General features: G+C 52.6%; 52 protein-coding genes and 1 riboswitch. Of the genes, 27 read left to right on the top strand and 25 right to left on the bottom strand.

From position 1 onward, the window contains the following. Nucleotides 1–80: 80 nt before the first annotated feature. The 6 genes from ACO0LM_RS18140 to ACO0LM_RS18115 form a co-directional block, all read right to left on the bottom strand. Nucleotides 81–806, bottom strand: a complete 726-nt coding sequence (locus tag ACO0LM_RS18140; RefSeq protein ID WP_423038657.1) for a 16S rRNA (uracil(1498)-N(3))-methyltransferase — start codon at nucleotides 804–806, stop codon at nucleotides 81–83. Nucleotides 807–979: 173 nt separating this feature from the next. Continuing rightward, the gene (locus ACO0LM_RS18135) at nucleotides 980–1,387 is read right to left on the bottom strand and encodes a DUF350 domain-containing protein (protein ID WP_423038655.1); all 408 of its coding nucleotides are present in this window, start codon (nucleotides 1,385–1,387) and stop codon (nucleotides 980–982) included. A gap of 8 nt (nucleotides 1,388–1,395) precedes the next feature. Further along, entirely contained in the window at nucleotides 1,396–2,529 is a 1,134-nt protein-coding gene (locus ACO0LM_RS18130; RefSeq protein WP_423038653.1) for a glutathionylspermidine synthase family protein, read from the bottom strand. Further along, complete coding sequence (locus ACO0LM_RS18125; protein WP_423038651.1) at nucleotides 2,529–3,032, bottom strand: hypothetical protein; 504 nt, start codon at nucleotides 3,030–3,032, stop codon at nucleotides 2,529–2,531. The genes ACO0LM_RS18130 and ACO0LM_RS18125 overlap by 1 nt, the downstream gene beginning before the upstream one ends. Before the next feature lie 13 nt (nucleotides 3,033–3,045). Then, entirely contained in the window at nucleotides 3,046–4,287 is a 1,242-nt protein-coding gene (gene speE / locus ACO0LM_RS18120) for a polyamine aminopropyltransferase (protein WP_423038649.1), read from the bottom strand. 9 nt (nucleotides 4,288–4,296) lie between these two features. Then, nucleotides 4,297–7,650 carry an SNF2-related protein gene (locus ACO0LM_RS18115; protein ID WP_423038647.1) on the bottom strand — a complete coding sequence of 1,118 codons (3,354 nt, stop codon included), beginning with the start codon at nucleotides 7,648–7,650 and terminating at the stop codon, nucleotides 4,297–4,299. A 204-nt stretch (nucleotides 7,651–7,854) separates the two neighbouring features. On the opposite strand from ACO0LM_RS18115, the gene tkt reads away from it, so the two are divergent. The 7 genes from tkt (at nucleotide 7,855) to ACO0LM_RS18080 (ending at nucleotide 15,598) form a co-directional block, all read left to right on the top strand. Continuing rightward, on the top strand, nucleotides 7,855–9,858 hold the full coding sequence (gene tkt / locus ACO0LM_RS18110) for a transketolase (protein WP_423038645.1): 2,004 nt from the start codon (nucleotides 7,855–7,857) through the stop codon (nucleotides 9,856–9,858). Nucleotides 9,859–9,863: 5 nt separating this feature from the next. Continuing rightward, nucleotides 9,864–10,472, top strand: coding sequence for a GNAT family N-acetyltransferase (locus tag ACO0LM_RS18105; protein ID WP_423038643.1), 609 nt, complete (start codon nucleotides 9,864–9,866; stop codon nucleotides 10,470–10,472). Nucleotides 10,473–10,679: 207 nt separating this feature from the next. Beyond that, entirely contained in the window at nucleotides 10,680–11,693 is a 1,014-nt protein-coding gene (gene gap, locus ACO0LM_RS18100) for a type I glyceraldehyde-3-phosphate dehydrogenase (protein WP_423038641.1), read from the top strand. A gap of 108 nt (nucleotides 11,694–11,801) precedes the next feature. Next, nucleotides 11,802–12,482, top strand: coding sequence for a signal peptidase I (gene lepB / locus ACO0LM_RS18095; protein ID WP_423038639.1), 681 nt, complete (start codon nucleotides 11,802–11,804; stop codon nucleotides 12,480–12,482). Between the two features lie 129 nt (nucleotides 12,483–12,611). Continuing rightward, nucleotides 12,612–13,076, top strand: coding sequence for a BON domain-containing protein (locus ACO0LM_RS18090; protein WP_423038637.1), 465 nt, complete (start codon nucleotides 12,612–12,614; stop codon nucleotides 13,074–13,076). 170 nt (nucleotides 13,077–13,246) lie between these two features. Beyond that, on the top strand, nucleotides 13,247–13,708 hold the full coding sequence (locus ACO0LM_RS18085) for a cache domain-containing protein (RefSeq protein WP_423038636.1): 462 nt from the start codon (nucleotides 13,247–13,249) through the stop codon (nucleotides 13,706–13,708). Nucleotides 13,709–14,065: 357 nt separating this feature from the next. Continuing rightward, nucleotides 14,066–15,598, top strand: coding sequence for a DUF4214 domain-containing protein (locus ACO0LM_RS18080; protein ID WP_423038635.1), 1,533 nt, complete (start codon nucleotides 14,066–14,068; stop codon nucleotides 15,596–15,598). Nucleotides 15,599–15,694: 96 nt separating this feature from the next. Here ACO0LM_RS18080 and ACO0LM_RS18075 read toward each other — a convergent pair whose 3' ends face one another. Continuing rightward, nucleotides 15,695–16,474, bottom strand: a complete 780-nt coding sequence (locus tag ACO0LM_RS18075; RefSeq protein WP_423038634.1) for an IclR family transcriptional regulator — start codon at nucleotides 16,472–16,474, stop codon at nucleotides 15,695–15,697. A gap of 230 nt (nucleotides 16,475–16,704) precedes the next feature. On the opposite strand from ACO0LM_RS18075, the gene ACO0LM_RS18070 reads away from it, so the two are divergent. The 18 genes from ACO0LM_RS18070 (at nucleotide 16,705) to ACO0LM_RS17985 (ending at nucleotide 34,925) form a co-directional block, all read left to right on the top strand. After that, nucleotides 16,705–17,103 (top strand): diacylglycerol kinase, encoded by a 399-nt coding sequence (locus tag ACO0LM_RS18070; protein WP_423038633.1) that lies wholly within the window; start codon nucleotides 16,705–16,707, stop codon nucleotides 17,101–17,103. 8 nt (nucleotides 17,104–17,111) lie between these two features. Beyond that, nucleotides 17,112–18,149, top strand: coding sequence for a nicotinate-nucleotide--dimethylbenzimidazole phosphoribosyltransferase (gene cobT / locus ACO0LM_RS18065; protein ID WP_423038632.1), 1,038 nt, complete (start codon nucleotides 17,112–17,114; stop codon nucleotides 18,147–18,149). A 32-nt stretch (nucleotides 18,150–18,181) separates the two neighbouring features. Beyond that, nucleotides 18,182–18,949, top strand: coding sequence for an adenosylcobinamide-GDP ribazoletransferase (locus ACO0LM_RS18060; RefSeq protein ID WP_423038631.1), 768 nt, complete (start codon nucleotides 18,182–18,184; stop codon nucleotides 18,947–18,949). 1 nt (nucleotide 18,950) lies between these two features. After that, complete coding sequence (locus ACO0LM_RS18055; RefSeq protein WP_423038630.1) at nucleotides 18,951–19,499, top strand: histidine phosphatase family protein; 549 nt, start codon at nucleotides 18,951–18,953, stop codon at nucleotides 19,497–19,499. A gap of 62 nt (nucleotides 19,500–19,561) precedes the next feature. Then, the gene (locus ACO0LM_RS18050) at nucleotides 19,562–19,906 is read left to right on the top strand and encodes a PilZ domain-containing protein (protein ID WP_423038629.1); all 345 of its coding nucleotides are present in this window, start codon (nucleotides 19,562–19,564) and stop codon (nucleotides 19,904–19,906) included. Nucleotides 19,907–20,021: 115 nt separating this feature from the next. Continuing rightward, nucleotides 20,022–20,277: riboswitch (cobalamin riboswitch) on the top strand. 306 nt (nucleotides 20,278–20,583) lie between these two features. After that, entirely contained in the window at nucleotides 20,584–22,473 is a 1,890-nt protein-coding gene (locus ACO0LM_RS18045; protein WP_423038628.1) for a TonB-dependent receptor domain-containing protein, read from the top strand. Nucleotides 22,474–22,686: 213 nt separating this feature from the next. Beyond that, nucleotides 22,687–23,697 carry a FecCD family ABC transporter permease gene (locus ACO0LM_RS18040; protein ID WP_423038627.1) on the top strand — a complete coding sequence of 337 codons (1,011 nt, stop codon included), beginning with the start codon at nucleotides 22,687–22,689 and terminating at the stop codon, nucleotides 23,695–23,697. Continuing rightward, the gene (locus tag ACO0LM_RS18035; protein ID WP_423038626.1) at nucleotides 23,697–24,470 is read left to right on the top strand and encodes an ABC transporter ATP-binding protein; all 774 of its coding nucleotides are present in this window, start codon (nucleotides 23,697–23,699) and stop codon (nucleotides 24,468–24,470) included. Before ACO0LM_RS18040 ends, ACO0LM_RS18035 begins: the two co-directional genes overlap by 1 nt. A 7-nt stretch (nucleotides 24,471–24,477) precedes the next feature. Further along, nucleotides 24,478–25,131 (top strand): cob(I)yrinic acid a,c-diamide adenosyltransferase, encoded by a 654-nt coding sequence (gene cobO / locus ACO0LM_RS18030; RefSeq protein ID WP_423038625.1) that lies wholly within the window; start codon nucleotides 24,478–24,480, stop codon nucleotides 25,129–25,131. Then, the gene (locus ACO0LM_RS18025; RefSeq protein ID WP_423038624.1) at nucleotides 25,125–26,459 is read left to right on the top strand and encodes a cobyrinate a,c-diamide synthase; all 1,335 of its coding nucleotides are present in this window, start codon (nucleotides 25,125–25,127) and stop codon (nucleotides 26,457–26,459) included. The genes cobO and ACO0LM_RS18025 overlap by 7 nt, the downstream gene beginning before the upstream one ends. Further along, a complete protein-coding gene (cobU, locus tag ACO0LM_RS18020) occupies nucleotides 26,456–27,034 on the top strand; it encodes a bifunctional adenosylcobinamide kinase/adenosylcobinamide-phosphate guanylyltransferase (RefSeq protein ID WP_423038623.1) in 579 nt (192 codons plus the stop codon). The genes ACO0LM_RS18025 and cobU overlap by 4 nt, the downstream gene beginning before the upstream one ends. Continuing rightward, entirely contained in the window at nucleotides 27,034–27,981 is a 948-nt protein-coding gene (gene cbiB, locus ACO0LM_RS18015; RefSeq protein WP_423038781.1) for an adenosylcobinamide-phosphate synthase CbiB, read from the top strand. The genes cobU and cbiB overlap by 1 nt, the downstream gene beginning before the upstream one ends. Next, nucleotides 27,974–29,023: a threonine-phosphate decarboxylase CobD gene (cobD, locus tag ACO0LM_RS18010; RefSeq protein WP_423038622.1), complete on the top strand. Its 1,050-nt coding sequence runs from the start codon at nucleotides 27,974–27,976 to the stop codon at nucleotides 29,021–29,023. The genes cbiB and cobD overlap by 8 nt, the downstream gene beginning before the upstream one ends. 30 nt (nucleotides 29,024–29,053) lie before the next feature. After that, nucleotides 29,054–29,998, top strand: coding sequence for a cobalamin-binding protein (locus tag ACO0LM_RS18005; RefSeq protein ID WP_423038621.1), 945 nt, complete (start codon nucleotides 29,054–29,056; stop codon nucleotides 29,996–29,998). Then, entirely contained in the window at nucleotides 29,995–30,804 is an 810-nt protein-coding gene (locus ACO0LM_RS18000; RefSeq protein WP_423038620.1) for an ABC transporter substrate-binding protein, read from the top strand. Before ACO0LM_RS18005 ends, ACO0LM_RS18000 begins: the two co-directional genes overlap by 4 nt. Then, on the top strand, nucleotides 30,780–32,261 hold the full coding sequence (locus ACO0LM_RS17995; RefSeq protein ID WP_423038619.1) for a cobyric acid synthase: 1,482 nt from the start codon (nucleotides 30,780–30,782) through the stop codon (nucleotides 32,259–32,261). Before ACO0LM_RS18000 ends, ACO0LM_RS17995 begins: the two co-directional genes overlap by 25 nt. A 78-nt stretch (nucleotides 32,262–32,339) precedes the next feature. Next, nucleotides 32,340–33,083, top strand: coding sequence for a hypothetical protein (locus ACO0LM_RS17990; protein ID WP_423038618.1), 744 nt, complete (start codon nucleotides 32,340–32,342; stop codon nucleotides 33,081–33,083). A gap of 207 nt (nucleotides 33,084–33,290) precedes the next feature. After that, nucleotides 33,291–34,925 carry a DUF342 domain-containing protein gene (locus tag ACO0LM_RS17985; protein WP_423038617.1) on the top strand — a complete coding sequence of 545 codons (1,635 nt, stop codon included), beginning with the start codon at nucleotides 33,291–33,293 and terminating at the stop codon, nucleotides 34,923–34,925. A 2-nt stretch (nucleotides 34,926–34,927) separates the two neighbouring features. Here ACO0LM_RS17985 and ACO0LM_RS17980 read toward each other — a convergent pair whose 3' ends face one another. From ACO0LM_RS17980 to ACO0LM_RS17950, 7 genes are all read right to left on the bottom strand, one after another. Then, a complete protein-coding gene (locus tag ACO0LM_RS17980; RefSeq protein ID WP_423038616.1) occupies nucleotides 34,928–35,446 on the bottom strand; it encodes a hypothetical protein in 519 nt (172 codons plus the stop codon). Nucleotides 35,447–35,516: 70 nt separating this feature from the next. Next, complete coding sequence (locus ACO0LM_RS17975; RefSeq protein ID WP_423038615.1) at nucleotides 35,517–36,209, bottom strand: tetratricopeptide repeat protein; 693 nt, start codon at nucleotides 36,207–36,209, stop codon at nucleotides 35,517–35,519. A gap of 36 nt (nucleotides 36,210–36,245) precedes the next feature. Then, on the bottom strand, nucleotides 36,246–36,932 hold the full coding sequence (locus ACO0LM_RS17970; protein WP_423038614.1) for a hypothetical protein: 687 nt from the start codon (nucleotides 36,930–36,932) through the stop codon (nucleotides 36,246–36,248). 1 nt (nucleotide 36,933) lies between these two features. Continuing rightward, a complete protein-coding gene (locus ACO0LM_RS17965; protein WP_423038613.1) occupies nucleotides 36,934–37,572 on the bottom strand; it encodes a CatA-like O-acetyltransferase in 639 nt (212 codons plus the stop codon). 72 nt (nucleotides 37,573–37,644) lie between these two features. After that, complete coding sequence (gene tal / locus ACO0LM_RS17960; RefSeq protein ID WP_423038612.1) at nucleotides 37,645–38,580, bottom strand: transaldolase; 936 nt, start codon at nucleotides 38,578–38,580, stop codon at nucleotides 37,645–37,647. Between the two features lie 33 nt (nucleotides 38,581–38,613). Next, nucleotides 38,614–39,672 (bottom strand): selenide, water dikinase SelD, encoded by a 1,059-nt coding sequence (gene selD / locus ACO0LM_RS17955; RefSeq protein ID WP_423038611.1) that lies wholly within the window; start codon nucleotides 39,670–39,672, stop codon nucleotides 38,614–38,616. A gap of 160 nt (nucleotides 39,673–39,832) precedes the next feature. After that, nucleotides 39,833–41,290: a DEAD/DEAH box helicase gene (locus ACO0LM_RS17950; RefSeq protein ID WP_423038610.1), complete on the bottom strand. Its 1,458-nt coding sequence runs from the start codon at nucleotides 41,288–41,290 to the stop codon at nucleotides 39,833–39,835. Nucleotides 41,291–41,458: 168 nt separating this feature from the next. Between ACO0LM_RS17950 and ACO0LM_RS17945 the strand changes: the two genes are divergently transcribed. After that, complete coding sequence (locus tag ACO0LM_RS17945) at nucleotides 41,459–41,893, top strand: hypothetical protein (RefSeq protein ID WP_423038609.1); 435 nt, start codon at nucleotides 41,459–41,461, stop codon at nucleotides 41,891–41,893. A gap of 7 nt (nucleotides 41,894–41,900) precedes the next feature. Here ACO0LM_RS17945 and bcsZ read toward each other — a convergent pair whose 3' ends face one another. From bcsZ to ACO0LM_RS17890, 11 genes are all read right to left on the bottom strand, one after another. Beyond that, complete coding sequence (gene bcsZ, locus ACO0LM_RS17940; protein ID WP_423038608.1) at nucleotides 41,901–43,094, bottom strand: cellulose synthase complex periplasmic endoglucanase BcsZ; 1,194 nt, start codon at nucleotides 43,092–43,094, stop codon at nucleotides 41,901–41,903. A 79-nt stretch (nucleotides 43,095–43,173) separates the two neighbouring features. Next, entirely contained in the window at nucleotides 43,174–43,968 is a 795-nt protein-coding gene (gene fabI, locus ACO0LM_RS17935; protein ID WP_422988536.1) for an enoyl-ACP reductase FabI, read from the bottom strand. A 366-nt stretch (nucleotides 43,969–44,334) separates the two neighbouring features. After that, entirely contained in the window at nucleotides 44,335–45,657 is a 1,323-nt protein-coding gene (locus ACO0LM_RS17930) for a TldD/PmbA family protein (RefSeq protein WP_423038607.1), read from the bottom strand. Then, nucleotides 45,657–47,054 carry a TldD/PmbA family protein gene (locus tag ACO0LM_RS17925; RefSeq protein WP_423038779.1) on the bottom strand — a complete coding sequence of 466 codons (1,398 nt, stop codon included), beginning with the start codon at nucleotides 47,052–47,054 and terminating at the stop codon, nucleotides 45,657–45,659. Before ACO0LM_RS17925 ends, ACO0LM_RS17930 begins: the two co-directional genes overlap by 1 nt. Nucleotides 47,055–47,436: 382 nt before the next feature. Then, nucleotides 47,437–47,973 (bottom strand): NUDIX hydrolase, encoded by a 537-nt coding sequence (locus ACO0LM_RS17920; protein ID WP_423038606.1) that lies wholly within the window; start codon nucleotides 47,971–47,973, stop codon nucleotides 47,437–47,439. 106 nt (nucleotides 47,974–48,079) lie between these two features. Next, nucleotides 48,080–49,780: an ABC transporter ATP-binding protein gene (locus ACO0LM_RS17915; RefSeq protein ID WP_423038605.1), complete on the bottom strand. Its 1,701-nt coding sequence runs from the start codon at nucleotides 49,778–49,780 to the stop codon at nucleotides 48,080–48,082. A 9-nt stretch (nucleotides 49,781–49,789) separates the two neighbouring features. Beyond that, nucleotides 49,790–50,905, bottom strand: a complete 1,116-nt coding sequence (locus ACO0LM_RS17910; RefSeq protein ID WP_423038604.1) for an ABC transporter permease — start codon at nucleotides 50,903–50,905, stop codon at nucleotides 49,790–49,792. Nucleotides 50,906–50,914: 9 nt separating this feature from the next. Then, complete coding sequence (locus tag ACO0LM_RS17905; RefSeq protein ID WP_423038603.1) at nucleotides 50,915–51,853, bottom strand: ABC transporter permease; 939 nt, start codon at nucleotides 51,851–51,853, stop codon at nucleotides 50,915–50,917. A gap of 39 nt (nucleotides 51,854–51,892) precedes the next feature. After that, nucleotides 51,893–53,740 (bottom strand): ABC transporter substrate-binding protein, encoded by a 1,848-nt coding sequence (locus ACO0LM_RS17900; RefSeq protein ID WP_423038602.1) that lies wholly within the window; start codon nucleotides 53,738–53,740, stop codon nucleotides 51,893–51,895. Nucleotides 53,741–53,812: 72 nt separating this feature from the next. Then, the gene (locus tag ACO0LM_RS17895; RefSeq protein ID WP_423038601.1) at nucleotides 53,813–55,597 is read right to left on the bottom strand and encodes an ABC transporter substrate-binding protein; all 1,785 of its coding nucleotides are present in this window, start codon (nucleotides 55,595–55,597) and stop codon (nucleotides 53,813–53,815) included. A 476-nt stretch (nucleotides 55,598–56,073) separates the two neighbouring features. Beyond that, nucleotides 56,074–56,451, bottom strand: a complete 378-nt coding sequence (locus ACO0LM_RS17890; RefSeq protein ID WP_423038600.1) for a hypothetical protein — start codon at nucleotides 56,449–56,451, stop codon at nucleotides 56,074–56,076. 332 nt (nucleotides 56,452–56,783) lie between these two features. Here ACO0LM_RS17890 and ACO0LM_RS17885 point away from each other — a divergent pair, with 332 nt between their 5' ends. Beyond that, nucleotides 56,784–57,455 (top strand): energy transducer TonB, encoded by a 672-nt coding sequence (locus ACO0LM_RS17885; RefSeq protein WP_423038599.1) that lies wholly within the window; start codon nucleotides 56,784–56,786, stop codon nucleotides 57,453–57,455. Nucleotides 57,456–57,671: the final 216 nt, after the last annotated feature.

The following is a 57,671-nucleotide window of genomic DNA, read 5'->3' as shown; positions in this document are numbered from 1 at the left end:
AGTGTATGTTGTCTGGCGCACAGTAATTGTGAACTTTATATGAAATTTGACATTATTTTACTGCAATTGCAATGTCTGAATTACATTCCGCCCCAGGCGGCATTCAACATGGCAATGGCGGCCAGGCCTGCTGTTTCGGTACGCAAGATGCGTGGCCCCATGGACAGGGCCAGCACACCATGTTTGATGGCGAGGTTTTCTTCTTCATCGGTATAACCACCTTCTGGCCCCACCATCAGGCTGACGGCCTGTGCCGGGTGATGCCGCGACCAGTCGGCCAGTGACTGGTCGGCGCGTGGTGTCAGCAGTATCCTTTGGTGCATGTCTTGCTGGCCTAGCCACTGGGCGTAGTTCATTACCGGTGCCAGATGGGCGAGGCGATTGCGGCCACATTGTTCGGCAGCCGCAACGATGATCGCTTGCCAGTGCGCCTGTTTTTTCTCGGCGCGTTCTGCTGACAGTTTGACGACGCAGCGCTGCGCCGCCAAAGGCTGTATGGCGCTGACGCCCAGCTCCATGGCTTTTTCTATGATCCAGTCCATTTTTGATGCTTCCGGCAGGGCCTGTACCAGGTTCAGTGAATACGGCAGCTCGCATTCTTCCGGCAAAAACACTTTGACATCGGCAGTCACATTCTTCTTGCCAACTTCGGTCAGGGTGGCGACATAGCATCCACCTTCACCATTGAAAATATGGATGTTGTCACCGACATTCTGGCGCAGCACAAACACATGATGCGCGACTTCATCCGGCAGGGTGATGCTGGCACCTATGTTCAAGGGCAGCGGACAATAAAAACGTGGCATTGCTTTCTCGATTAATCTAAAACTTATTCTAAGAACCTGTTTACGATCTGTAGCGAGCGAGCGTCAGCGGGGTGAAGAGCCGCGCAGAAAGCGGAATGTACTCTAAGTACATGAGCATTTTGAGCAGCGCATGAGCCCCGATCACGCCCGCGCAGTAAGATCGTAAACAGGTTCTAATATGTCATGCAGGCGGCGTTTAGCATCCCCAATCCCAGACTCAATGCACCCAGGAAAACGCCAGAGGCAATTTTATTATCCGGTATGTCAGACACGATACCCGGTATCAGCAGGCGGGCGATGCCGAATGCCAGTAACTGTATGACCAGTGCCACCACGCCCCAGAAACACATGTCCACCAGGCTGACGCTGTTGGCAATGGCTGACGCCAGCGCCGTGCAATACCCCAGCACGGCACCCGACAGACTGGCCGCCGCTGCCACATTGCCAGCGCGTATCAGCGCAATTTCGCGATACGGGGTAATGCGGATATAGATCACCACAAATACCGCCAGCAAGACAAAGGCTGCGGCGATATGGCTGAAGAAGGCGATCAGCCCGTGTGTCACTAATTGTTCACTCATGGGGCATCCTATTCTACAAAATAATGGGGAATGAAACGACTGGTGTTCTTGGTGATCAGGGTTTCATCTTCGCGTATGCCTATGCCGGCGGGTTCATCACCGACTATCCAGGCACCTATCGAGGTATATGCCGGTGTGACGCCGTCATCAAACCTGGGCTGGGGTGCATAGGCCTGGTAGATATAACCCTCGGCACCATAATCACCGCCAGTATGCAACACTTCACCATTGGCATAGATGAAAATGTTTTCGCCCTCGCGTGAATACAGGGGTTTTTTTACGTGGTTGCCACTGATGCGCCAGGCATCAAAAGAGGCAGGCAGCAGGTTGGGGTGGTTGGGAAACAGTTCCCACAATATCGGCAGTATGGCCTTGTTGGACAATACCATCTTCCATGCCGGTTCAATGATGCGCATAGGGCGCTTCAGCAAATGGCTGGCGAAGTCTTCACGGCACAGCCATTCCCAGGGGTAGAGCTTGAACAGGTTGTCTATCTGGCTGTCGGCATCATCGACGAACACGCCTTCTTCTTCATCCCAGCCCAGGCTTTCTATGGCGCATTGTTTGGTGGCAAAGCCAGCCTGTATCGCGGTGTCGCGCAAGTAAGAAAGATTGCCTTCGTCTTCTTCATTACCCCCTGCGCAGGCGAAATGCAGCATGCCCTTGTTGGGGAATTTTTTCCATTGTTCTATCAGTTTTTCATGCAGGGAGTTGAACTGGTCGGCATCCGGATGTACATCTTGCAGCCAGTACCACTGGGCGACGCTGGATTCCACCAGGCCGGTCGGGGTATCGGCATTGTATTCCAGCATCTTGGGCGCGCCGTTGCCGTCCCAACTGAGGTCAAAGCGGCCATATAGCGAAAATTCTTTGGCGCGCCAGCTGTCTTCCACTTGCGACCAGAATGCACTGGGGATGGCAAATTTTTCCTGCATGCCATTTTTGATGACGTGGTCTACCGCTTGCAGCGACATCTGGTGCAAATCCAGGCTGGCCTGTTCCAGTATATCGATTTGCTCTGCGGTAAAGCAGTAGGCATAACGTTCATCCCAATACAGGCCGTCGATGGAGTGATAGCTAAAGCCCAGGGATTCAAATTGCTGCTGCCAGCCGGCGCGCGGTGTGAGTGAGCTGCGTATCATTAACCGCCCCCGGAAGAGCCGTGGGACGTGCCACCAAAACCGCCGCGGCTGACGCTGCCACGACTGGTGCTGGTGCTGCGGCTGACGGCATGGTCACTGCTGCCACCCTGAAAGCCAAAGCTTCTTTGCACGGTTTCGCGGCTACCCGGGCTGTAATGCGGGCCAAAGTAATGCATGGTGTAGCCGTTGTAATGCCCGCCGGTGCCAGCGTAAGACGAGCCGGTATAGCCATTGCCCGTGTTGGTACCTGTTGTGTCGCTGCTGTTCAGATTCGCATTCGTATTCAGGTTGCTGGTGGCGACCGATTCGCAGGCGGGGCCATCGCCCCAATCCTTGCGGCAATCTTCCAGGCTCTTGTACTGGTCGCGTATGGCGGTCAGTTCCTGGTTGCTGTCGCTATCACTGCTGCTACAGGCAGTCAGTGCAGCACTGGTCACTAGCATTAGCGGCAGGCTGCGGCTTGCCCTGCGTTTGCCATGTTGTCTGTCTTTTCCGGCACTCACGGTTTCTCCTGGTTCAGGTGGCCGGCATCAGGTCTTTCACATAATTGGGTAATGCAAATAATGCCTGATGCACATCAGCATTGTAATACTTTAGTAATGGCAAGCCACGGTGTTTGATGCGCTGATTTACCGTTGACGCAAGAATCGCCTGCGGATTGAGTTCTTTGCTGGCAATGGCCATACCCCACAGGGCACCATACAGGGGAATAAACACCGTGTAAGGATGGATCTGGGCAAAGGCCGTACGCAGTTTTGCCAGTGTGGCGCTGAATCGTTCAGGATGATAAAACGGGCTGCCCAGATGCAGAACCAGCATGCCTTGCGCCGTCAGCCGCCGGGCGCAGGCCTGGAAAAAGGCTGGCGTCATGCAGGTCGCTGCCAGTGAATTGCCGGTCGGGCTGACGGGGTCGGTCAGGTCCAGCAAAATCAGGTCGTAGCAATCAGTGGATGAGCCTATATAGGCAAAGCCATCTTCATAACGGTGTTGTATTTTTGAATCATCCAGCGTGCCGCGATGTATCTTGCCCAGGTGCTGGCGTGCCATGGCGACCACGTCGGCATCAATTTCACACAGGGTAACGCTGGTGATGCTGGGGTGCTTGAGCAATTCTTCGCATGAACCGCCATCACCACCGCCTATGATCAGGGCGGTACGTGGTTCGGGGTGGGCTATGGCGGCAGGATGTACCAGGCATTCATGATAAAAAAATTCATCTTTTTCCGAAGTCATCATGGCACCGTCTATGCGCATGACTTTGCCAAAATCAGTGGTCTCGGCAATCTCTATGTCTTGCATGGCGCTGGTGTGCCGCGCCACTACCTGATTGATACGGGTGGCGGCAAAGCTGTTGTTGCTCAGGGCTTCCCATGCCAGGCCCGTGCCAGGCTCGCCGCGTTGCAGCTCTTGCCGTGATACCGTGCGCGGCTTGAATAGGGCAATCAGGGCATCGACGATCTGCCTGGCCTTGCTGCCATTGTCATGGTTGAAGTTACAGACATACACATCCAGCGTGATGGCATTGCGTTCTGGCCAGGTATGGATGGCGACATGCGATTCTGCCAGCAGCAAGGCACCGGTGACACCAGCCGGGCTGCCGTCTTCATGCGTGAAGGGGTGAAATTTTTCTCCGACTATGGTCAGGCCGGCGGCGACGGTGATGTTGCTCAGGCATAGGCGCAGGCTTTCCGGGCTGACGAAATATTCTGGCGCTGCTTCACAGTCAAAACAGTCTGCGGTCAGGTGTAAGCCTTCCATAAATCCTTCTTAATTCAAGGGTTCAAAAATGCCCTGCAAATCTTCTGCCGTCAGTTGTACACTGCCGACTTCGCCCTGATCCAGTATGGCGCGTGCCAGCTCAGATTTTTTGAGTTGCATTTCCTGGATTTTTTCTTCCAGCGTACCCTTGGCGATCAGGCGGTAGACAAACACAGGCTTGTCTTGCCCTATACGCCAGGCGCGGTCGGTAGCCTGGTTTTCTGCGGCCGGGTTCCACCACGGGTCATAGTGGATGACGGTGTCGGCCGCTGTCAGGTTCAGGCCCACGCCGCCGGCTTTTAGGCTGATCAGGAACAAGGGAATATCACCCTCCTGGAAGCGGCGCACCACTTCGCCACGGTGTTCAGTGTCGCCGGTCAACATAACGTAGGACAATTTTTTTTCTTGCAGGGCTTCGGCTATCAATTCCAGCATGCTGGTGAACTGTGAAAATACCAGTATCTTGCGACCTTCAGAAAGCAATTCTTCCACCATCTCTATCAGTTCTGTGAGTTTGGCAGACACCGGGGTTTTACCCTTGCCAGTGTTAACACCGGTGATTTTTACCAGACGCGGATCACAACAAACCTGACGCAACTTCAGTAATGCGTCCAGAATAATAATCTGACTGCGCGCCACCCCTTTTTTTGCGATCTCATCACGCACTTTTTTATCCATGGCCACACGCACGGTTTCGTACAGGTCACGTTGCGCACCGCTGAGTTCTATGTGCCGCACGATCTCGGTTTTGGCAGGCAATTCCGTGGCAACCTTGTCCTTGGTACGGCGCAGCAAGAAGGGTTTGATGCGGCGTGTCAGCAAGGCATGGCGTTGGCTGTCACCGAGCTTTTCTATGGGATTGCGAAAATCCCTGGTAAAGGCTTTGGCATCTCCCAATAATCCAGGCATCAGAAAATTGAATTGGGACCATAATTCACCCAGGTGATTTTGCAAGGGCGTGCCAGTCAGGCACAAGCGATGATTGGCCTGCAGCAGGCTGGCAGTCTGGCTAGCCTTGGCCTGGGCATTCTTGATGTACTGGGCTTCGTCGAGTATCAGTAAATGATAGCGATGTGCGCGCAAGCTTTCTTCATCGCGCGGCAGCAGGGCATAGGTGGTCAACACCAGATCCACGTTAGGGATTTGTTCAAACAACTTGCTGCGGTCTTTGCCTTGCAAGACCAGCACCCGCAAATCCGGTGCAAAGCGTTGTGCTTCGCTGGCCCAGTTATCCATCAGGCTGGTGGGGGCAACCACCAGCGCAGGCTGGCTCAGGCGGCCCGCTTCTTTTTCTATCAGTATATGCGCCAGGGTTTGTATGGTCTTGCCCAGCCCCATATCATCAGCGAGTATGCCGGCCAGTTGGTATTCACGCAAAAACTGCATCCATGCCAGACCTTCTTTTTGGTATTCACGCAAGGTGGCACGCAGGCCGGCCGGTGGAGTGATGCTATGGATGCCGCCAAATTCGGCAAGACGCTGTCCAAAGGCTTGCTGGCGTTCACCGCCTATCCAGCGCAACTGCGTGGTGGCGGATAATTCTGCCAGGCGTGCCGCATCCAGCATGGGCAAGCGTATTGCGCCACCCTGATATTCATTGAAGTACAGTTCGCCAAGGACCAGCAAGATAGGTTTGATGCGTGCATAGGGCAGGGCCACGCGGCTGTTGTCAGGCAGGCTCAATAATACCTGTTCATCGTCGGCACGCTGGTTCAGTTGTTGCACACTAAAATCTTGCGGGGCCTGGCGTATCAGGCCAACCAGCAAGGGTAGCAGCGAAATTTTTGTCTGGTTGACGACGATGCCCAACTCCAGGTCAAACCAGGTGGATTGCTGGTTTTCTTCTGCAACTTCGGCATACCAGTCTTCTACCTCTTCCAGGTCATAGCGGTAGTTATCCATCAGACGCAAATCCCAGCCTTGCGCATCAAGTAGCGGTAATTGCTGAGTGGTAAACTTCAACCAGGCGTTTTGGTCCCCAAGCACAAACACGTCACCGGCGTTATGCCCACTGATATCCAATACCGAAAACCCCAGGTCCCGCAAGGTTTGCAAGGCAGCCTGTTCGGCCTGCTTGTCCCTGGTGATGCTTTCCACATGGTCACCATTGCGTCGCATGATGCTGTCACCTTGCATGTCAAAGGGAACGAAGGTGTTGTCGTAGGAATACTGGAGCAGGGCAAAGTCTATCGTTTCTGTAGCACTGCGTTCCTGGCTGCCCATCACCAGAGAGGGACGCATTTTGATGTCGTCGCGCTGGATTCTTTGTAGTTCAGCAGGCAGGGGGATGGTGTTTTGCAGGCCCAATTCGAGTAATTTATGCGCCATTGCAATGCGGGTTTTCTGGCGCGTGCTGGCAATTGCCGGTGCTTCTTCGGCCAATTTGATCAGTGCTGGCAAATCCAGATTGCCGCTTGTTGCCGTGTGCAGTTTGCCGCAGCTCCGGGGCGTCACTATCCACGGCGGGTCGGTAGGCAGCAGGTAATATGCCTCTGGCAAATCGTCCTCTTGCTTTGACAGTTGCCAGCGCAGGCGCAAATGGCCTTGCTCTTCCTGCCATGCCAGATGGGCATGTTGCTGCTCACGAAATTCCAGTTTTTTGATGGTGCTTTGCTTGTTCTCGGTACTTAACCAATACAGCTTGCCTGCCTTGGCTATGCGTTCCAGCAAGACCGCGCCCATTTTTTCTCTTGGATTGTAGTAAGAGTAATAATAGGAATTCATGGTGCTCATATTGAACAGGGCCAGTAATTCGTAGTCATCACCTTTGATGAAATGACTGGTGCGCATCACGTCGCGCACAGCCTGGGACAACTTGCTGTATTTAAGTTCCCCTTTGGCGTTGAGTTTTGCCTTGCCGGGTATGAGGCGGACTTCCTTGCTATTTGCCAGGGTTGACAGGGTGAATATCAAAAAACCGTCATCCGGCTTTTCTGGTTTGCCGGAATCCGCATAGTCATTGAAATGTCTGGCATGTTGCGCAAATTCCAGTTCATGCAGCCATTTTTGTTCCGTAAAGCTAAGGGGAGCTTCGATGGCAGGTTTGCCAGACGGAGCGTTTTTTTGCTGATGGTCTAAAATATTTAGCAAAACTGCAACAATATGTTTGCAATTGTATTCGACCGGGCAACTGCAGCTGCCGATGACTTCTTCCAGTACCCCATTGGTATCAAAGATAAGCTCAATTTCCTGGGTGTAAATATTCCGCCCGCTCCCTTGAACTTCTGATTCTATAAAATCATTCTCAAAACTCCAGCCTTTAACTTTTTTATCTGTTGCATAACTAATTCCACGTATAAAAGTCTCGCGGGGAAATTGTTCAATTAAATCTTCTTGCGTGAAGCGGTGATTTTTTGATGGCATGTGTACGTTTTACTGGTAAAGCAAAGTGTTTGATGACAGAAAATAGCCCTGTTTGGCTATTGTTTGCGTCTGTTTGTACTTCCAAAGAGTCGCAATTGTAGTATGGACCTCATGCTCTGGTAAAATATCGGGTTTTCGTGGGGAACGTTTGTTGTCCCCCAAACGCTACACTGACCAGTTTTCTAAAGACTACCTTCTGACACCATGATTTCATCTCTTCAGCCAGCAACACTCACCAAGATGGCCAATGCAATTCGTGCCTTGTCCATGGATGCCGTACAAAAAGCCAATTCCGGTCACCCGGGCGCGCCTATGGGCATGGCCGATATCGCTGTTGCTTTATGGAAAGGTCATTATCGCCATAATCCAACCAATCCAAAATGGATTAACCGTGATCGCTTTGTGTTGTCGAATGGCCACGGTTCGATGTTGCATTATTCGCTGCTGCATCTGACAGGCTATGACCTGCCCATGGAAGAGATCAAGAATTTCCGTCAATTGCATTCCAAAACTGCCGGTCACCCTGAAGTGCACGTGACACCAGGCGTGGAAACCACCACTGGCCCGCTGGGGCAGGGTATTACCAATGCCGTCGGCATGGCGCTGGCTGAAAAATTGCTGGCCGCCGAGTTTAATCAGGACGGCCTGAGAGTGGTTGACCATTACACCTACGCCTTCATGGGCGATGGCTGCCTGATGGAAGGTATTTCGCATGAAGCCTGTTCGCTGGCTGGCACGCTGCAACTGAATAAACTGATCGCTTTCTGGGATGACAATGGCATCTCCATCGACGGTCACGTCGAAGGCTGGTTCACTGACAACACGCCAAAACGCTTTGAAGCCTATGGCTGGAATGTCATCCCGGCGATTGATGGCCACAATGCTGAAGCCGTGTTCAATGCCATCACTGCCGCTAAAAAATCTGACAAGCCTACCCTGATCTGCTGCAAGACCGTGATTGGCAAAGGTTCGCCGAACATGGAAGGCACGCACAATGTGCACGGTGCTGCGCTGGGCGATAAAGAAATTGCTGCTGTACGCGCCAACATCGGTTGGGAATATCCGCCATTTGAAGTGCCGGCCGATGTCTATGCTGCCTGGGATGCAAAAGTGGATGGCGCTAAAGCTGAAGCTGAATGGAATGCACAATTTGCTGCCTACACGACCCAGTTCCCGCAAAAAGCGGCTGAACTGACACGCCGCATGAATGGCGACTTGCCAGTCAACTTCGATGAAGTGGTGGCGAATGCGATTGCCGCTTGCGTAGAGAAAAAAGAAAACATTGCTACCCGCAAGGCCAGCCAGAATGCGATCCAGGCATTTGCGCCATCGCTGCCAGAATTCCTTGGTGGTTCTGCTGACTTGACCGGTTCCAACCTGACTAACTGGAAAGAATGCGTCGCCGTCCGTGGCAACCAGGCCGGTAACCATATCAACTACGGCGTGCGTGAATTCGGCATGAGCGCGATGATGAATGGTATTGCCCTGCATGGCGGTTATATCCCGTTTGGCGCGACTTTCCTGACTTTCTCTGATTACAGCCGCAATGCCATCCGCATGGCTGCGCTGATGAAAATCCGTACCCTGTTTGTGTTCACGCATGACTCTATCGGTCTGGGTGAAGATGGCCCGACGCATCAATCTGTCGAGCACGTGTCCAGCATGCGCCTGATCCCTAATCTGGATAACTGGCGTCCATGCGATACCGTGGAATCTGCAGCGGCCTGGGCCCATGCAGTAAAACGCAATGATGGTCCGTCTACCCTGATTTTCTCGCGCCAGAACCTGCCGTATCAAGAGCGCAGCGCCCAGCAGATCGCGGATATCCAGCGCGGCGGCTATGTCTTGCAAGACGTGGCTGATGCAAAAGCAGTATTGATTGCGACCGGTTCTGAAATTGAACTGGCCGTCAAATCTGCAGCAGAACTGGCACAGCAAGGTATCCCGGTACGCGTGGTATCCATACCTTGTACTGACGTATTTGATCGTCAGGATACAGCGTATAAAGCAGCGGTATTGGGCAAGGGTTTGCCGCGTATTGCCATCGAAGCCGGTGTGACTGACTTCTGGTACAAGTATGTGGGCCTGGAAGGCGCCGTGGTTGGTATCGACACCTTTGGTGAATCGGCACCGGCTAGTGTCCTGTTCAAGTATTTTGGTTTTACCGTGGACAACGTGGTTGCCAAGGTGAAAGCAACGCTGGCTTAAGTAAGATGACTGATTTAGTTGACGGCACTGTGAGCAGCATCAAAGAGGTTAGCCTGCGTCGTGCTACTGTAGATGACGCAGAGGCGATTGCTGCCGTGCGGGTAGAAAGCTGGAAGGCGACTTATCGCGGCATGATACCCGACAGTTTTCTGGATGCCATGCGCGTGGAAGACAGTATCTTGCAATGGCGTCAGATTTTGCAGGCGATGTCTGAAGCCGCTGACCGTATCTGTGTGTATGTTGCCGAAAGCGAAGGCCAACTCATCGGCTTTGCATCCGGTATGATGCTGCCAGAACCCAAGCTGGGCATGCAGTCTGAACTGACCGCGATTTATCTGCGGCCCGCCTGGCAGCGTGCCGGCATAGGGCGTCGCATGGTACAGAAAGTAGCACGTACCTTGCAGGCGCAAGGTACGGAAAGTTTGCTGGTGTGGGCTATATCCGACAACGCCATCGCCCGCAATTTCTACGAGGAACTGGGCGGCGTCCTGTTGATCGAACAGGCATTCAGCTGGGATGGCATGGATTTGATGGAAGCAGGCTACGGCTGGCGCGATTTGTCGGTGCTGATGGCATCGGTAAACGCCATGCGTACTCCTTTGTCTTTGCATTAGACGTATTTTGAAGACCAAAAAGCTCACCACAGAGGCACGGAGACACAGAGGAAAAACAAGAGAAAAACTGATGAATGATGAATTGTATAAGCTAAATAGCTTTTGAAGTTCTTCTGCCTTTCTCTGTGTCTCCGTGCCTCTGTGTTGAGAGGTCTTAGGTTTTTTTAATTTGTATTTATTGTTGTTTAGTCCTTTGGAGATAAAACCATGACGATTCGCGTCGCAATCAACGGCTATGGCCGTATCGGCCGCAACATCCTTCGCGCTCACTATGAAGGTGGCAAGTTCAAGAACGAGATCCAGATCGTTGCGATCAATGACCTCGGCAATGCAGAATCCAATGCCCACCTGACCCGTTATGACACAGCCCACGGCAAGTTCCCAGGCACAGTCACGGTCGAAGGCGACACCATGATCGTCAATGGTGACAAGATCAAGGTATTTGCAGAACGCAATCCAGCCAATATCCCTTGGGGTGATTTGAATGTTGACGTCGTGCTGGAATGCACAGGCTTCTTCACGACCAAAGAAAAAGCCTCTGCCCACTTGGCTGGCGGCGCGAAAAAAGTCATCATCTCTGCACCCGGTGGCAAGGATGTGGATGCAACCATCGTCTACGGCGTCAACCATGGCGTATTGAAAGCCACTGACACAGTGATTTCCAATGCATCCTGCACCACCAACTGCCTGGCACCTTTGGCCAAGCCTTTGAATGATGCTATCGGTATCGTCAACGGTTTGATGACGACTATCCACGCCTACACCAATGACCAGGTGCTGACCGACGTGATGCATGAAGACTTGCGTCGTGCCCGTTCTGCCACCATGAGCATGATCCCGACCAAAACTGGCGCTGCTGCTGCCGTTGGCCTGGTATTACCAGAACTGAATGGCAAACTGGATGGTTACGCCATGCGCGTACCAACCATCAATGTATCCGTGGTTGACCTGACTTTCGTTGCAGCACGTGACACCACAGTGGCAGAAATCAACCAGGTCTTGAAAACAGCCTCTGAAGGTGCCCTGAAAGGTATCCTGGATTACAACACTGCACCACTGGTGTCGGTTGACTTCAACCACAATCCTGCCTCCAGTACCTATGATGAAACACTGACAAAAGTGTCTGGCCGTCTGGTCAAGGTATCGAGCTGGTACGACAATGAATGGGGTTTCTCTAACCGCATGCTGGACACCACGGTTGCACTGATGAATGCGAAATAATCTGCATTTGAAATAGTCTTTTGCATTACCGCTAAAAATACCCCGAACTTTCGGGGTATTTTTTTGTCTATCTCAGGCAAGTTTGATTTTTATGTATAGGAGATAACCGTGCAGCTTAAAAAATTGATTGCCGACAATAAAGGTTTCATCGTGCTCATGCTGGGCATGGTCTTTGTGCGTAGTGCCCTGGCTGATTACTACACCGTCCCGTCCAGTTCCATGTATCCGACCCTGCTGGAAGGCGATCGAGTCATCTGTGACCGTCTGGCTTATGACGTCAAGTTACCGTTTACGGATGTCATCCTCAAGCATATGGCTGATCCGCAGCGCGGTGATGTGGTGACTTTCTCTTCGCCTGAAGATGGGGTACGCCTGGTCAAACGCCTGATTGCCGTACCTGGCGACGTGGTCGAGATGCGTGATGAAAAACTGTATATCAATGGCAAAGCTGCCAGCTATGAGCCTTTGCAGCCACGCAGTGACGACCACCTGACGCCAAAGCGTGAATACGGCGGCCAGCAACTGGTGTACCGCGAACGCCTGGGCAGCCTGCAGCACGACATGATCGTCATGCCTGAACGTGAAGCCCTGCGTAGTTTTGATCCGGTCAAAGTGCCGGAAGGTGAATATATGATGCTGGGTGACAACCGCGACAATAGCCGCGATTCCCGCTACATCGGCCTGGTCAAGCGTGAACTGATTACCGGGCAAGTCAAACGACTGATGTATTCGCTGAACGGCGACCAGTATTATTCGCCACGATTTGACCGCTTTGGCGCGAAAATATGAATGTAATTTCTTGCTTCAATGCATTCCTCAAAGCCAGTGCTAAGGTACTGGCTTTTTTACGCCTCACAAAGACGGTTAAATTGCTTAAGATGGTAATCTAGCTGACGTTGATATCCAGGAAATTCAGGTATGTTTTCATTGCAAGGTCGATGGCTGCTTGTTTTTGCAACGTTCATTTCACTGCCCGTTTGCGCGCTTGGTGATGAGGTCAGGACCAATTATTTCAATGACCCTTTTCTCAAGGTGACCCAGGCCATCAGTGAATGCCCGGTTCCGGACGGCCCCATGTTGACAGAGGCACAGGCCAGAGCAGAAGCGCATGGTCGTATAGAGCGTGGCACCAGTTGCTATCAGTCAGGGCAATGCCGCCTGCCAAATTCCTATCTGTACGACCCGGAAATCATTCCCAGGGTCAAGCGTGCCATAGAAGCGGATGGCCGTTTTGCTGAAACCAGTATCTGGGTTGAAGGCCAGCGCCGCTTTGTCTGGCTCAAGGGCTGTGTCCGTACCGCCGGGCAAGCCAGTGAACTGGAAAAACTGGTACGTGGCCTGGATGATGTGCAGGGAGTCATCAATCAACTGACGGTCAAATAAAAATCTCGCTGTGCATGTGACGTTGCATGGGCTATCCCGCCACAAATGCTGCGTTGCACAGTGGTTAATGCTGGACTAAGCGCAGCTCACCATGAAATATTGGTTTCTGAAGGCAAGAACAACCCTGTGCTGGAGTCGTTAATCCAGACCAAACACTAAGGAGATATGTCATGAAATGGATAAACAAGCTGATTTCTATCGCAGTGATGGGTTTCGTTATGTCGGCGCCAGCATCAGCGCGGGAAGACCGCGGGTCCACCCCGCAGGCTCAGGCCATGGTGAAAAAGGGCATTGCCTACATCAAGAAAAACGGCCGTGAAAAAGCCTTTACAGATTTTAACGATGCAGCCAATAAGGATTTTCATGATCGCGATTTATACCTGTTTGTTTATGACATGAACGGGGTGAATTTGTCGCACGGTGCCAATCCCAAAATGATAGGCAAGAATCTGCTGGACTTGAAGGTGGAAGGCAAGTCCATCATCCGGGACATGATCACGGCACTCAAAACAAAAAACGATGGCTGGATAGATTACCAATGGCCAAACCCGGTCACCAAGGCCCTGGAAACCAAGTCCAGTTACTTTGAAAAAGTGGATGATTATTTTGTGGGTTGCGGTGCTTATAAATAATTGAACGTCACATAAAAAAACCGGTACAGACAGCATGTGCCGGTTTTTTTTATGCCCGTTTTGCGATTCGTCCTGCTTCGAATCTGGATTCGTTTTTGTCGAAGGATGCAATATTTCCTGAGCATCAATCAACTCGTGAGCAGCGCTTATTCCGCATCACTCTTTAACGATTGCTCGCCGGTTTGTAGCGAATTCACGACAAGTCATACTGTGCTTTAGCGTACACTATTTCATCTGACTTTTTCATCTGACTTTTTCATCTCACTCGCTTGCTCTCTTTGCTGTTTTAGGTTGTTGCCTCGCTTCAATTTTTCCAGTAGTTTTCGAGCAGTATTTCTTATGTGAAGGAGTTGGATCATGCCGGATAAAACAATCATTGCCAAACCGTTTTCGGGTGACTACAGAATAGATGTGCTGCTTGACGACGTCAATTACCGCTGGAATGCGGGCAAGGTTTTAGGTACGCCGGTCGAAATCAGCTATAGCTTTATCAAGTCTCCGACCTCGACAGCTTCCGATTCAGATAAAAACGGTTTCAAAGCCTTTACCGTGGAACAGATGGCCGCTGCCAGGGCGATCTTTGCGGACATAGCCCAGGTCTTGAATGTGAGCTTCAAGGAAGTGGCTGATACCGATATTCAATCCGGCATACGACTGGCAAATAATATCCAGGATAAAAGTGCCGGTTATGCCAAGCTTCCCGTACCGACGGCAGATGGCACGGCATTTTCTGCCGGCAGTGGCGATCTGTTCATGTCAACGACTTACATGAATGTGAGCTATGAAAGAGGCAGTGAGGCCTACAAGATACTGATACACGAAATAGGGCATGCTATAGGCCTCAATCATCCTGGGAACTACAATGCGGGCGAGCCACCCAGTACCGAAGCGGGTAATTATCTGGCGACGTCTGAAGACAGTAGCTGGATTTCCATCATGTCCTACAACGCGATTGCGCAAAACCAGCAAGGCGAGTTTTTCGGGACCTACGATATGCTGGCGTTGAAGTATCTGTACGGAAGCAGGGCCTATCACACCGGCGATGATACCTATGTCTATAGCGATGTCGATGGCCGCACGCTCAAAATCATCAACGACACTGGCGGTATTGATACCGTAGACGTATCCAGGGCAACCGCGGCTGCGACCATCAATCTGACACCGGGCTCTTTGAATTCTGTGGGGCGTATTGCCAGTGGCGATGCGGCCATCAATAATTTATCCATCGCCTTTGATGCAACGATAGAAAATATCATCGGTACCGCCTTCAGTGACAAGCTGACCGGCAATGCTGCCAGCAATCTTATCCGTGGTGGTGGCGGTGATGATGTGATCGATGGCGGGGCAGGGTTGGATACTGCCCAATACACGGGTTTGAGATCAACCTACACGGTTGCTGGCAACAATAGTGGCTTCAATGTATCCAAGCCGAATTCACAAGGCGTGGATACACTCAGCAATATGGAGCGATTGAAATTTTCAGATCTGTCAGTAGCGCTCGATATTGATGGTATAGCTGGTCAGGCCTACCGTATCTACCAGGCGGCTTTTGGCCGCACGCCAGATCTGGCGGGGCTGGGTTACTGGATCAAGGATATGGACAAGGGTTCCAGTCTGACGACGGTGGCGGCAGGTTTTATGCAATCGAAAGAATTCCAGACCCTGTACGGTACCAACCCCTCGGTCGATACCTTCCTGACGACCTTGTACAAGAATATCTTGGGGCGATTACCCGACCAGGCAGGTTACGACTACTGGAAAGGTGAATTAAGCAGCAATAAAATCAGTTTTGCCGGTACGCTGGCCAGTTTTACCGAAGGGCAGGAGAACAAGCTCAAGGTTATCGGCGTGATACAGAATGGCTTTGATTTTATTGAATATACGGGTTAAGACCAGGCAATGGCTGAACCCATCCAGGGCAGTCAAATATCATTGAGGCCAGCATCGTAGCCAAAGCCTGATGCTGGCTGTATGCTTACCTTTAGCTTACCTGGCCTCGGTATAACCGAGGGTCAGTGAAATCTGCTTGGCGGTATCGATCAGGTTACTCAGCCATTCTTCCTGCAGGCGATCAGCAGGGGCGGAAATGGACAGGCCGGCGATCATCTTGCCGCTGTCATCATGGATGCCGGCGGCCATGCAGCGCACACCCAGTTCCAGTTCTTCATTATCCCTGGCGTAGCCGGTTTCACGGACGGCGGCCAGTTCTTTTTCCAGCTTGTTCAGATCGGTAATCGAATTTTTATTGTGACCCGCCAGGCCGGTGCGCGTGGCATAGGCGCGAATGGCCTTGGGTTCATCCAGTGACAGGAATAATTTACCGGTGGATGTCAGGTGCAGTGGCGCACGCCCACCAATGGCACGCACCACCTGCATGCCAGAACGTTCGGAAAATGCCCGGTCTATATACACGATTTCATCCCCCTGACGTACCGACAGGTTGATGGTCTGGTTGGTCTGGCGGTGCAGGGCGCGCATGAATTCCAGCGCGGCTTCGCGCACGTTCAGGCGGCTCTTGACGATATTACCCAATTCCAGCAAGCGCATGCCCAGGCGGTAATAGCCCGTGTCGGCACGGTCAACAAAGCGGGTAATGACCATGTCATTGAGGATGCGGTGCGCAGTCGAAGGATGCAAGCCTGTTACTATCGCCAACTCCTTCAGACTGACCGGGTCCTGGTAGCGCGACAGGGCATCCAGCAGGGATACCATGCGCTCTATGACCTGAATCGAGGTTTTATCTGAGCTGGTAGAGTCGTTTTTCATATTATGGTTGGTGCGCTGCAATATATACCTTATACCATAATGTGAAATGAACGTCACTGCTTCGTCGGCAAAATGTCAACGTGCATAGGGATTTGCTGGCAATAATTTAATTTGCGTCAAGTAAATCTTCTTCTCCGCCACACATAGTCCTGTAAAATTCGGCACCTGAGCAAAGCTAGGGCGGTATAGCGTGGATTTGCCATGCCGCGAATAAGGTTTAAGGAAGAGAAATGTCTGAAAAAGAACAAGCTGTCAGTGAATTCAAAAGCAAAAGTGGCCTGCGCCGGATTTTTTCGGCTTTCTTTTATTCCATAGACGGTTTTCGTTCCGCCTGGAAAAACGAACATGCTTTCCGTCAGGAACTGGTATTGGTCATCATCGGCGTCATCATCGCCCTGGTCTTACCGGTGTCGGCGTTTGAAAAACTGATGATGATTGCCGTGCTGGTGTTGATCCTGGTGGTGGAACTAATCAATTCAGCGATTGAGGCAGTCGTTGACCGCGTCTCGCTGGAACGTCATACCCTGTCTAAAAATGCCAAGGACTTTGGCAGTGCTGCTGTGTTGCTGACCTTTTTGATTGCGTTGGCAACCTGGGTAGTCATTTTGATGGACCGCTTTTACTATTAATACGCCCCATGACAAATACCAACATTATTGGCACTGCCCATCCTGCGCTGGAAGCTGAACTGGCTGCAGCCATCAATAACAAGACCAAACCCCTGGGCAGCCTTGGTCGCCTGGAGCAACTGGCCGCGCAAATCGGCCTGATACAGCAAAGCAGCCAGCCGCAATTGCGTGACCCCGCCATCATCGTATTTGCCGGTGATCATGGTGTGGTGGCGGAAGGCATTTCTGCCTTCCCCCAGGATGTGACTTGGCAGATGGTAGAAAATTTCCTGGCAGATGGTGCAGCGATCAATGTCTTTGCCCGGCAGAATGGCATTGCCCTGCACGTAGTGGATGCGGGCGTGAATCATGATTTTGGTCCGCGTGAAAAGCTGTTGAGCATGAAAGTGGCAGCAAGCACGCGCAACTTTGCCACAGAGCCTGCAATGACAGCAGCGCAATGCCAGGCTGCCCTGCAAAATGGTGGTGAACTGGTAGCTGGTTTATCGGGCAATGTGCTGGGTTTTGGCGAGATGGGCATAGGCAATACGACGGCAGCAGCAGCGCTCATGCACAAGCTGACTGGCATCCCGGTAGTCGATTGTGTCGGTGCAGGTACAGGGCTGTCGAGCGAAGGCATACGGCACAAGCAGGCTGTGATTGAAGCAGCGGTTGCCATGCATGCTGGCGTGACCCAGGCGGAAGATGTATTGGCTACCTTCGGTGGTTTTGAAATTGCCACTATGGTCGGTGCCATGCTGGCGGCGGCAGAGCGCCGCATGGTCTTGCTGATCGATGGTTTCATCGTGACCAGTGCCTTGCTGGTGGCTGCCAGAATGCAGCCGGCCATACTTGATTATTGCGTGTTCTCGCATCAGTCAGATGAAAGCGGCCATGCACGCATGTTGCAGGCATTAAAGGTCAAGCCCGTGCTGCAACTGGATTTGCGTCTGGGTGAGGGTACAGGTGCAGCACTGGTGTACCCGATGTTGCAGGCTGCAGTGAATTTCCTGAACCAGATGGCGACTTTTGCTTCGGCTCAAGTAAGCGAAAAAAGCAGCGATTAAGTTCTCATCAAATCTTTATTGCAGGAGCTGGCTTGCATCAACTACGCTTATTCTTCATAGCTCTGCAGTTTTTTACCCGCATTCCCATTCCTGCGTGGGTGGGCTTTGAGGCGGACTGGCTGCGTCAGTCTTCGCGTTATTTTCCGGCAACTGGCTGGGTAGTCGGCGTGGTTTGTGCTGGCGTGTACGCTGGCGCGGCCGAGTTATGGCCGCATGCGGTGGCGGTTGTGTTGTCCACGATTGCCGGTATCTTGCTGACTGGTGCCTTCCATGAAGATGGTTTTGCCGATGTCTGCGATGGTTTTGGTGGTGGTATGACGCCAGAGCGCGTGCTGGACATCATGAAGGATTCACGCGTGGGTGCCTATGGTGCCATTGGTATCCTGCTGATGCTGGCGTTGAAGCTGGCATTGCTGATCAGCCTGCCTGCGCAGATGACCGTGCCGGCCTTGTTGCTGGCCCACCCCATGTCGCGCCTGGCATCATGCAGCCTGATCTGGCGCATGCACTATGCACGGCATGAAGGCAAGGCCAAGCCACTGGCGCAGGAAATGCGTTCTGGTGAATTCCTGATTGCCTGCCTGACCGTATGCTTGCCTGCGGCCTGGTTGCTGGTCTACTTTCCATTCCAGCCCGCCTCATTACTGACCTCACTTGTTTTGATCGTTTTGCTGACCTGGCGCATGGCGCGCATGTTCCAGCGCCGTATCAATGGCTTTACCGGTGATTGCCTGGGTGCCACGCAGCAGGTGGCAGAAGTCGGCATCTATCTGGGTTTGCTGGCTTTTCAGGTGCACTGACATGCGACTGCATTTGCTGCGGCATACCAAACCACAGATTGCCGATGGTCTGTGCTATGGGCAGGCCGATGTGCCGGTGCGGGCTGCCGATTGCCAGATACTCGCAGCGAAGATACGCCAGAAATTGGCCGTCGGCATACCAGTATTTTCCAGCCCCTTGCAACGCTGTGCCTTGCTGGCGCAAGCCTTGCATGCGCAGCCACAACTCGACCCGCGCCTGATGGAAATGCATTTTGGTGCATGGGAACTATGCGCCTGGGATGCCATCCCACGCACCGAGATTGATGCATGGGCAGCAGCCCCGGCGACCTATCGCCCCGGTGCCGGTGAATCGGCGCAGGATGTGGCGCAGCGGGTGATTGCCTGGCTGGCTGATCTGCGTCAGATGCAATTGCCGGAAGCGCTGGTGGTGGCGCATGCCGGCATCATGCGCATGCTGCTGGTCTGGCAGGATGGCATGGCCGCAGATGAACTGGCGCAACTGGTTTGTACACAAAACCTCAGCCTTAGCTTTGGTGAATTTACAGAAATACTGGTGTTTGACAAATAATACAGATAGTATTTACGCAAGACCGACAGTAAAGCCATCAGCGCACCAGGCATAGCCATCGCATGATAGAACTCAGAAAATCACCCCGTGTCACCGTCACCTGGCGCTCTGGTATCAAAATGCCGGATGGCAGATTGATCTTCACCCGGGTGATCAATATATCGGCAGAGGGTGTGCTTTTGCAGTCGCCTGAAAGCCTGATTCCCCAGCGCAATTATCCGATGATGATAGAAATCCCCGGTATTGTGCAAGAAGCCGAGATCTATAAGGTTAGTTGCAAGGGCACGGTCAGGCATGCCATTCTCAGCGGTGACAGTTACAACGTTGGCATGCTGTTATCGGAAATGTCTGAATTGCATGCGCAACTTGTTGTTGCCTGGATATCCAAAACTGCGCATCTGGCCTGAAATCGGGTGGCCGGACAATGTTGGCAAGTCAAATCTGCTTTGTTTTCAATAAGTTAATATACTGATCTACCTCAGTTTTTAAACCCCCTGAACTTGCGGCTACCCCCGTCTGTCTATAGAATGGCGGGGTTTTGGTGCTCGCGGATATGTTCATATCTGCGGTTAAACGGGAAACACGACGCTTAGCTACGCTAGGCAAACGTATGCTGCCCCCGCAACGGTGTACAAGTTGCTGCAAAAAAACTGAATGCTTGTTTCTTAAAATTCAGATTTGTAGCCAGCCATTTTCCAATACCACTGTGCTATGTGCATGGGAAGGTCAGATGGTGATACTTGTCAGCCCGGATACCGGCCAGAATAAGTGAAGTAATACGGACGGGGAAATTTCGTGAGCACCTGACGCAGAACGCTGCGTCCGCTTCTGAGAACATGTTTACGATCTGTAGCGAGCGAGCGTCAGCGGGGTAAGGGTAACAAAAGCGCAGCGCAAAAAGCGGAATGTACTTCTAGTACATGAGCATTTTGAGCAGCGCATGAGCCTCGATCACGCACGCGCAGTAAGATCGGAAACAGGTTCTTAATCAGGCCACAGGCGCTGACGATACCGATATTCCTATTGCTTTTTCCATTGCAGCCTGCGGGGACGTCGGCTGCATGTTTTATTTTTTCTGAAAATCATGACATCTGTATTCAAACCGCTCGCCCTCAGCCTGGCCTTGGCCGCTGCATTCCCGTCTTCTACCGTCTTTGCACAAACTGCTGCAGTTGGCGCTGCTTCCAGCGTGGTCATTACCGCTGGCCGTCAGGCGCAAGCCGCCAAAGATGTGCTGGCTGACAATGTCGTCATCACTGCGGAAGACATCGCCAAATCCGGCGCGGCTTCCATCGTTGACCTGTTGCAGCAACAGCGCGGCATAGAAATTACCCGCAATGGTGGTCCTGGTACGACAGCTTCCGTTTTCATGCGTGGCGGTAATAACGCACAAAACGTGGTGTTGATTGATGGCGTACGCATCGGTTCGTCCACGACTGGTGGCGCTACCTGGTCTTCCATCCCGCTGTCACAGATCGACCGTATCGAAGTCGTGTACGGCCCTCTGTCCAGCCTGTATGGCGCGGATGCCATGGGCGGTGTGATACAGATATTTACTAAAAAGGGCACGGGCGTTATCACACCTACCGTATCGGCTGGTTTGGGCAGCTATGGCACACGCAAATTACAGGCAGGTTTTTTCGGTTCTGTTGCCAGTAATCTCAGCCTCAGCCTGAACGCGGGGCATGAAGAGAGTGATGGTTTCTCTGCCACCAAACCCGGAGTCGGTTCCAGTTATAACGCTGACAAAGATGGCTACAAGATGGATAGTTTCAATGGCCGCCTGGTATGGGAAATCAGCAAGGGTTATGAACTGGGTGCCAGTGTTTTGCGCAGCCGCAATGACGCACAGTATGATTCCGGTGCAGCAAAAGATGACCACAATATTGGCACGCTGGAAACCATCGCCATCTTTGGCCGTGGCAAGTTCACTGATGACTGGTCTGCATCGCTGCAATATGCAGAAACGGCTGACAAGGGTTTCAGCACAGGCTTTGGCACCAGCCAGATCGATACACGTCAGAACAGTGTCAGCTTCCAGAACGATATCCGTATCGGTAAAGACGTATTGCAACTGATCGCTGAAACGCGTGAGGAAAATGTTGATTCTGTTTCTTCAGGCTTGGCCACGGAGGGCATCAACGGCGCGAAACGCACGACGAATTCTTTTGCCGCATCTTATGTGTTCAAGCAAGATGCGCATCTGGCCAGCGCCAGCATCCGCAACGACCGCAGCTCGCAATATGGTTCCAATACCACGGGCAGCGTCGCTTACGGTTATCGTTTCACTGATGCGCTGCGCGTCAATGCCAGCTATGGCACCAGCTTCCGCGCACCAACTTTCAATGAACTGTATTACCCTGGTTATGGCGTTGCCAGCAACAAACCAGAAAAAGCAAAAAACGCAGAAATCGGTGTGTATTTTGAACAGGGTGATACGCAGTTGAGCGCTGTGTATTATCAGAACAAGGCAACGGACTTGTTGGTCTATGTTTCTGGTAACGATCCACAAGGTAAAGCTTATTGCCCAAACACGCCTAATTATTCTTTTGGCTGTGCGCATAATGTTAACAAGGCGACTTTGTCTGGCTTGACAGTTGGTGGTACAACCCGTTTTGCTGACCTGACACTGCGTGCCTCCATCGACATCCAGGACCCGAGAGACGACACGGCAAACAAACGTCTGGCACGCCGTTCCAAACAGCATGGTACGTTGGCTGCTGAATACGCGTTTGCGAATGCAAAAGTTGGCGTGGAAACCATCTACTCTGGCGACCGCTACGATGATGCTGCCAACTTGAGAAAATTGAGTTCGTATAATTTGTTGAACCTGTATGCGACGTATGAACTGGCAAAAAATACCACCGTGCTGGCACGCTGGAACAATGCTTTGAACAAAGACTATGAACTGGCAAGAAATTATGCGACGGCCGGTTCGAATGTATTTGTCGGTGTGAACTACGGCTTTAAATAAACTGAGTAAGTTGTTTAAGCTGATAATTAAGCTGACAAGTTTGACAGGGACGTGGCAGGGCATTGATGTGATTTGCCACGTTTCGGGCTGATTTTCTGATGTGCAGGCTGGTGTATATTGACTGGCGCTGCACATCTAAACCTGTTTTTCCTTTGGATCAGACCGATGATGGCGTCTTTTTTTTCTGCACGACAGCGTAAGCAATCTCCCGGGATGGCGGTCGCTCAACGTGCCGGACTGGTTCTCCCGATTTTATTGGCCGCCGCCATAGCTAGCATATTGATTGCCTGTGTGTGTGGTTCTGTGTCCCTGAGCTTTGTCGAGTTATGGCAAGCCTTGCTGGAATTGCTGCGCGGCCCGCCGACCAGCTTGCCCGGCAGCCTGCTGGATTTGCGCCTGGGTCGTGCGCTTACTGGTTTCGTTACCGGTGCCACACTGGCGCTGGCCGGTGTCATGTTGCAGGCCTTGTTGCGCAATCCGCTGGCTGATCCTTATGTGCTCGGTATATCTGGTGGTGCATCTGTTGGTGCGCTGGCAACCATATTGTTTTTCGGCGCATTCTGGTTGGTGGATGTGGCCGCCTTTGCCGGTGCGATTACGGTAGCGCTACTATTATTTGGCCTGGCTTACCGTGATCTGCGTGGTGCTGGCAGTACCGACGGCAGTGCACCTATCTTATTGCTGACCGGCGTCATTGTCGCCACCGGATGTAGTGCCATCATCACCCTCATGCTGTCGATTGCGCCGGACAGCCGCTTGCGCGGTATGGTGTTCTGGATGATAGGTGATTTGTCGAATACCCAGTCACGTTATCTGCCCTGGCTGATACTGTGCGGTATCTTGCTGTTTGCCATGCGCAATGCACGCTCCATCAATGTGGCTGCCATGCATGCCGATAACGCCAGCACCCTGGGTGTCAACATTGGTCGCTTGCGCCAGTTCCTGTTTTTATGTTCTGCCTTGTTGACGGCCAGCGCGGTCAGCAATGCAGGCAGCATCGGTTTTGTTGGCCTGATCATGCCGCATTTGTGTCGCTTTGCCTGGGGCCCTGATCACCGTTTGCTGGTGCCCGCTGCGACTTTGGCCGGTGGTTGCTTCCTGGTGCTGGCAGATACGGTCGCACGTACCGTCGTGGCACCACAGCAGTTGCCGGTTGGTGTGATCACTGCATTGGTCGGTGTGCCGATGTTCCTGCTGCAACTGCATCAACTGCGGAGGCGCTGATGGACATCCGCGCCCTTAATCTATCGGTAGGCAAGCGTGTACTGGTGCGTGATTTGAACTGGCATATACGGCCGGGTGAATGCTGGTGCATCATAGGCCGCAATGGTGCCGGCAAAAGCACCTTGCTGCGCACGCTGGCTGGTTTGCGTCCGATAGAAAGCGGTCAGATCTACCTGCGCGACAAGTTGCTGCAAGACTGGCCATTAACCGGGCTGGCACGTGAGCGTTCGTTTTTACCGCAGGGCAGGGTGGATGTTTTTGGTTATTCTGCGCTGGATACCGTGCTCAGCACCCGTCATCCCTACCAAGATGCACATTACTGGGAAAACAGCGACGACCTGGAAATTGCCATGGCAGCCTTACGCGAAATGGATGTCACCGACCTGGCAGAACGCGATGTGCGCAGCCTGTCTGGCGGTGAAAGACAGCGCGTCGCCATTGCCGCCTTGCTGGCACAAGATGCGAAATGGATGTTGCTGGATGAACCGGCGAATGCGCTGGACCTTGGGCACCAAGTCAGCGTCATGCAACTGTTTGCCCGCTTGTGCAGCAAAGAAGATGCGCAACACAACAAGGCGGTCGTTATGGTCAGCCACGACCTCAATATGGCTTACCGCATTGCCACCCATGCCTTGTTGCTGATGGGCGATGGCAATTGGCAAGCCGGGCCTGCAGATGAAATATTTAATGCATCCCAACTCAGTATCTGTCTGGGGCATCCCATAGAGCGCTTCACCCATGGTGAGCAAACCTTATTCTTCCCGCAAAACTGAGAACCTTATGAGCAGTGATCCATTGAGCAATAACTCGACACCCAAGCCAGACACCTCGACAGACAACATCAATACCCGTCATGAACGTCGCATGCAGCGCAAGAAAGCGCTGATGGATGAAAAGATAGAACAGGCGCAGCGCAAGACCGGTGTCTTGCTGGTACATACCGGCAATGGCAAGGGTAAAAGTTCCAGCGCTTTTGGTATGGTGATGCGCGCCATGGGGCATGGCATGAAGGTCGGTGTGGTGCAATTTATCAAGGGTGCGATGTCTACTGGTGAAGAAATTTTCTTGCGCCGCTTTCCTGATGAAGTCGAATTTCATGCCATGGGCGAAGGCTATACCTGGGTCACACAGAACCGCGAACGCGATATGGAAAAAGCCGCCGCCGCGTGGGAACAGGCAAAACGCTTTCTGACGGACCCGACCATAGGCCTGGTGGTGCTGGACGAACTCAATATCGCCCTGAAATATCATTACCTGGGTTTGCAGATGGTCATCGATGATCTGGATGGCAGGCCAGAAATGCAGCACGTTGCCGTCACCGGTCGCGGTGCCTTGCCAGAGATTATTGCCATCGCCGATACGGTCACAGAAATGCAGGTCATCAAGCATGCCTTCAAGGAAGGTATCGTGGCGCAGGCGGGTGTGGAATGGTAAGGCCCAGCGCCAAGGTCGTTCTGATATCGGCCATTGGATCAGGTCAGGGCAAGACCACCACCACGGCAGCACTGGCACGCAAGCTGGTGAAGCTTGGTAAGACGGTGCGTGTGTTTAAAACCGGGCCAGACTTTATCGACCCCATGATGCTGGAACGCGCTTGCGGTTCAGTCGTGCATTCGCTGGATTTATGGATGGTGGGGCAGGTAGATTCGGAACGCATGCTGGCGCGCGCTGCGCTGGATGCCGATGTCATCCTGATTGAAGGTGTGATGGGCCTGTATGATGGTAACCCGTCGTCGGCTGACCTGGCGCGTGCCTTTGGTGTGCCAGTCATGGCGGTACTGGATGCCTCTGCCATGGCACAGACGGTAGGTGCACTGGCCATGGGTTTGCGTGATTTTGGACCGGTACATCTGGCCGGTGTCATCGCCAACCGCATCGCCTCGGAAGGCCATGCCAAAATGGTGGCTGCTGCCATGCGCGATATTCCTTTGCTAGGCAGCTTGCGGCGTCAGGAAGAAACCTTGCCCGAACGTCACCTGGGCCTGGTCTTGCCGCAAGAAGTGGATCGCATCGACGCCATACTCGATACCATGGCGAGCAGCCTGGAACTGGACATGCAAGCCTGGGATGCCTTGCCAGACACCAGTTTTGAATTGCATGAGCATGCATCCCATCATATTTTGCAACATGCGTCACAAGCCGCCAGCCTGACAGGCAAGACGATTGCCATTGCGCGCGATGCCGCATTTGCGTTTATCTATCCAGCCAATCTTGAGTGCTTGCGTGGGCTGGGCGCTGAACTGGTTTTCTTTTCGCCTTTGGCAGATGAAGCGATACCGACCCAGGCTGATGCCCTGTACCTGCCCGGCGGTTACCCTGAATTGCATGCCAGGACGCTGACGCAGGCCAGCAACTGGCTGACTTCACTGCATGCCGCCCATGTGCAAGGCATGCCTATCCTGGCAGAATGCGGTGGCATGATGGCCATTACCGAAGGCCTGGTAGATCAGCAGGAACAAAGCTGGCCTATGGCCGGCATATTGCCGGGCAAAGTCATTATGCAAAAAAGGCTGGCAGCACTCGGCCCACAAGCCTGGGCTACCTCGCAGGGGGAATTGCGCGGGCATACCTTTCATTACTCGCGTTTTGAAACCACATTGACGGCCAGCAGCCATACCACCAAACATTCCACCCAACATTCCACCCAACAGCAGGGCGAGGCTATTTACAGAAATGCTAATGTGTGCGCTTCTTATTTTCATGCCTACTTTGCTTCCAACCCGGCGGCAACGGCAGCGCTGTTTTTAAGAGATGCAACATGAAACCCGCACATCGTACCAGCCTGATCTTTGGTGGTGCGCGTTCGGGCAAGAGTGCTTTTGCCGAGCAACTGGCGAGCAGCTTCAGTGCCAACAAAAAAGAGGTACTGTACCTGGCAACCGCCAACGCGGATGATGCGGAAATGCAGCAGCGCATTGCCCATCATCGCGCACGCCGCCCTATACATTGGGGCACGCTGGAACAAAGCCTGGAACTGGGCGCGACCATCATGGCACATAGCCGTGCAGACAATATCATCCTGGTTGATTGCCTGACGGTCTGGCTGTCGAATCTGCTGTTTTCAGAAGCGACAGATTTTCCTGATGTAGGTCATGTCACGCCACCGGCACAGTTTGCCGTGCAACGCCAGGCCTTGCTGGATGCATTGGCGCAGGCACCAGGGAAGATTATCCTGGTATCGAATGAGGTCGGTATGGGCATCGTCCCCATGGGGGCCGTGTCGCGCTGGTTCGTGGATGAAGCAGGGCGTTTGAACCAGGCCGTCGCTGCCATTGCAGATAATGTGGTCTGGGTTGCCGCCGGTTTGCCGCTGTATTTTAAAGGCCAGCCATGCTGATGCTGGATGGCCTGGTCATGGTGCTATGTCTGCTGCTGGGTATCTTGCTGGATCTGGGCTTGGGCGAAGTAAGCAAATTGCATCCACTGGTGGGTTTTGGCAATCTGGCGAATGCCCTGGAGCGCCGACTGAATACGCCAACAGCAAGCCGCTGGACCGGGGCTGTGGCCTGGTGCCTGGCGGTCTTGTCGCTGGTAGCCCTTAGTCTGTTGGTGCTGACACTGGCACAGCGTTTCAGCCTGTGGCTGGCCCCGGTATTGCATATTGTCTTGCTGTATTTTTGCCTGGGCTTGCGCAGCCTGCATGAACATAATGCCGCCATTGCAAGCGCCTTGCAGGCCGGTGATTTGCCAGAAGCCAGAAAACGCACATCCTATATCGTCAGCCGCGATACGCAAGATGCCGATGAAGCCTACCTGGCTAAAGCCAGTGTTGAATCCGTACTGGAAAATGGTTGCGACGCCGTCTTTGCCACTTTGTTCTGGTTCATCTTGTTGGGTGGTGCTGGCGCGGTGCTGTACAGACTGGTGAATACTTTGGACGCCATGTGGGGTTATCGCTCGACACGATTCTTGCGCTTTGGCTGCGTCGCTGCGCGTATCGACGATGTCATGAACTGGATACCCGCACGCTTGACTGCATGCACTTATGCCGTGCTGGGCAAGACCCGCCTGGCATGGCAATGCTGGCAACGCCAGGCACCCGGCTGGCCCAGCCCGAACGCCGGGCCAGTGATGGCTGCCGGTGCCGGTGCGCTTGGCTTGGCATTGGGTGGTAGTGCCAGTTACGACGGCGTGGCAGAAATGCGGCCCCCGTTGGGGGAAGGCGATACCGCAAAGGCCACAGATATCCTGCGTGCCCTGCGTCTGGTGGCAGGTGGTACGGCACTGTGGTGTGGGATCACGTTATTACTGACTTTATTTCTTGGTGGAGTCATCCATGCTTGAACACGGCGGCAATCTACGTGATGCCGTGCGGCATTTTGGCCGCCCGCTGGAAGACTGGCTGGACCTGTCCACCGGCATCAATCCGCATTTTTATCCGGCACCGCCACTGGCAGACCATGCCTGGCATCGCTTGCCCGAATATTCTGATGCGTTGGTGCAGGCTGCGCAATCTTATTATGGCGCGCCACGCATGCTGGCGGTGGCAGGCTCGCAGGCGGTGATACAGGCCTTGCCACGCCTGCGCCGGACTGCGCGCGTGCTCGTATCAGCCCCCAGCTATGCCGAACATGCTTACCAATGGCGGCAAGCCGGGCATGCGGTGACAGAATGTGCGTATGCAGGCCTGGATGCAGCCGTCGGACAGGCCGATGTAGTGGTGCTGTGTAATCCAAATAACCCCACCGGTGAATCCATATCGCCAACCCAGCTTTTGCGCTGGGCTACACAACTGGCTGCACGCGGCGGCTGGCTGGTGGTAGATGAAGCCTTTGCCGATACCGTGTCTGATATCAGTGTGACGGCCCATGCAGAGCAGCCCGGTCTGATCGTCTTGCGCTCAGTCGGCAAGTTCTTTGGTCTGGCAGGTATACGCCTGGGCTTTGTCGCCGCTGAGGAAAATTTTCTGGCGCAGTTGGCGAATTACCTCGGTCCCTGGAGCGTGAGTGGACCAGCCCAGCAAATCGCTACTGCCGCGTTGACTGACCAGATGTGGCAGTCGCAGATGGTGCAACGCTTGCAGCAAGAAGGTGACCGGCTGCACCAGCTTTTGAAAGCGCATGGCATGCATACGTCGGGTACTGATTTATTCCAGTGGTGCAGTCATCATGAACTGGATGGTCAATCAGAACAGTTATGGCAATTCATGGCAGAGCGCGGTATATGGCTGCGCTGGTTTGCGCAGGGGCACCATCGGCCACATGGCCTGCGCTTTGGATTGCCAGGGAGTGAGGCTGGGTGGTTACGGCTGGAGAACGGTCTGGGTGAATGGTGTGAGTTAAAAACTGTAGACCACTCACCACAGAGGCACAGAGACACAGAGTGAGCACAGAGTAAGTGCGGAGTAAGTGCAAAGATGCACTTCGTTTTTATCATAGAGTATTGGAGCGATATGGTCAGGCTTTTGAGTTTTGTAGTCATTATGCTGATGGCGGTTCATGCGCAGGCGGCTATTACTGTAACGGATGACTTGGGTAATCAGGTTACGTTAGCTAAACCTGCGCAGCGGATTATCAGTTTGTCGCCGCATGTGACGGAAATGATTTACGTGGCAGGGGCGGGTGACAGGATTATTGGTACGGTCAAATACAGCGATTATCCGGCAGCGGCAAAAAATATCCCGCGTGTTGGTGACAACAGGCAACTGGATATTGAACGCATACTGGCGATGAAGCCGGATTTGCTGATCGTGTGGATGCATGGTGCCTATGAGCGCCAGTTGGAGGTACTGCACAATTCCGGCATTCCTTATTTTTTCAGCGAACCACATAAGCTGGACAATGTAGCGGAAACCCTGATCAAGTTCGGCAGCCTGTTTGGTACAGAAAAACAGGCGCAGGCAGCGGCGACAGAATTCAGGCAGCAAGTGCAACAGTTGAACAGCCAGTACCAGAATAAAAGCAAGGTCAGGACCTTTTACCAGGTATGGGGTAAGCCGCTCTACACGCTCAATGACAGCCACATCGTCAGCGATGCGATTCGTACTTGTGGTGGGGAAAATATATTTGGTAAATTGTCAACAACTGCACCCATCGTCGGCACAGAAGCAGTCTTACAGGAAAACCCGGAAGTCATCATCACCGGCGATAGCAAAACCCAGGCCGTGAGTGGTATCGAGCAATGGAAAACTTTTCCTACTTTGCTTGCAACAAAAAGCAATAACCTGGTGTCTATAGAAGGTGATCTGGTCAACCGTTCTGGCCCGCGCATTATCGAAGGCGCGAAACTGATTTGCCAGGCACTGGAGCTTGCCAGACAGAAACGCGATCAAACCGTGGCCCAGCCACAAGGAAAAAAATGAATTCAGCCAGTATGTATCAACGCATTGCCTGCTTGTCCACTGAAGCGGTGGAAGTCTTGTATGCCCTGGGGGCAGAAGACTGCGTCGCCGGCATTTCTGGCTACACCACCCGGCCAGCACGTGCCCGTGATGAAAAACCCAAGGTCAGCGGGTTTTCATCGGCGCAGATAGACCGTATCCTGGCGGTTAAACCTGATCTGGTGCTGGCGTATTCGAATATGCAGTCAGAAATATCGCGTGAACTCATCAGCGCCGGGATAGAGGTGCATGCCTTCAACCAGCGTGATGTAGCAGGCATTTTGCATATGATCAAGGTCGTGGCGAACCTGGTCGGCAAGCAGGAACAGGGCGCAGCACTGATTGCCGAGCTGCAAGCCCAGATAGACACCATCAAACAACAGGCTGCGCTATGGACGCGCCGCCCCCGGGTGTATTTTGAAGAATGGAATGAACCCCTGATGTCAGGCATAGGCTGGGTATCTGAGTTGATACAGATGGCTGGTGGTGAAGATGCTTTTGCCGACCTGGCGGTTTTTCACAGTGCCAAACAGCGCATCATTGCCGACCCGGCTGAAGTCGTCAGGCGTGCGCCGGATATCATTATCGGTTCATGGTGTGGCAAGAAGTTCCGGCCCGACAGTGTCGTGGCGCGCGACGGCTGGGACCATATTCCCGCCGTGCGTTATGGACGGGTGCTGGAAATCAAGTCGGCTGATATCCTGTCGCCAGGCCCATCGGCGATACAGCACGGGCTGGTGCAATTGCATATACTGATTGCCGAATGGCAGGCAGCGCAGAAAGCATAAATAAGAACACGGTTATCATGAAAATTTCAACTTTGATGGTGCAAGGCACGACTTCCGATGCCGGCAAAAGTACAGTCGTTGCCGCCCTGTGCCGTTTGCTGTACCGCCAAGGTGTGCGGGTGGTGCCCATGAAGCCGCAAAACATGGCACTTAATAGTGCCGTTACTATAGATGGTGGCGAGATAGGTCGTGCCCAGGCCTTACAGGCAGTGGCTGCAGGTTTGCCTGCACATACTGACATGAATCCGGTCTTGCTGAAACCATCTTCCGACACCGGTGCGCAAGTCATCATCCATGGCAAGGTCAGGGCAGACATGGATGCGCGTGATTACCACCAATACAAAACCGTCGCCATGGGTGCCGTGCTTGAATCCTATGGTCGTCTGCAACAGCAATATGAAGCGATTATCGTCGAAGGTGCAGGCAGCCCGGCCGAAGTGAATTTGCGTGACCGCGATATCGCCAATATGGGCTTTGCCGAAGCCGTGGATTGCCCCGTCATCCTGGTGGCCGATATTGACCGTGGCGGCGTGTTTGCCCATTTTGTTGGTACCCTGGATTGCCTGTCAGAATCCGAACAAAAACGCATCGTCGGTTTTGTCATCAACCGCTTTCGTGGTGATATCCGCCTGCTGGAACCTGGCCTGGACTGGCTGGAGAAAAAGACCGGCAAACCGGTGCTGGCGGTATTGCCCTACCTGCATGGCCTGCAATTGGATGCTGAAGACGCAATACAGTCCAGCCAGGGTAATGCCGGCAAGTTCCGCATCATCGTGCCTGCCATACCGCGCATATCAAACCATACGGATTTTGATGCCTTGCGCGCCCACCCGGATGTCGATCTGCAATTCATCGGCCCCGACCGGGCGATACCACCTGCCGACCTGATCATCCTGCCTGGCAGTAAAAACACCCGCGCCGACCTGGCTTTTTTGCAGGCACAGGGCTGGCATGCCGTGCTGGAAAAGCATCTGCGTTATGGCGGCAAGGTCATCGGCATTTGTGGTGGTTATCAAATGCTGGGCCAGGTCATCAGTGACCCGCATGGTGTCGAAGGGCAGGCCGGTGATTCTGATGGCCTGGGCCTGCTCGACATCACCACTGAACTGACGCAGGAAAAACGCCTACAACAGGTGACTGGCCTCTGTGTATTCAATTCCAGCACGGCCAAGGTCAGTGGCTATGAAATCCATATGGGCATTACCTATGCCAGCAATGATACGCAGCCGGTTTTCAGTATCAATGGCGAAGACGAAGGCGCACGCTCGCCCGATGATTTAATCCTCGGCACTTACCTGCATGGCCTGTTCGACCACCCCGAAGCCTGCGCTGCCTTGCTGTCCTGGGCAGGGCTGGAAAGCGAACACAAGGTCGATCTGGCTGCATTGCGTGAACACAGCCTTAACCGGGTGGCAGACGCCTGCGTGCCGCTACTGGATGCCTTGCAACGGTTATAATATTGTGCTGGCTTTTTTGTGCCGGTTGCACGCATGTAAGGTCTTCACATCCGCATCATTCACGATTTGGGAAAACACTTGATCGCTAAAACCGTTCTCACCATCTGTCTGTCATTAGGTATCATGAGCGCGCATTGCTTTGCATATGCGCGTGAAGATGTGCCGGCCAAAGTAGAAATTTCCAGTACCAGAGATCCTGAGCTGAAATCATACAAGCAGATGTATAAGGGGCTGGAAGCATTTGATCAGTACCGCCAACTGGCACCTGCGGCGATGTTGAAATTCATCCTGCTACCGGTTGACGCCAATACCAGTTTGCGTGATTTGAACTTGCGTATTGCCAGCGAACAAAGCTCGGTCCCTATCGCTGTTGACATCGATGGCAGTTTTGTCTTACCAAAAATTTCCAAGGCCCTGGATGAAAATGCAGATCTGCTGCTGAACCGGAAAAAAGGCCTGTTCCGCTGGCGCCCCGATATACACAGTGAAGGTGTGCCAACAGACACGCGACGTTTGGGTGATTTGCGCCTGGAATGCGCCATATGGTGGGCTGTGGAATATGATGATATGCCATACGACACACGCAATCTGTTTCGCCGTCTTGGCGGTGCCTGCAACTCATCCTTCATTGTTATTTCTTTCTGGTCGCCCAGGAAATTGAGCGCAGCATATCTGGTCAGCAAGGACCGCAGGGAAAAAATAGAGATCAGTAAAAATGGCCTGCAATATATACCACCTCTGTATAAGAAGGCCTGGGGTGACGATGCCCTGGTCGAATTTGAATTCGCAGCAGCGAGCGAAGAACCTGCCGTGTCAAAGTAAGCCGAAACCGGTCTGACACGAATCCCCACGCCCGTAGGTGCAGGTTTTCGGTAAAACAGGCTTTTTAAACCAAATTCAATCAAGATGAAGCTAATTTCAGAAACGTTGCCTTAGATCACTCATTTATGATGTAATAATATGCGGCTTTAATATGCAACGTATTTATACAATATATTTGACGTCGAACCTCCATCTTAAGGAAGCATCTTGGACGAATCGCTTTCTAATTCGACAACACTGTCATTTTTTGTGGACGAGTCCGCAGGGGTGTTGTGCGCCCACTATACGCCACAGGAAGGCAGCGGCACTCCCGATCTGGCTGACCTGGAAGAGGCTCTGGATGTCAGTGAATATGCCAATTTTTATAGGGAACAGTCCGCCCTGCTGGCTTTTATAAAACTGTGCAGGGATGCCAAAGAACCAGTCAAGCTGGACATTGGTGCCCGCAGGGATGCGGAATTTTCATTGCGCTTGTCCGATGATTTATTGTCTGCCTGGCTGACGCTGATGCCAGCACAAGGTGGCAAACCGGTCGGCAAAGCGGTCAACGATGCCTTGCGCGAACAGGGCATTATTCATGGCATTTTGCATGCAGAACTGGATGCCGCGCTGGCAGCAGGTGTGTGTGACAATCTGCTGATTGTCCAGGGTGATCCGGTACTCAATGGTATTGAAGGGCGACTGGAACCTTTGTTTGGCGAACATAAAAATGCGAAAGCGCAAAGGGATGAACTGGCCGTCATCAAGTTCCGTGAGTTGGGCCATATCCTGATTGTGCATGCCGGTGATGAGCTGATGCGCCGCATACCGCCAGTACAAGGCAAGTTCGGCATGAATATCATGGGCCAGGTGGTATTGGCCAAGCCCCTGCCAGAGATGTTGTTTGGCCCCACCTTGCAAGGTGCTGCACCCGCAGCCACTGACCCGGATTTGTTGCTGGCGACGAATAGTGGCCAGCCCATGATTGTGCCTGATGGTGTGATCGTCAACCCCGTACTCCAGGTGCCTGACGTCGATCTCAGTACCGGCAATATCCACTTTGAAGGCACCATCCATGTCGAAGGTGACGTCAAGGCCGGCATGAGCCTGAATGTGACAGGCGATGTGATCGTCAATGGCCTGGTAGAAGCGGCCGAGATTATTGCCGGTGGCAATGTGGCAGTGAAGGGCGGCATTATTGGCCTGGCCGAGAAAAAGCCAGGAACCCAAAGCATGAGCGGCATCACCTCGCGCATCAAATGCGGGGGAACGGTGCAGGCACTGTTTGCCGAGCATTCCCATATTGAAGCCGGGCAGGCCATACAACTGGAACAAAGTGCCCGCCAGTGTGATTTGATTGCCAGAAAAGAAATCATGGTCGGCAAGCCTGGCTCAGGTGTCGGTAATATCCTTGGTGGCAGGGCGCAGGCAGCCTTGCTGGTCGCTGCTGCTTCGCTGGGTTCTTCCAATGGTGCCAGAACCCAGATACAGGTAGGTTTTGATCCTTACCTGGAAGAAGAGATCAAGGACAAGGAAAATCAGGCCGGACGCAAGGAAGCAGAGTTGGATCAGGTCTTGAAGTTGCTGGCTTTTTTTGTCAAAAATCCGCAAAAAGCTGCCGGTGGTGTAGGTGAAAAAGTTGACGCCAAACGCCTGCATCTGCTAGATGAATTAAAGGCACTTGACGCAGAGATTGACACGCTGGAATCTGAACTGGAATTGATAGAGCAAGCGGGCGTCAAGGTCATCAAGAAAATCCACGAAGGTGTGGAAATCCAGATAGGCAAACAAAAATGGGTGGTCAAGGAAGATGCCGGACCAGGTAATTATCAGGTGCGAGATGGCAGGATAGTGATCGTGTGAGTTTACGGTTTGTGGTGAAGGGATTGCGCGTTCAAATGAAGTACCATCGATTTGGTCGCCTTGATTTCGCAAGCGATAACTAACTCTGACCTGAACAAGCCTGATGCATCGGGCATGGTTTTGCGTATTTTTCCTGCACAAATTTTCGACGCCCGAAGCTGCCAGGTATCCAGATCTGGCACCTGGCGTGCTACAGCATTACCAGGATTTTTTTGCAGATACTGTTGAATCATCCCTCTCAATTCATACCTAAGCGCAAACAATTCATAGCTCGCGCAAAATGACATATTGTGATCGGGGTTAAGGCAGTTGTTCAGCTTTTGCCGAACTTCGAGGGCATCCATCGCACGTTGTCTGGCAAATACAGGCACCAGCACTTGCGCCTGAAGCGCACATTGTGCATCTGAAAAACAGTCCCGCATTTTCTCATCTATGGATTTGTCCGGACTATCAACAAAGAACGAGGCATGCGCGCTTTGTGCCATTAATAGCATTACGAACAAAATTCGTTGTAGTGGCACCTGATATTCCTTGTCGGAGGGGAAACGTATGAGGGCGACCAGCCTGTTAACATAGCTTGCAATAAAAGACTTATTTAACCGCCTTCTCCGGCTGCCAGTCCTGCGCCAGTGCCAGCGCTTCGTTGACTTGTTCCTTGCTCATTTTGGCTTCTACAAATTTCCTGTAGACGGCGGTGTCTTCATAATCGCCGGCCAGGGTCAGCCATTTGTAGGCTTCCACCAGGTTGACATTGACGCCTTTGCCTTTCAGGTAGATCAGGCCCAACTGGTACTGGCCGCTGGCATTGTTTTGATTGGCAGCTTGCAGGAATAATTCCCTGGCCTTGGCAAAATCACGAGGCACGCCGGTGCCGGTGACATACAGTATGCCCAGGCTGTATTGGGCGTCGGCATAGCCCTGGTCGGCGGCTTTTTTAAACCAGGATGCGGCAATGCCGTGGTTCGAGACCACGCCTTTTCCTTTCGCGTACATGCGCCCCAGATTCACCTGGGCGCGCACATTGTTTTTGCTGGCAGATTGTTCAAACCAGGCCATGGCTTGTTTATAGTCTTGCTGTATGCCTTCGCCATTCAGATACATCAGGCCAAGGTTGAACTGGGCATCGGCATTGCCCTTGTTGGCTGCAGTCTTGAATGATACTGCCGCAGACGAGAAATCACCCTGTTCGTAATAGCTGACACCATCGTTGAAATCGTCAGCGCGGACTGTACCGATTGCCAGCACGGAGGCGAGCAGGAAGATTACCTGATTAATTTTGTGCATGATATTTTCTTCTACAGTGCAGATAAGTCAGCAGCATCAGTTTACTGGCTTTGGTGTCCAGTCAGCATGGTTTTGTTTGATAGACATCTTCGCTTTCTTGAAGGGAATCTGGATATCAATATTGCCCTGCATCTTTTCCCTGAAGCACAAGCCCTCTTTGCCTGGTTCAGTATAGCGTGTACTGAAATCGGCATCTGCAAAAAAAGCAACATGCATGGAGGTATCCATTTTGACCATGCAGGCAGTATCAGGATTAACCCATATCTTGATATCGATTTTCATGCCTGCACCATCATCACTGAGCTGGAATACCGCAAGATTTTTTCCATCCTGGCTCTCATTATTGAGTCGTTTGACCTTGACTCCGCCTTCCAGTAGGCTGGATTTGAGTTCATCGAGGCCGGTCAGCATCTTGTTGGTGCCATCAGCAGATTTTTGTTGCTCAGGCAGGATTTGCCAGTTGCTGTCTGTGGTGGCACTTGTATATTTGGGCTCCTGTTTTTCCCATCCATTCAATGTAGATTTGATATAAGCAGTTTTGTCTGGCTGGTCTTTGCGCTCGGCATTGATCTGGGTCCGTATTTCTTTTGGAACCCACTGATTTGTTAGTTTGTACTGTGACATGGTTTTACTCCAGAGGGGATCTGCTTCTGCCCTGGCATGCGCTGCTGGCAAAATCACCAGACTAACGAGGAATATGGACGTTTTTATCTGCTTTATCATGCTATTTGCTTTGGTCAGACAAGGCTGCCTCCAGTGTAGTGACGAACTGATGTACGTGATAAGCATCCACCAGGCCATGGTGTACGAATATCGCTATAGGCAGCATGAGGCGCTGATGCTGTTTGAAAAACTTGCCAACGGAAATCTTGGGCACGCTGTCCTTGCGGTCATATTGCCGTGCGTGGGTCAGACCGGTGAAGTTGATCCAGGGTATGGCAGAAAAATGGATGACGTCATCACGCGCGCATTCATCGTTAAAACAAAGGCCGCTGCTGTTCTTGATTTTATCCATGGCGATATGTGCCCCGGCGGCGAAAGCAGAAAAATCTTCGTCGTAATAGATGGGACAAAAACCGAAAGTGTGATCGGCGCGTTGCACGGTGGCATTCGCATGTATCACCTCGTAATCAAACACTTTGCCATCTTCTATGCGATAACGCATGGCATCGGTAAGCATGACGGCGCGTAATATCTGGTGCAGGTAAAACAGGAAGAAGGAGTGTTGTTCCTGCTTGCAGTGTTCATAAGCCCAGGTGCAGTCCACATTCAGGTTCAGGCCGTGGAAGGGTTCATCAAGCTGGGAGAAAAAGGCGAAATGCTCGCGCCGGTTCCAGTTCGCTATATCTAGCTGCTTTTTCATGTTAACGTCATTTAAAATAAAAAGGGGCAGAATAAATCTGCCCCTCATCATAACCTGTCAGATGCGATCAATTCAACGCATTGCAGCAATCATCTTTTCCAGCTTGACGGTATCGGCGCAGAAAGCGCGTATGCCTTCGGACAGTTTTTCTGTCGCCATGGCATCTTCGTTTAGCTCAAGGCGGAAGGTTTTTTCATCCATGCTGACTTTTTGCAGATCGGACGTCAGTGCCATTTCCTTGCTCAGTTTTTGCGTGACATTGCTATTGCTGTCGCTGAGTTTTTGCAAGAGATCCGGGCTGATGGTCAGCAAGTCGCAGCCAGCCAGTTCCAGGATTTGTGAGGTATTGCGGAAGCTGGCACCCATGACTTCGGTGTTGTAGCCAAACTTGCGGTAGTAGGTATAAATTTTCTTGACGGACAAGACGCCGGGGTCGTCTGCACCAAAAATTTCCTGGCCAGTCTGTTTTTTGTACCAGTCATAAATACGGCCAACGAAAGGCGAGATCAGTTGTGCACCGGCTTCGGCGCAGGCTATCGCCTGGGCAAGGCTGAACAGCAGGGTCATGTTGCAGCGTATGCCTTCTTTTTCCAGTATCTCGGCGGCGCGTATGCCTTCCCAGGTAGAGGCAATCTTGATCAGGATGCGGTCACGCGGGATACCGGCAGCTTCATACATGGCGATCAATTGGCGGCCTTTGGCAACGGTACCAGCGGTATCGAAGGACAGGCGGGCATCAGTTTCGGTAGAAACGCGGCCAGGGATGACTTTCAAGATTTGCAGGCCAAAGGCGATCAGCAGGTGATCAATGGTTTCATCAATGGATTTACCTGCGGTGTCCTTGACCGCTTTTTCCAACAAAGGCAGGTATTCCGGTTTTTGCACTGCCTTCAGGATCAGGGATGGATTGGTAGTCGCATCGCGCGGTGCATAGGCCTGTATCGCCTGGAAATCACCGGTATCGGCAACAACGGTCGTGTATTGTTTGAGTTGTTCTAATTGATTCATGGTATGTGCAAAAGTAGGGGCAAGGTCAAAAAATCAGGGTAGGACAGTTACCAGGGGCTCACCTGCAACAATATCACCAATCACGGCAGCTTCCAAGAAGCCACCGTGACGGAAGATTGTCAACACGTCATCTACTGCTGCCGGGTCGCAGGCAACCAGCAGGCCACCGGATGTTTGTGGGTCGGTCAACAAAGATTGCTGGGGTGGGTTGATTTGTGCATCCAGCCTGACCGACTGGCCATAGGCAGCCCAGTTGCGGGCGGATGCGCCAGTCACATAGCCATCTCTTGCCAGCTGTTCTACATTGGCCAGCAAGGGTATGGCAGACATGTGCAGGCGGGCACCGAGTGCCGAGCCACGACAGACTTCCAGCAAATGGCCAAGCAGGCCAAAGCCGGTAACGTCAGTCATGGCATGCACGCTGTCAAGAGCAGACAGGGCCTGGCCGGGTTTGTTGAGCTTGGTGGTGCTGGCGATCATGGTGGCATAGCCAGCTTCGTCCAGCACTTGTTTTTTCAGGGCGGCAGACAAGATACCCACACCCAGTGGTTTGCCAAGGATGAGCTTGTCGCCCGCCTTGGCACTGGCATTGCGCTTGACTTTGGAGGGGTGGATCAGGCCCATGACCACCAGGCCATAAATCGGTTCGACGGAATCTATGGTGTGGCCGCCAGCGATGGGAATGCCCGCTTCGGCACAGATGGCTTCGCCGCCCTGGATAATCTTGCCTATGACTTCCAGCGGCAACTGGTTGATGGGCATGCCGACCAAGGCCAGGGCCATGATGGGGGTGCCACCCATGGCATAGATATCTGATATGGCATTGGTGGCAGCGATACGACCAAAATCAAAAGGGTCGTCCACGATGGGCATGAAAAAATCAGTGGTGGCGATCAGCGCCTGCTCGTCATTGAGTTTATAGACTGCAGCATCATCTGAGGTTTCTATACCGACCATGAGGGCAGCAGGCACAGGAAAGCCGGATGATTTTTTTAATATTTCGGCAAGTACACCCGGTGCAATCTTGCAGCCACAGCCACCACCATGCGAGAAGGAGGTAAGGCGAACTGGCGTGTCGGTAGGTGTGCTCATGGGGTTTTTATACTTTTTTATGCATGCCGGAAGCTAATCATTATACGCCGGGCGATTAAGTATAAAAAAAGCGACCACATAAGTGATCGCTTTTTTGTGATATTGCTTATGCAGCAATGTCTATGTTGCTTGCGCTATCGCAGGATAGCGCTGGTAGCCATTAGTAATCGCCGAAGGTACGACGTGTACTGCTGTCGTTGGAACGATTACCTTTGTAGCCGCCGCTGCCTTCTTTGCGTGGGCCTGCACCTGTGCCACTGGAAGAAGGCGCTGCAGGTTTGCTGAAGCTGCGCTGAGCTGGTTTGCTGTTGCCGTAACCGCCACCACCGCCTGCTTTGCGGGTGTCGCCAGGTTTCCAGCCGTTAGGCTTGCGGGCCGCAGAACGTGCAGGGGCTGCAGATTTCTTAGGCTCGAAACCTTCGATGACATTCACTGGTATCAATTGCTTGGTGAAGCGTTCGATACGTTTGACGTGCATGCCTTCAGCATGATTCACCAGGGAAATCGCCAGACCTTTACGGCCAGCACGACCAGTACGACCGATGCGGTGGACATAATCTTCCGGGAACTTAGGCAGATCGTAGTTGAATACGTGGGTAATCGCAGGAACGTCAATACCACGGGCAGCGACGTCAGTTGCTACCAGTACACGTACCTGACCGCGACGCAATGCGTCCAGTGTGCGGTTACGTGCGCCTTGGTGCATGTCGCCATGCAGGGCAGCAGCAGCAAAACCGGCGATGTTCAGACGGTCAGCGATAGTGTCTGCATCACGCTTGGTGGCAGTGAACACAACAGCCTGGTCGACGGTTGTGTCGCGCAGCAGGTGATCAAGCATGCGGTTTTTGTGGGACAGATCATCCACAAAGTGAACGCGCTGTTCGATATTTTCATGTTTGCTGGCAGAACCGGCGATCTGGATGACCAGAGGTTCGGTCGTGATGCGTTTTGCCATGTTGCCGACGACGCCATCCAGTGTTGCAGAGAACAACATGGTTTGACGGGTAGGTGGTGTGGCAGCAACGATTTTTTCGATGTCGTCGATGAAACCCATGTCCAGCATGCGGTCGGCTTCATCCAGAACCAGCATTTGCAGTTCAGAGAAATCGATCTTGCCGGATTCCATATGGTCGATCAAACGGCCAGGTGTTGCCACCAGAATTTCTGGATTGCGGGACAGCAATTGCATCTGTTTAGGATAAGGCATGCCACCCAGGATGGACACGGCCTTGATACGGCGTGAATAAGCGCTGTATTTGTCGGTTGCTGTGGTGACTTGCAAAGCCAGTTCGCGGGTTGGTGTCAACACCAGCATTTTTGGTTTTGCAGCAACAAAACGTGGTTTGTCGCCACGTGAACGCACGGACTGACGTTCCTGATTGGGGGTTTTGCTGCTGGCAGCGTCATAGCTGACAACTTCAGCAGTGATCAGTTTATGCAAGGCAGGCAACATGAAAGCGGCAGTTTTGCCGGAGCCGGTCTGGGATGAGACCATCAGGTCACGACCTTCAATCGCGGCAGGGATCGCCTGTTCTTGTACCGAAGTTGGCTTGGTATAGCCGGAATCAGTCAGAGCGCGGATGATATTGACGTGGAGACCTAGTGCTTCAAAACTCATGAATTTCTTTCGTAATTTGGGCGTCTGCAAAATGCGGCAGCTATGCCTGGACAACCAGCGATAAGGCTAGTCTGGCAGCATGTTTGCCGGAACGATTGCTTTTGTCCCAGTATAAATTAGCGCGTTGCTAAACGAACGCGCGCAACAATGCAGCGCCAACCAAACGAAATGAACACAGAAAATCCGACAAGGGACGACAATGAAATTTCGGCACAAAAGCTTTGCGCCGGTATGATGTCTATGGATTACAACCAGACATGCGAGGCGGGAGGGCTTTTACATGCACTATCCCAACAACATGGATGTGCACAGGCTTGCGATGCTACTTGTTTTGCATTGATATCACTGCTGTACAGAAATATTGCAATGCAAAAAACGAGACTATACACGATTTACAGGGAAAATGCAGCCCATTTTGTGAAATATCTGCAAAAGGTACTAAAAATTGCTACTGACAACTTTAAGAACCTGCTTACGATCTTACTGCGCGAGCGTGATCGGGGCTCATGCGCTGCTCAAAATGCTCATGTACTTAAGTACATTCCGCTTTTTGCGCTGCGTTTTTGTTACCCTTACCCCGCTGACGCTCGCTACAGATCGTAAACACGTTCTAAAACGGTCGCCAGCAAAAGTGCTGCCAATAAAAATTCACATTCCCCTGGGCATCGAAACGGAAGCGCTTGTCTTGCCAGCCAAGGGCGAACAGTGACAGCACCTGGTCATAATAGGCATCTGGTTTGATGGGCTGTGCCTGCAAGCGCAATTGCTGCTGTACCAGTGTCTTTTGCATGCCCAGCGCCTGCAGGAAAGGCAGGGTGGCAGCAGAAAATCCGCTGGAACCGGGGCCGTTGATGTCGCCGGTGAGGATGTTTATGTATTCAGGTGGATAAGCCTTGCTGTCCACCAGGTTGGCCATGGGGCGCAGTTGTTTCAGCAGCCGGGCTTTTTCACTGTCTTTATCCGCCATCATGCCGGTCCATAGATAGATGCGGATGGCGTTATAACCACCCTGGCCTTTTTCTACACCCTGGGCATCTGGCTGGAAGCCTTTCTGGCTGTCATAGATGATCCAGTCAGCGGCGTAGCCCTTGGGGGCGCTGCCAGTGATCAGGCGGATGGCAGGGGCCAGCATGCGCTTCCAGCGTTCATCACTTTCCTTGCGTTCAAACCAGCGCAATAGTGGCAGTGGCAGGTAACTGGCATTCAGTTTCCATTGGTTGCCGGGCAAATTGAAACCACTGGGGGCTGGTAGCAGCGTCAGGCCCAGGCCGGGCAGGTCTGCGGTTTCTTCATTCAGGATTCTTTGTGCCAGCAAGCTCGACAAGGCGCTGAAGCGCGGTTCTTTCCATTGTTCACCCGCCAGGCCAAGGGCATAGGCTATCCACAAATCGGCATCTGATGCCGGGTTTTTGTCGATGATGCCCCAACTATTGTCTTCACGCTGGCCCCATTGCCAGGCTGGCAGACGGGCTGTCAGGTCGCCTGCGGCGAGATTATTTTCTGTCCAGGTCAGGATGCGCTGAAAGGCGGGTCTGTCGTTGGCCGTCAGGGCAAAGAACAGCGCATAGGCCTGGCCTTCTGACGTGGTGGGTTTGCGTGTGCCACTGTGATCTATCACCCGGCCATCATCGGCGATAAAGGTTTTCTTGAAGCTGTCCCAGGCTGGCCAGGGGTCATTGCATGAAGCAGCATGAACCCTGCTGCACAACAGCAGGCAAAAGCCGAGACTGACCAGCAGCAGCCGGTAGATATAAGCGGATGTGCCGTGCAAGGTCTTGAACATCATGATGGGGGAAGAAGGCATGCCATAAGCATACTGCAATACGGGATACGGGATGCAACTGGGCGCATCCCGTATTGTCAGGAAGGGAGGATGTAGCTAATTACTTGTCGTAAGAATCTGCATTCAAACCCATGACGTGCGAGAAACCGCCGTCAACATAGGTGATCTCGCCGGTAATGCCGTTTGCCAGAGGTGACAGCAGGAAGGCAGCAGTATTGCCTACATCTTCAATGGTCACATTGCGACGCAGCGGTGCGTGTTCTGCAACGAAGCCCAGCAGCTTGCCAAAATCCTTGATGCCGCTGGCGGCCAGGGTTTTGATGGGGCCGGCCGAGATACCGTTGACGCGTATGCCTTTTTTGCCCAGGTGTTCTGCCAGATAACGCACGGATGCTTCCAGCGATGCCTTGGCCAGGCCCATGGTGTTGTAATGCGGGATGGCGCGGATGGCACCGAGGTAAGACAAAGTCAGCAGTGCAGAGTCTTCGCGCAACAGCGGCAGGGCGGCTTTTGCCATTGCCGGGAAGCTGTAAGCAGAAATATCGTGCGCAATGCGGAAGGCTTCGCGGGAAAGACCGTCAAGGAACTCTCCGGCAATGGCTTCACGCGGCGCAAAGCCGATTGCATGTACCAGGCCATCGAGCTGATCCCAGGATTTGCCCAAATCAGTAAAGACGGCTTCGATCTGTTCGTCGCTGGCGACGTCACAGTCAAAGATCAGCTTGCTGTCAAATTCAGCCGCAAAATCGGTGATCCTGTCTTTGAAACGCTCTCCTACATAGGTAAATGCCAGTTCAGCGCCTTCGCGTTTGCATGCCTGGGCAATGCCGTAAGCGATAGAACGGTTGGACAGCAAACCGGTGATCAGAATTTTTTTGCCTTGCAGAAATGCCATGTTGACTCCAGATATGACCGCAATATGCTTAAGGCTCTCCCGTCATCACGTGGTGGAAAGCCTTATTCTATTGCGCTGTGGGTTTTTGTTACTTGTTGTTTCTACACCAGGGTTCTTGCCCTCTGTGTGGAATGCGTAAATTGCAGCCTTTTCCGCAACAGGTCGGAATTGTAGTTGCTCTCATCGAAACGGGCAAATGCTAAGTTTGCCCCAAAGTGGCCGCCCATAGGAGGGGCGGTCTGCATACATCATAGTGTGTGGCAGGGAAAACGTCTGATTTTGATTGAATTAAGCCAAATATTGCCATTTTGAATAGAAGTTATGGCCTGATGATGGTACAAACTAAGGTACAAACCAGTGTGCAAATTACAGTACAAACCGCATCTCCTTCACCAGGGCACCGGGTAATACTGCACCACCGGTATGTCTTTCACCGTATGAGCGGTCATCCATGATGACTTCGGTTTCCTGTGTCAAGGCCAGCAGGTTTTCACCCAATATCTTGAACAGTGAATCATCAAAGCGCATGACATTTAGAGGTGCCTTGATTTCCCCGTTTTCTACCCAGAAGGTGGCGAAGCGCGTCATGCCGGTGATGCGGCAGGTGGCGCGGTCAGAAAAATTCAGGTACCACAGATTGGCGACGTAAATGCCGGTGCCGAGTTCTTTCAGTACGTCGGCTTTAGCCAGTTGACCTGCACGCATCACCAGTGACTGGGCTGATTCATCTTCAGCCGCCCCATTACCCGTCAGACCAAATTCCTTGGCGCTGCGTGGCGAGATCATGCTGCCGGTCAGTTTGCCGGCCTGTACCAGCGCTATCACTTCAGGCTTGATGAAGCCCTGGGCCTGGAAGGCGGGTTCCAGACCTATGCGACTGTCTTCACTGATATCCACCATGGCGTGCAGGCTGGCTTCGCCGGATTGCAGCCTGCGCAGGGAACTATGCCTGGTGCGCAAGGCTTTTTCTGATAGTCCGCCCCAGTTCAGCATCATGATCAGTTCATTGAGGGCGGTCGGGCTCAGGTAAACGCGGTAGTTGCCCGCCGGTACAGTGATTGGTGGCCGTGCCAGCAAGGCCAGGTTTTGTCGGGCGTCATCAAATGCGACAAGGAAAGCGGCTTTGTCCCAGCTCAATCCGGCGTAATTCGCCTTGACGGCCTTGTCCGCCGCATGGAACAGGCTCCAGTCGAAATTAACGTTATGGCTTTCATACCAGTTACGCTGACCCAGAGAGTTGGCAAAGCCGCGATATAGCGTGCCAGTGGTCAGCAAGCCCACCATATCGACATCGCCTGCGGTGGCCAATATCTGTTGCAGCATCTCTTCCACCGGCGGCAGGGCAGACGGCAAGATACGGGTGCTACTGTGAACGGTATCGGCAATCAGCAAATGCGGGTCGGCTGGCAGCTCAGGCAATTGGGCGCGTAAATCCTGCACCACCCGGCTGATTGTCAGGCGGTCGCCACGCAGGTCACCACTCAGGCTGAAGCTGCTGGCGGCATGGGTTTGCCCCTGTATCAACTGTATGCGTAAAGTCTGCTGCAAGACATGACCAGGCTGGCGGATAGCGCTGTGATTGAAACGTACGAAATCACTGGATTCTGCCGAAAACCAGGTGGTGCTGATTTCCGTACCTTGTAATTGCTGCTGCACCAGATCGGCCAGCGAAATAAAGTAGGCATACATCAGACTTCTCCTCCAAACACTTCCACCTGACTGAACAGGCAGGCGGGGGATGCATGGCCTACACGGATGACTTGCGACGGTTCTCCTTTGCCGCAAAAAGGCGTACCCATGACGGCCAGGGTGGCGTTATTACCCACCATTTTCAGTGAACGCCAGAAGCTTTCTGATATGCCGCGGTAATTGGGGTTCTTCACCAGTTCCTGCAATTTGCCACCGCGTATCACTTGCCCGAATTCACAGCCGAACTGGAACTTGTTGCGTGAATCATCGATAGACCAGGACACATTGGTATTCATCAGCACGCCATATTCAATGCTGGCTATCATCTCTTCCAGGGTGCTGTCGCCAGCTTCTATGTTCAGGTTGGCCATGCGGTCTATCGGTGGCCGGTTCCAGTCGCAGGCGCGGGAATTGGCGACGCCAGTCATGCCGGCACGGGCTTGCGACAGGGCGCTGCCGAGTGGTTTTTCGAGTATGCCGTTCTTGATGATCCAGGTTTTATCGGCAACGCTGCCTTCATCGTCCCAGCCAAAACTGGCAAACTGTTCGCTGCGGGTCGGGTCGTAGGTCACATTCAGCAAATCTGAACCATAGCGGAAATGCCCGAACATCTCGGGCGTGACAAAACTGGTGCCGGCAAAATTGCGTTCATCGCCAAGTATGCGGTCAAGCTCCAGCGGATGACCGATGGATTCGTGAATCTGCAACATCATCTGTTCAGGCATCAGCAGCAAATCCATGCGGCCACTGGGGCAATTTTGCGCATGCAGCAAAGCCAGTGCTTCGGCGGCCACGCGCTTGCCTGCACCGTAAAAACCAGCCTGCTGCAAGACTTCCATGCCTCCCTGGCGGCAAAATCCATTGTACTGGCCACCCAGGCTGCGGGTCTGGGTTTCTACTCCTTCATTCGCAGTCACACTCAGATTGGGGATCAGGTAATTGAAATGCTGGCGGATATCCGCACCGGCACTGCTGACAAATAATTGCTCTGTCGTGACTGTGCCGATGGATGCACTCCAGTCCACGATGAATCGGCTGATCTGGCAATCGGCTGATTCCTGCATCAGCAAGGTGATCAAATCCTTGCGGCTCCAGTGGTTGCCAGCCGGGCTTTGATAGGTGCCGACCACGGACGATTGTTTGGTCTGGCTGAAATCGGTCACGGTCTTGCCTGCACTGATGGCGGCCCATTCGGTGGCGCGGTGCAGTGCAGCACGCAAGCCGTGGCGCGACAGGTCACTGGTGGCGGCATAGCCATACCCACCCTGATGAATGACGGTCAGCATCGCGCCATAACTGCGACGGCTATGCAGGGGCTGCAAAATATTTTGCCTGACCAGCAGTTCTTCACTGCGTTCGTCAACCACACGCATGGAACAAAAATCCACCGCAGGCATCAATTCCAGAAACAAACTTTTCAAAGCATCCAATCGGGGCTCCGTCTTTTATGCAGGAGAAGGGCGGATTCCGCCATGATGTGGGCATCTTGCCAGTGTTTGTAATTTTGGTCAAAAAGATAAATGTTATGAAATGTGACCAAGATCAGAAAAAGGTTTTTTTATTTGGTAAATGATACGTGTTGATGCGGGAGGGTGGAGTCGGTTTTCACCGTAGATCAGTATGGCATAGCGCGAAGCGGTGCGCGCGGCGCACCCTACGCCATGGCAGATATTCAGGCGATTCGTAGGGTGCGCCATGCGCACCGGTTCAGGAACCAAGGAGTTATTATTGCTGAGATTGGGACCGTGTTGCGCACTGCGCTCAGGCGTGCTTCTGCTTCTATATTTTAAATACTTTCTTCGCCATGCGGCTGATCGATTTGTTATTGCTGTCGTTCGCCAGCGTTGCCAGTGGCACCCACGCAAGATCATGCGACTCATCGCTGACGCAAAAATTCAGATCATGTGCCTGAAACAGAAAACGCAAATCGTAATGGTAATGGCCAGGTTCATTTGGTCTGGCGTGGATGGCGTGTGCATCCACGTCAAACAATGCTGCTTGCAGCAATTGCAAATCCTGGATGCCGCTTTCTTCTCTTGCTTCGCGTGCGGCGGCCGCTTGTACACTGATATCTTCATCGTCCATATGTCCGCCCAGTTGCAACCAGCGATCCAGTTTCTTGTGGTGGGTGAGCAAGACTGCCTGTCCGTCTGGTGACAAGATCCATGCTGAGGCTGTCACATGGCCGGCCAGCGTCTGGCGGCTGCAGCAGTTTGCGGTATGGGTGACAAAGCTCAGGGTCTTTTGCAGGTGCCCGGCTTCGGTGGCATCCGCTGGCTGGTGGGCTAGCAGTAAGGCGATGAGCTGGTCTTGCATGGGTAGCGTGGGGATGTGTTTTTTAAGACAAGCTCTGCACTGATCAAACAGGGCAGAGCCTTGCCAACATTGACTGCATTGACTGCATTGTCAGCAATGTCGGTATTTAGTGCTGCAAGCCTTTTGGTATGGCATTCAGCAAAGTCTTGGTATATGCCTGGGTCGGGTTCAGATACAGGTCATCCGAATTCGCCAGTTCTACTACTTTGCCCTTGTTCATCACCATGACCTGGTCGGCAATGTATTTGACGACAGCCAGGTCATGCGAGATGAAGATGTAGGACAGGCCAAATTCTTCCTGTAAATCCTGCAGCAGATTCAATACCTGGGCCTGCACCGATACGTCGAGTGCCGATACCGATTCATCACAGACCAGCACTTCCGGCTTCATGGTCAGGCAGCGTGCAATGGCGATGCGCTGGCGCTGGCCACCAGAAAATTCATGCGGGTAGCGGTGGAAGGCGGCGGTAGGCAAGCCAACTTTTTCCAGTAACTGGTAAGCCATGGCAGAACGTTCGCTGTCGTTGGCACCGATGCTGTGGATGTGCATCGGTTCCATCAAAATCTGTCCCACGGTGAAGCGTGGGTTCAGCGAGGCATACGGATTCTGGAAAATGATTTGTATGCGGCGCTTATAGTGATGGAATTCCTTGTTCGACATGGCCAGGATATCCTTGCCTTCAAACAGCGCTTGACCAGTGGTAGCCTGATGCAGGCGCATCAGCGTCAGGCCAACCGTGGTTTTGCCGGAGCCTGATTCCCCCACCACACCCAGGGTCTTGCCGCGTGCCAGTTTGAAGGATACGCCTTCGACGGCCTTGAATTCTTTCTTGCCAAAGAAACCTTCACGGGAATAAAAACTTTTACCCAAATCTTTCACTTCCAGCACGATATCTTCATCGCCCTTCAAGCCACGCGGGCGCTGCCTTTGGTCGACCAGGGCGCCATTGTTGCTCATGAAATCGGCAATCACCGGCAAGCGCCAGGGGCGGGTATCCAGTGTAGGGCGGCAGTGCAGCAGGGCCTGGGTATAGGTGTCTTTCGGGCTTTCAAAGATTTGCTTTACCGTGCCGGATTCGCGGATTTCGCCATTACGCATGACGATGACATGGTCGGCAATTTCACCAACCAGTGCCAGGTCATGGGTAATGAACAGTACCGACATCTTGTGCTTGATACGCAGGGCATCGATCAGGTCGATGATCTGTTTTTGTATGGTGACATCAAGCGCGGTGGTCGGTTCATCGGCGATCAGCAACTTGGGTTCACAGGCGATTGCCATGGCGATCATCACCCTTTGCTGCTGCCCACCAGACATCTGGCTGGGGTAAGCATCGATCTTGTTTTTTGGATCGGGAATACCGACTTCTTCCAGCAATTCTATGGCACGCTTCCGCGCCTGTTTGGCATCCATACCCATGTGCAGACGCAAGACTTCGGCGATCTGGAAGCCGACCGTAAATACCGGGTTCAGCGAGGTCATGGGTTCCTGGAAAATCATGGAGATTTCCTTGCCGCACAGATCGCGTCTTTCCGCGATACTGAGTTCCAGCAGGCTGCGGCCTTCAAAAATGATTTTGCTGTCGGCAGCAATGCTGGATGTATCCGGCGGCAGCAAGCCCATCACGGCCAGCGAGCTGACCGATTTTCCACTGCCGGATTCACCCACCAGGGCGACGGTGGAATTGCGCGGGATGTCAAAGGAAATACCCTTGACGGTTTCCACACTGTCTTTTTTATTGACGCGGAAAGACACGCGCAGGTTTTCTACTTTCAGCAAAGCTTGATTCTGGTTTTCTTGGCTCATGATCTGTCCTTATTTCAGCTTGGGGTCGAGCGCATCGCGCAAGGCATCGGTGAACAATGAGAAGGCTGTCACCAGCACTGCCATCGCAGCGGTGGCGGCCACCAGTTGCCACCATTTACCCAAAATCAATTCATTCTGTGCTTCATTCAACATACTGCCCCAGGACACCACGCCAACCGGTACGCCAAAGCCCAGGAAACTCAAGATGACTTCGGATTTGATAAAACCGACCACCAGTATCGATACCTGTACCAGCGCCACATGGCTGACATTCGGGAAGATATGCACAAACATCTTGCGCCAATGCGAAGCGCCGATGGCATCTGCCGCCCATACGTATTCACGCGCCTTGTGCTTCATGTATTCGGCACGGATCAGGCGGAAAGGACCAGTCCAGCCGGTAAAGGCCAGGATCAGGATGATGGTGGTCACCCCTTTTTGCTGTAATACCGCGGCAACCGAGAGTATCAACAACAGGTAAGGGATGGACGTGAAGATGCTGTAGAACCAGTTAAAGAAATCATCGACTTTCCCACCAAAGTAACCAGCCAGTGCACCAAACATGGTACCCAGCAAAGTCGCCAGGAAAGCGGCAACCAGGCCAACCACGATGGAAGTCTCGGCACCCTTGACAGTTTTCTTGATGATGTCGTGTCCCCATTTGTCAGCGCCAAATGGCAAGGTAGTCAGGCGTTCGCCTACTACTGCTTTGCCAGATTTGGCAAGTTCAGCGCGGATTTCTGCCATTTCTTTTGCCAGCGGGTCAGGAATGCCATACTCGTTGACGACGATAGCCTGATCAGCATCAGGCTGCTTGCGCAATTCACGAATGATGTCGGCCAGCGGATCTAGCGGATTGTCAGGCGGGGGTGCTTCGACCTCAGCTTTGGTGACAGTACCCGTATCTGCGCCGACAAAGGTCGGCGGGGCATAGCTGACACCGCTTTCCTGTTCCCAGTCAGAAGCGATGACACCGGTGGCAGACAGCACCAGGGCAATTAAAAAGGCGATCACTATTCCCATTGCTATCATGGCGACCTTGTCGGCGCGCAGACGGCGCCAGGCCAGCGCCCACAGTCCGGGTGATACAGTTTGAACAGATGGATTTGTTGTAGTCGTGCTCATGAATGATCCTTATTTCAACTGTACGCGTGGATCAACCGCCTGGTACAGCAGATCGGTCAACAAATTAAAGAACATGGTGGCGGCAGCGACATACACGGTGATGGCTTTAATCACAGGAAAGTCACTGCGTTCCACTGCCAGGATCACTTCACGGCCTATGCCGGGAATGGAAAAGAAACGTTCGATCAGGAAGGCGCCGATCAGCAGGGCCGGCAGGTTCGACATGACGTGGGTGATGATGGGGATCGATGCATTGCGCAATACATGCACCCATTTCACGCGGCTTTCGGCCACGCCTTTGGCACGGGCAGTGCGCACATAATCCTGGTTCACTTCATCCAAAACAAAGGTGCGGAACAGGCGCAGATTCGGTGCCACGCCCACAGCCAGGGCAATCAGGATAGGCAGGGCAGAATATTTGAACAGGTTCTCGGCAAAATGATTGCCCCAGCCCTGTACCGGGAACATGCCCAGTTTGTAGGCGAAGAAATACTGGCCGACGATGATGTACACCAGGATACTGACCGACATGCCGACGGTACAGGCAATCATCACGGCACGGTCGGTGAACGAGCCGCGCTTGAAGGCAATCGCCAGCGCCAGTGCAATCGCGATCAGGGTTTCGATGATGGTCAGGGGGATCAGGACCGTCAGCGACGGTCCCAGGCGCGTGCCTATGATGGACGATACGGCTTCACCGGTACTCCAGCTATTGCCAAAGTTGAAGGTGGCGATCTGTTTGATGAATATCCACAGTTGTACATAATAGGGCTGGTCTATACCCAGTTGTGTGCGGATATTGGCAATCTGTTCGGCATTCGACATCTTGCCTGCCAGGATGTAGGCAGGGTCGCCACCCACCCAGTTGAACAGGAAAAACACCAGCAGGATGACACCCAGCATCGTTGGTGCCATCTGCCATAAGCGGCGCAGAATATAAGCGGTCATGTTTGTCTTTCGGTTTTCAAATTTCGGTCAGACTGCGGGTTATTTGTTTTTGTCGATGTCGATCTGCATCCACTCTATATGCATGATGGGATGTTTTTTATAGCCTGTCACGCGTGGCTGTGCCAGCATGATACGGTGACGTGCATAGCCTATGCGTTGGGCTGCATACAGTTCCATGATGCGTGTCATTTTGTGGTACAGCAGATCACGCTCTGGTCCGGCAGGCAATTTTTGCGATTGTTCATACAGCTTGTCATATTCAGGAATGGCGGCGCAGCCGTTGTTGTTCATGTGGATGTTCTTGCCATAAAACAGTTGCATGAAATTGTCGCCGTCCGGGTAGTCGGCTATCCACGGTGAAATACGCTGCATCAGCTGGCATTGTTTTTCCGCTTTCAGGATTTCGGCAAAGGGGCGGAATTCGGCGCGCATTTTAATGCCTATGCCGTCATAGGATTTTTTCCAGACTTCGGCCTGCAAATGACCGCGTGATTCAGTTTGTGCAGTGTGGACAATTTCCATAGGGCTGCCATCGGGCAGGGTGCGGTAACCGTCCTTGCCTTTTTTGTAGCCAAACTTGTCCAGCAGGGCATTGGCGGCAGCAGGATTGTATTGCACGCTGCTTTTGTAGTTCGGGTCGTGGCCGACTACGCCCGGTGGAATCGGGTATTGCAGCGGAATGGCCTGGCCATTGTCAACGATGCGGATTTCTTCTTCCACATTGTGGGCCATGGCCATGGCGCGGCGCAGGGCAATTTTTTCTTTGCTCAGACCGCCAAATACCGGGTCTTCCATATTCCAGTAATAGATCGTCAGTTCCGGGTCGACGATGCGCGACATCTGCACGCCGCGTTGGATGAGTTCGGGTTTCAATTTCGGCCCGTTCATAACTTGTGGTGCCAGGCCACCATATAGCTGAAATAAATCTATTTCGTCTTTCTGGAAGGCCAGCAGACGTGACTGGTCTTCCAGGATTATGTTGACGATCACGCGCCCAATTTGGGGCATGCGCTTGCCCTTCATGGCAGCGACGATTTTTTGGTCATTTGGGTCGGCACTGGGCTGGAAATCCCAGATATTGGTGTGGTAATCCGGATTCGCATCCAAGACCATTTTTGAACCGCGCACCCATTCTGTCAATTTGAACGCGCCAGTGCCGACTGGGTTGGCCATGACCTGGCCTTGCAGGTCCTGGTATTTTTCTATGACTTCACGGGCCACGGCAGACATGGCGGTGTACGCCAAGATCATGGGCAGGTTGAAATCCGGGCGTGTCAGGTGGATGCGCAGGGTGTATTTGTCGATAACTTCCAGACCAGGTACCTTGGCCGCATAGTCAAACTTGCCGCTCTTCTTGGCGTCGGCCACGACTTTATCCATGCCGGTGATCTTGTCTTCCAATAGCCAGACATGGGTGGAAGCAAGCTTCGGGTCCATGATGCGTTTGAAGGAATACACATAATCTTCCACCGTCAGCTCACGTTTCTTGCCGTTGAAGGCGGCGTCAGGCGTGAAGTAAATCCCCTTCTTCAGCTTGATGGTGTAGGTTTTGCCATCGGCAGAAATCTCGGGCATGCTTTCTGCTGCTTCCGGAATGATTTTCGCCGGACTGGCCAGGTAATCATAGGTAAACAGCCGCTCGAAAATCGCTTCGTTGATGGCGTTGGAATACAGGTCACGGGTAGCCGCAGGGTCAAAGCCGGTTTCAGCAACCGGGAAGATGGTGCGTAATACTTTATCCGGATCAGCAAAGTCAGGCTTGGCGGCCAGCGCCTGCAAGGGCAGGGCAGATGACATCAGGCCAGCCAGGGCCAGGCACAATGCCATGCCTGTTCTGGTCAGCGTGCGCGCGGATTTGTCGCGCTGAAACGGATGAGCTAACTTCATTGACTGATTCTCCTGCTTGGTAAAACGGTGTGGGCTAATGGCGATGACGGGCTTTTTAGAAAATGAAAAAGCTCAATGCTTTTCGACATCTATAAAGGCCCAGTCGGAATGCAATATCGGGTGTTTTTTGTAGCCGGTGATCCAGGGACGGTACAACCAGCTACGGATGCGGGATGTGTGCACAACCCAGGGCGTATCGGCCTCTACCTGGCGATTCATTTGTGCATACACTTTATTGCGTTCTTCACCCAGGGGCAGGGATACCGCTTTGCGGAACAAGGCGTCATAAGCTGGTGATTCATAGCAGGCGTGGTTGCCAGCGCCGGCTTTCGGGCCATACAGCAATTGCAGGAAGTTTTCGCCATCTGGGAAGTCGGCATTCCAGGCACCACCCCACATGTTCAATTTGCAGGCGGATGCTGCCTTCAGATTATCAGCGAAATTACTGACCGGGAACTCTATGCGCAAGCCTATTCTGTCCAGTCCACGTTTGTAGATTTCTGACTGCACTTTGAAGATGGCAGCCGGTTCCACGGTTTTTTTGAGGATGAGCGGGCTGCCGTCGGGGTTGTTTCTATATCCATCAGGGCCACGTTTGTAGCCGAAATAATCGAGCAATTTATTCGCCAGGCTGATGTCATAGGCCAGGCTGCTGCGGTAAGCCGGGTCATACCCGACCACATCTTTGGGGATGATCATCTCTGATCGTACCGCCTGCCCCAGGCGCATCTGGGCAATTTCATCTTCATAGCTGTAGGCCATGCCTATCGCGCGACGCAGGGCAATTTTTTCCTTGGTATAGCCACCAACTACCGGGTCACGCATATTGAAAATCGTGAAGACAATACCGGCATCCGTGACGCGGTCCATCTTGATGCCCTGGGCCTTCAATTCCGGTTTCAGCTCCACGCCATCCAGTGCAGCAGTCGCAGCACTTTGCGGCAGCTTGTCTATATCCAGTTGGGCATCCTGAAATGCCAGCCAGCGCGATTGTTCTTCTTCTATGATGCTGATGTCGATCTTGCCGACCTGGGGCATTTTCTTGCCCTTCATCTGTTTGACGATTTCTTCATCACGGGCGCTGCCGGTCGATTTGAAATCCCAGGTAAAGCCGCGGTATTCCGGATTGGCGGTCAACACAATTTTGCTGCGTGGCAGGTACTTCTCTATCATGTAAGGGCCAGTGCCGACCGGATGCAAGCCGGTCTGGTCGCCATAGGTTTCGATGACTTCCCTGGCAACGGCACCAAAGCCACCATAGGCAACCACGTACAGGAAGTTGTAATCGGTTGCCTTCAGTTCTATACGCAAGGTGTATTTATCGACTGCCTTCAGGCCGGTGACGGGGGCATCGTAATCAAATTTGCCCGTTTTCTTGGCTTTTGCCGCGACATCGTCCAGGCCGACTATCTTGCCTTCGATGAAACTGGCATTTGGCGAACGGTTGACCGGATCAAGTACGCGCTTGAAGGTATACACATAGTCATGTGCAGTCAGTTCGTGCTTCTTATCCTTGAATGCAGGGTCGGGGGCAAAGAAAATGCCGGGCTTGATCTTGAACACAAACACCTTGCCCTGGTCTGTGACTTCTGGCATGGCTTCGGCGGTCAGTGGCAGCAGGCGGGCAGGGCGGGCCAGGTAGTCATAGCTGAGCAGTGGTTCAAAGAGGGCTTCACAGACCCAGCCAGAATAGAAATTTTGTGTTTTCGCCATGTCGAAGCCATCATCGGCGGCTTCAAAAGCTTGCCTGACTATCTTGCTGGTATCAGCTGGATTAGCGGCTTGCAGGAATGGTGTTGCAGTCGCAGCAATCAACAGCGCAAGGGTAAAACACAAATTCTTGACCGGGTCTGGCATTTCACATACCTCTTATTCGAAGATCACATTCATTTCCAGGGAGGCAAGGGGCACTGATATATGTTTTCCAAATATCGTAATGACCACGAAACAGTCAGCACGAGCTTTGCTGTTGCACATGCAGATGTCCGAGTGTATGCGACATCACAGGTTCAGGGCAGGGCCGCGCTGCAATTGCTTTTGCTTATCCTTGGCAAAGCTTTGAAAGGTTTAAAAAGCCGTAACCATAACGTAAGTCTTCACGCTCGGGCGCATGTCACGAAAATTTTTATTTCAAGTCCGGCACCATAAATGGGCAATATCCTGACAGTAGTAGCTGTTTAAGCATGGAATACGAAAAAAACGCACCATTTTGAACTGCACTTTGTTGCTGTGCGTAATGAAAATGAAAACTGGCAACGCAACTTTAGGTAGTTTTGATCGCAAAAAACATGCCAAAAAAAATTTAATTTTGGTGCGTAACGTCGCAGGCAAATTTATCGATGGGGAGAGCAGGCTGGAAACAGGCTCGCACCATTTTTATGCTGCATAGCACAAGAAATTAGGTTTCCTATATGAGGAATTTTTTGGCAAAATGCGCCATGTTGTTTTTTTGCCCGGGGAATTAGTAAAGCGCTTGACAGTTTCTTCGCATAAGTGGTTTTATGCGCCTTCGGAAAATTTTCTGACAGGTAAATTTTCATTTCCGCGCAAAGTGAGAAAATTTTTTTCATCGCGAAAAATGCAGCAAGTGAGTAAAAAACAGGCATAATTTGCCGCGTGGTTTTGCTGATAATTATTCTAATAATAAATACTGTACCTGCCATTAGATGTTGCGTATGCAGCAAGCTTATAAGTCCATGTTGCATCGTCATAAGCTTATGTTGCATCGTTAAATAGTGTTGAATGTGCGGGTTGAATAAGTAAATGGCTTAACCGATTGATTAAGTTTTATCTATTTACTCAATAACTGGTCGGACCAGTTGAGCTTTAGTAGACGTAAAAAAAAGATTGCCGGCAAAATTAAATAAGTCAGTTTTAGGTTAAAGCGCGATTTATATTTTGGTGAGCCTGCCGCTTATGAATTTATAAGCGGTTTTAAGTCAGTATGGCGTTTTATTGACACGCAGCATTTATAATCGCTTTTTTGTTTGAGTTGTTTTGACTCGCGTCAAACAGTAGACCTTGTGGTAGTGGAGGAGCAGGAATGGATTTTTCAAATCGCCAGCAAGAGCCGGGAAAGAAATTTATCGGATTAGGGCTGGTCATATTATTTCACGTGCTGGTGGTATATGCACTGGTATCGGGCCTGGCGCGCAAGGCCATGGAAGTGGTCATCAAACCGCTGGAAACCAAGATCGTTGAAGAGGTGAAGCCACCGCCACCACCACCGGATACGCCACCACCGCCACCACCAAAACTGCTGGCACCGCCACCACCGTTCATTCCACCACCGGAAGTGCAGGTACAGCAACCCGTACAGCAACAACCGACCGTAGCTAACTTCTCTAACGTCAAGCCAGAGAACCCGGTCATGCCAAGGGGGCCTGCACCTACCGCACCGGCGGCAGAAACCAAGTCCACTGGTTCGGTAGTTGTTCCTGGTGTGATTGACTTCAACGTCGGTGGCTGCAAACCAGAATACCCGCGTGCTTCACTGCGCAATGAAGAAACCGGTATCGTCCAATTGTCCGTCCTGATCGGTGCCGATGGTTCCGTGGCAGACGTCAAGATCGACAAGTCCAGTGGCTTCCGTGGTCTCGACAATGCCGTTCGTTCCCAATTGATGTCCGGTTCCTGCAAAAACAAGCCCGGTACCGTCGATGGCAAACCGCAACAGACCTGGACCAAAGTCCAGTACGTCTGGAAGCTGGAGTAAAAAAATCAAGACCTCTCAACACAGAGGCACCGAGACACAGAGGCACCGAGACACAGAGGCAACACAGAGAAAAATCTGAAAGGGCAACAAATATTCATTCAGCCGATTCTTTGCAAAATGAAATTGTTCCTCTTGCTTTTCTCCGTGTCTCTGTGGTGAAGTAGTTTGGTCTTAAAGTTTTAAATTAAACAAACCAAGTCGTACATAAAAACAGCA

The organism is Undibacterium sp. Di26W, from assembly GCF_049340265.1.
Lineage (GTDB): Bacteria > Pseudomonadota > Gammaproteobacteria > Burkholderiales > Burkholderiaceae_D > Undibacterium.
Note: the sequence above shows the minus strand (reverse complement) of the source record. Positions and strands in the feature narration are given on the sequence as shown.

Bases quoted from the DNA above. Each gene is read 5' to 3' on its own strand.
- ACO0LM_RS17950 (WP_423038610.1), bottom strand. From the start codon at position 41,290: ATGAGTTTTGAAGCACTAGGTCTCCACGTCAATATCATCCGCGCTCTG.
- ACO0LM_RS17915 (WP_423038605.1), bottom strand. From the start codon at position 49,780: ATGAGCCAAGAAAACCAGAATCAAGCTTTGCTGAAAGTAGAAAACCTG.
- ACO0LM_RS18140 (WP_423038657.1), bottom strand. From the start codon at position 806: ATGCCACGTTTTTATTGTCCGCTGCCCTTGAACATAGGTGCCAGCATC.
- ACO0LM_RS18105 (WP_423038643.1), top strand. From the start codon at position 9,864: ATGACTGATTTAGTTGACGGCACTGTGAGCAGCATCAAAGAGGTTAGC.
- ACO0LM_RS18115 (WP_423038647.1), bottom strand. From the start codon at position 7,650: ATGCCATCAAAAAATCACCGCTTCACGCAAGAAGATTTAATTGAACAA.
- ACO0LM_RS18005 (WP_423038621.1), top strand. From the start codon at position 29,054: ATGCACTTCGTTTTTATCATAGAGTATTGGAGCGATATGGTCAGGCTT.
- ACO0LM_RS17975 (WP_423038615.1), bottom strand. From the start codon at position 36,209: ATGCACAAAATTAATCAGGTAATCTTCCTGCTCGCCTCCGTGCTGGCA.
- cobO (WP_423038625.1), top strand. From the start codon at position 24,478: ATGAGCAGTGATCCATTGAGCAATAACTCGACACCCAAGCCAGACACC.
- tkt (WP_423038645.1), top strand. From the start codon at position 7,855: ATGATTTCATCTCTTCAGCCAGCAACACTCACCAAGATGGCCAATGCA.
- cobU (WP_423038623.1), top strand. From the start codon at position 26,456: ATGAAACCCGCACATCGTACCAGCCTGATCTTTGGTGGTGCGCGTTCG.
- ACO0LM_RS18040 (WP_423038627.1), top strand. From the start codon at position 22,687: ATGGCGGTCGCTCAACGTGCCGGACTGGTTCTCCCGATTTTATTGGCC.
- gap (WP_423038641.1), top strand. From the start codon at position 10,680: ATGACGATTCGCGTCGCAATCAACGGCTATGGCCGTATCGGCCGCAAC.
- ACO0LM_RS18130 (WP_423038653.1), bottom strand. From the start codon at position 2,529: ATGATACGCAGCTCACTCACACCGCGCGCCGGCTGGCAGCAGCAATTT.
- ACO0LM_RS17945 (WP_423038609.1), top strand. From the start codon at position 41,459: ATGAACACAGAAAATCCGACAAGGGACGACAATGAAATTTCGGCACAA.
- ACO0LM_RS18135 (WP_423038655.1), bottom strand. From the start codon at position 1,387: ATGAGTGAACAATTAGTGACACACGGGCTGATCGCCTTCTTCAGCCAT.
- ACO0LM_RS18075 (WP_423038634.1), bottom strand. From the start codon at position 16,474: ATGAAAAACGACTCTACCAGCTCAGATAAAACCTCGATTCAGGTCATA.
- ACO0LM_RS17970 (WP_423038614.1), bottom strand. From the start codon at position 36,932: ATGATAAAGCAGATAAAAACGTCCATATTCCTCGTTAGTCTGGTGATT.
- ACO0LM_RS18035 (WP_423038626.1), top strand. From the start codon at position 23,697: ATGGACATCCGCGCCCTTAATCTATCGGTAGGCAAGCGTGTACTGGTG.
- ACO0LM_RS18000 (WP_423038620.1), top strand. From the start codon at position 29,995: ATGAATTCAGCCAGTATGTATCAACGCATTGCCTGCTTGTCCACTGAA.
- fabI (WP_422988536.1), bottom strand. From the start codon at position 43,968: ATGGCATTTCTGCAAGGCAAAAAAATTCTGATCACCGGTTTGCTGTCC.
- cbiB (WP_423038781.1), top strand. From the start codon at position 27,034: ATGCTGGATGGCCTGGTCATGGTGCTATGTCTGCTGCTGGGTATCTTG.
- tal (WP_423038612.1), bottom strand. From the start codon at position 38,580: ATGAATCAATTAGAACAACTCAAACAATACACGACCGTTGTTGCCGAT.
- speE (WP_423038649.1), bottom strand. From the start codon at position 4,287: ATGGAAGGCTTACACCTGACCGCAGACTGTTTTGACTGTGAAGCAGCG.
- ACO0LM_RS17930 (WP_423038607.1), bottom strand. From the start codon at position 45,657: ATGTATGCCTACTTTATTTCGCTGGCCGATCTGGTGCAGCAGCAATTA.
- ACO0LM_RS17900 (WP_423038602.1), bottom strand. From the start codon at position 53,740: ATGAAGTTAGCTCATCCGTTTCAGCGCGACAAATCCGCGCGCACGCTG.
- ACO0LM_RS17885 (WP_423038599.1), top strand. From the start codon at position 56,784: ATGGATTTTTCAAATCGCCAGCAAGAGCCGGGAAAGAAATTTATCGGA.
- ACO0LM_RS17910 (WP_423038604.1), bottom strand. From the start codon at position 50,905: ATGAGCACGACTACAACAAATCCATCTGTTCAAACTGTATCACCCGGA.
- ACO0LM_RS18070 (WP_423038633.1), top strand. From the start codon at position 16,705: ATGTCTGAAAAAGAACAAGCTGTCAGTGAATTCAAAAGCAAAAGTGGC.
- ACO0LM_RS18050 (WP_423038629.1), top strand. From the start codon at position 19,562: ATGATAGAACTCAGAAAATCACCCCGTGTCACCGTCACCTGGCGCTCT.
- ACO0LM_RS17965 (WP_423038613.1), bottom strand. From the start codon at position 37,572: ATGAAAAAGCAGCTAGATATAGCGAACTGGAACCGGCGCGAGCATTTC.
- ACO0LM_RS17890 (WP_423038600.1), bottom strand. From the start codon at position 56,451: ATGACGATGCAACATGGACTTATAAGCTTGCTGCATACGCAACATCTA.
- bcsZ (WP_423038608.1), bottom strand. From the start codon at position 43,094: ATGCCTTCTTCCCCCATCATGATGTTCAAGACCTTGCACGGCACATCC.
- cobT (WP_423038632.1), top strand. From the start codon at position 17,112: ATGACAAATACCAACATTATTGGCACTGCCCATCCTGCGCTGGAAGCT.
- ACO0LM_RS17895 (WP_423038601.1), bottom strand. From the start codon at position 55,597: ATGCCAGACCCGGTCAAGAATTTGTGTTTTACCCTTGCGCTGTTGATT.
- ACO0LM_RS18090 (WP_423038637.1), top strand. From the start codon at position 12,612: ATGTTTTCATTGCAAGGTCGATGGCTGCTTGTTTTTGCAACGTTCATT.
- ACO0LM_RS18055 (WP_423038630.1), top strand. From the start codon at position 18,951: ATGCGACTGCATTTGCTGCGGCATACCAAACCACAGATTGCCGATGGT.
- cobD (WP_423038622.1), top strand. From the start codon at position 27,974: ATGCTTGAACACGGCGGCAATCTACGTGATGCCGTGCGGCATTTTGGC.
- ACO0LM_RS17925 (WP_423038779.1), bottom strand. From the start codon at position 47,054: ATGCCTGCGGTGGATTTTTGTTCCATGCGTGTGGTTGACGAACGCAGT.
- ACO0LM_RS18080 (WP_423038635.1), top strand. From the start codon at position 14,066: ATGCCGGATAAAACAATCATTGCCAAACCGTTTTCGGGTGACTACAGA.
- selD (WP_423038611.1), bottom strand. From the start codon at position 39,672: ATGAGCACACCTACCGACACGCCAGTTCGCCTTACCTCCTTCTCGCAT.
- ACO0LM_RS17920 (WP_423038606.1), bottom strand. From the start codon at position 47,973: ATGCAAGACCAGCTCATCGCCTTACTGCTAGCCCACCAGCCAGCGGAT.
- ACO0LM_RS17995 (WP_423038619.1), top strand. From the start codon at position 30,780: ATGGCAGGCAGCGCAGAAAGCATAAATAAGAACACGGTTATCATGAAA.
- ACO0LM_RS18025 (WP_423038624.1), top strand. From the start codon at position 25,125: ATGGTAAGGCCCAGCGCCAAGGTCGTTCTGATATCGGCCATTGGATCA.
- ACO0LM_RS17905 (WP_423038603.1), bottom strand. From the start codon at position 51,853: ATGACCGCTTATATTCTGCGCCGCTTATGGCAGATGGCACCAACGATG.
- ACO0LM_RS18085 (WP_423038636.1), top strand. From the start codon at position 13,247: ATGAAATGGATAAACAAGCTGATTTCTATCGCAGTGATGGGTTTCGTT.
- ACO0LM_RS18045 (WP_423038628.1), top strand. From the start codon at position 20,584: ATGACATCTGTATTCAAACCGCTCGCCCTCAGCCTGGCCTTGGCCGCT.